This is a genomic window from Gracilibacillus oryzae (assembly GCF_009498735.1).
Classification (GTDB): Bacteria; Bacillota; Bacilli; order Bacillales; family Amphibacillaceae; genus Gracilibacillus; species Gracilibacillus oryzae.
Genome location: NZ_ML762425.1, coordinates 256,695 through 314,365, shown reverse-complemented (window position 1 = coordinate 314,365; position 57,671 = coordinate 256,695). Strand labels below are relative to the sequence as shown.

55 protein-coding genes (2 of these 55 cut by a window edge) are annotated in these 57,671 nt (G+C 36.6%); 8 read left to right on the top strand and 47 right to left on the bottom strand.

The window, feature by feature from the left end:
- Positions 1–604, bottom strand: partial view of a glutamate synthase large subunit gene (gene gltB, locus F9U64_RS04285; RefSeq protein ID WP_153401778.1) — the beginning only. It extends 3,950 nt beyond the left edge of the window; 604 of the gene's 4,554 nt are visible here — the first part of the coding sequence; its start codon is at positions 602–604; its stop codon lies beyond the left edge, outside the window.
- Positions 605–734: 130 nt separating this feature from the next.
- Between gltB and F9U64_RS04280 the strand changes: the two genes are divergently transcribed.
- Entirely contained in the window at positions 735–1,637 is a 903-nt protein-coding gene (locus F9U64_RS04280) for a glutamate biosynthesis transcriptional regulator GltC (protein ID WP_153401777.1), read from the top strand.
- Between the two features lie 295 nt (positions 1,638–1,932).
- On the opposite strand, the gene F9U64_RS04275 is transcribed toward F9U64_RS04280, so the two are convergent.
- Entirely contained in the window at positions 1,933–2,823 is an 891-nt protein-coding gene (locus F9U64_RS04275) for a 5'-3' exonuclease (protein WP_153401776.1), read from the bottom strand.
- An 89-nt stretch (positions 2,824–2,912) separates the two neighbouring features.
- Here F9U64_RS04275 and msrA point away from each other — a divergent pair, with 89 nt between their 5' ends.
- Positions 2,913–3,437 (top strand): peptide-methionine (S)-S-oxide reductase MsrA, encoded by a 525-nt coding sequence (gene msrA / locus F9U64_RS04270; protein ID WP_153401775.1) that lies wholly within the window; start codon positions 2,913–2,915, stop codon positions 3,435–3,437.
- A gap of 12 nt (positions 3,438–3,449) precedes the next feature.
- Here msrA and F9U64_RS04265 read toward each other — a convergent pair whose 3' ends face one another.
- From F9U64_RS04265 to F9U64_RS04230, 9 genes are all read right to left on the bottom strand, one after another.
- Positions 3,450–4,013 carry an HAD family hydrolase gene (locus tag F9U64_RS04265; protein ID WP_407647281.1) on the bottom strand — a complete coding sequence of 188 codons (564 nt, stop codon included), beginning with the start codon at positions 4,011–4,013 and terminating at the stop codon, positions 3,450–3,452.
- The gene (locus F9U64_RS23550; RefSeq protein WP_407647280.1) at positions 3,946–4,122 is read right to left on the bottom strand and encodes an HAD hydrolase-like protein; all 177 of its coding nucleotides are present in this window, start codon (positions 4,120–4,122) and stop codon (positions 3,946–3,948) included. Before F9U64_RS23550 ends, F9U64_RS04265 begins: the two co-directional genes overlap by 68 nt.
- Before the next feature lie 78 nt (positions 4,123–4,200).
- Entirely contained in the window at positions 4,201–4,848 is a 648-nt protein-coding gene (gene hisIE, locus F9U64_RS04260; protein ID WP_153401774.1) for a bifunctional phosphoribosyl-AMP cyclohydrolase/phosphoribosyl-ATP diphosphatase HisIE, read from the bottom strand.
- On the bottom strand, positions 4,838–5,596 hold the full coding sequence (hisF, locus tag F9U64_RS04255; RefSeq protein WP_153401773.1) for an imidazole glycerol phosphate synthase subunit HisF: 759 nt from the start codon (positions 5,594–5,596) through the stop codon (positions 4,838–4,840). Before hisF ends, hisIE begins: the two co-directional genes overlap by 11 nt.
- Positions 5,593–6,210: an imidazole glycerol phosphate synthase subunit HisH gene (gene hisH / locus F9U64_RS04250; RefSeq protein WP_153401772.1), complete on the bottom strand. Its 618-nt coding sequence runs from the start codon at positions 6,208–6,210 to the stop codon at positions 5,593–5,595. The genes hisF and hisH overlap by 4 nt, the downstream gene beginning before the upstream one ends.
- On the bottom strand, positions 6,207–6,794 hold the full coding sequence (gene hisB / locus F9U64_RS04245; protein ID WP_153401771.1) for an imidazoleglycerol-phosphate dehydratase HisB: 588 nt from the start codon (positions 6,792–6,794) through the stop codon (positions 6,207–6,209). Before hisB ends, hisH begins: the two co-directional genes overlap by 4 nt.
- Positions 6,791–8,077, bottom strand: coding sequence for a histidinol dehydrogenase (gene hisD, locus F9U64_RS04240; protein ID WP_153401770.1), 1,287 nt, complete (start codon positions 8,075–8,077; stop codon positions 6,791–6,793). The genes hisB and hisD overlap by 4 nt, the downstream gene beginning before the upstream one ends.
- The gene (hisG, locus tag F9U64_RS04235) at positions 8,074–8,694 is read right to left on the bottom strand and encodes an ATP phosphoribosyltransferase (protein WP_153401769.1); all 621 of its coding nucleotides are present in this window, start codon (positions 8,692–8,694) and stop codon (positions 8,074–8,076) included. The genes hisD and hisG overlap by 4 nt, the downstream gene beginning before the upstream one ends.
- Positions 8,691–9,812, bottom strand: coding sequence for an ATP phosphoribosyltransferase regulatory subunit (locus F9U64_RS04230; protein ID WP_153401768.1), 1,122 nt, complete (start codon positions 9,810–9,812; stop codon positions 8,691–8,693). Before F9U64_RS04230 ends, hisG begins: the two co-directional genes overlap by 4 nt.
- A gap of 166 nt (positions 9,813–9,978) precedes the next feature.
- Between F9U64_RS04230 and hisJ the strand changes: the two genes are divergently transcribed.
- A complete protein-coding gene (gene hisJ, locus F9U64_RS04225; RefSeq protein WP_153401767.1) occupies positions 9,979–10,803 on the top strand; it encodes a histidinol-phosphatase HisJ in 825 nt (274 codons plus the stop codon).
- A 19-nt stretch (positions 10,804–10,822) separates the two neighbouring features.
- Here the strand turns inward: hisJ and F9U64_RS04220 are convergent, their stop codons facing one another.
- The 4 genes from F9U64_RS04220 to F9U64_RS04205 form a co-directional block, all read right to left on the bottom strand.
- Positions 10,823–14,431, bottom strand: coding sequence for a dynamin family protein (locus F9U64_RS04220; protein ID WP_153401766.1), 3,609 nt, complete (start codon positions 14,429–14,431; stop codon positions 10,823–10,825).
- Between the two features lie 134 nt (positions 14,432–14,565).
- Positions 14,566–17,019 (bottom strand): DNA topoisomerase IV subunit A, encoded by a 2,454-nt coding sequence (parC, locus tag F9U64_RS04215; protein ID WP_153401765.1) that lies wholly within the window; start codon positions 17,017–17,019, stop codon positions 14,566–14,568.
- A gap of 11 nt (positions 17,020–17,030) precedes the next feature.
- Positions 17,031–18,980, bottom strand: a complete 1,950-nt coding sequence (parE, locus tag F9U64_RS04210; RefSeq protein ID WP_153401764.1) for a DNA topoisomerase IV subunit B — start codon at positions 18,978–18,980, stop codon at positions 17,031–17,033.
- Positions 18,981–19,102: 122 nt separating this feature from the next.
- Positions 19,103–19,522 (bottom strand): CoA-binding protein, encoded by a 420-nt coding sequence (locus tag F9U64_RS04205; RefSeq protein WP_323125818.1) that lies wholly within the window; start codon positions 19,520–19,522, stop codon positions 19,103–19,105.
- A 226-nt stretch (positions 19,523–19,748) separates the two neighbouring features.
- Here F9U64_RS04205 and plsY point away from each other — a divergent pair, with 226 nt between their 5' ends.
- The 3 genes from plsY to yidD all read left to right on the top strand — a co-directional run bounded on the left by plsY (position 19,749) and on the right by yidD (position 21,644).
- The gene (gene plsY / locus F9U64_RS04200; protein ID WP_153401763.1) at positions 19,749–20,336 is read left to right on the top strand and encodes a glycerol-3-phosphate 1-O-acyltransferase PlsY; all 588 of its coding nucleotides are present in this window, start codon (positions 19,749–19,751) and stop codon (positions 20,334–20,336) included.
- A gap of 130 nt (positions 20,337–20,466) precedes the next feature.
- Complete coding sequence (gene folE2 / locus F9U64_RS04195; protein WP_153401762.1) at positions 20,467–21,390, top strand: GTP cyclohydrolase FolE2; 924 nt, start codon at positions 20,467–20,469, stop codon at positions 21,388–21,390.
- 17 nt (positions 21,391–21,407) lie between these two features.
- A complete protein-coding gene (gene yidD, locus F9U64_RS04190) occupies positions 21,408–21,644 on the top strand; it encodes a membrane protein insertion efficiency factor YidD (protein ID WP_153401761.1) in 237 nt (78 codons plus the stop codon).
- Between the two features lie 117 nt (positions 21,645–21,761).
- Here yidD and F9U64_RS04185 read toward each other — a convergent pair whose 3' ends face one another.
- The 7 genes from F9U64_RS04185 to F9U64_RS04155 all read right to left on the bottom strand — a co-directional run bounded on the left by F9U64_RS04185 (position 21,762) and on the right by F9U64_RS04155 (position 29,842).
- On the bottom strand, positions 21,762–22,067 hold the full coding sequence (locus tag F9U64_RS04185; RefSeq protein ID WP_153401760.1) for a hypothetical protein: 306 nt from the start codon (positions 22,065–22,067) through the stop codon (positions 21,762–21,764).
- Positions 22,067–22,489: an acyl-CoA thioesterase gene (locus tag F9U64_RS04180; protein WP_153401759.1), complete on the bottom strand. Its 423-nt coding sequence runs from the start codon at positions 22,487–22,489 to the stop codon at positions 22,067–22,069. Before F9U64_RS04180 ends, F9U64_RS04185 begins: the two co-directional genes overlap by 1 nt.
- A 3-nt stretch (positions 22,490–22,492) precedes the next feature.
- Positions 22,493–24,097 (bottom strand): AAA family ATPase, encoded by a 1,605-nt coding sequence (locus F9U64_RS04175; protein WP_153401758.1) that lies wholly within the window; start codon positions 24,095–24,097, stop codon positions 22,493–22,495.
- Between the two features lie 108 nt (positions 24,098–24,205).
- On the bottom strand, positions 24,206–24,754 hold the full coding sequence (locus tag F9U64_RS23465) for a hypothetical protein (protein WP_153401757.1): 549 nt from the start codon (positions 24,752–24,754) through the stop codon (positions 24,206–24,208).
- 210 nt (positions 24,755–24,964) lie between these two features.
- A complete protein-coding gene (locus tag F9U64_RS04165; RefSeq protein ID WP_194287275.1) occupies positions 24,965–25,576 on the bottom strand; it encodes a TlpA family protein disulfide reductase in 612 nt (203 codons plus the stop codon).
- Positions 25,577–25,850: 274 nt separating this feature from the next.
- On the bottom strand, positions 25,851–28,556 hold the full coding sequence (acnA, locus tag F9U64_RS04160; RefSeq protein WP_153401755.1) for an aconitate hydratase AcnA: 2,706 nt from the start codon (positions 28,554–28,556) through the stop codon (positions 25,851–25,853).
- 200 nt (positions 28,557–28,756) lie between these two features.
- A complete protein-coding gene (locus F9U64_RS04155; protein ID WP_228275579.1) occupies positions 28,757–29,842 on the bottom strand; it encodes an ATP-binding protein in 1,086 nt (361 codons plus the stop codon).
- Positions 29,843–30,078: 236 nt separating this feature from the next.
- On the opposite strand from F9U64_RS04155, the gene F9U64_RS04150 reads away from it, so the two are divergent.
- Positions 30,079–30,561, top strand: coding sequence for a DUF2621 family protein (locus F9U64_RS04150; protein ID WP_153401754.1), 483 nt, complete (start codon positions 30,079–30,081; stop codon positions 30,559–30,561).
- 27 nt (positions 30,562–30,588) lie between these two features.
- Here the strand turns inward: F9U64_RS04150 and F9U64_RS04145 are convergent, their stop codons facing one another.
- From F9U64_RS04145 to F9U64_RS04120, 6 genes are all read right to left on the bottom strand, one after another.
- The gene (locus tag F9U64_RS04145) at positions 30,589–31,020 is read right to left on the bottom strand and encodes a Na(+)/H(+) antiporter subunit B (RefSeq protein WP_153401753.1); all 432 of its coding nucleotides are present in this window, start codon (positions 31,018–31,020) and stop codon (positions 30,589–30,591) included.
- A gap of 43 nt (positions 31,021–31,063) precedes the next feature.
- The gene (locus F9U64_RS04140) at positions 31,064–31,768 is read right to left on the bottom strand and encodes a cytochrome c biogenesis CcdA family protein (protein WP_153401752.1); all 705 of its coding nucleotides are present in this window, start codon (positions 31,766–31,768) and stop codon (positions 31,064–31,066) included.
- Positions 31,769–31,858: 90 nt separating this feature from the next.
- Positions 31,859–32,083, bottom strand: a complete 225-nt coding sequence (locus F9U64_RS04135) for a YneF family protein (protein WP_153401751.1) — start codon at positions 32,081–32,083, stop codon at positions 31,859–31,861.
- Between the two features lie 122 nt (positions 32,084–32,205).
- The gene (gene tkt / locus F9U64_RS04130) at positions 32,206–34,203 is read right to left on the bottom strand and encodes a transketolase (RefSeq protein WP_153401750.1); all 1,998 of its coding nucleotides are present in this window, start codon (positions 34,201–34,203) and stop codon (positions 32,206–32,208) included.
- 147 nt (positions 34,204–34,350) lie between these two features.
- Positions 34,351–34,575 (bottom strand): DUF896 domain-containing protein, encoded by a 225-nt coding sequence (locus F9U64_RS04125; protein ID WP_153401749.1) that lies wholly within the window; start codon positions 34,573–34,575, stop codon positions 34,351–34,353.
- A 58-nt stretch (positions 34,576–34,633) separates the two neighbouring features.
- Entirely contained in the window at positions 34,634–35,299 is a 666-nt protein-coding gene (locus F9U64_RS04120) for a YneB family resolvase-like protein (protein ID WP_153401748.1), read from the bottom strand.
- A 276-nt stretch (positions 35,300–35,575) separates the two neighbouring features.
- Here F9U64_RS04120 and lexA point away from each other — a divergent pair, with 276 nt between their 5' ends.
- Positions 35,576–36,196 (top strand): transcriptional repressor LexA, encoded by a 621-nt coding sequence (gene lexA, locus F9U64_RS04115; protein WP_153401747.1) that lies wholly within the window; start codon positions 35,576–35,578, stop codon positions 36,194–36,196.
- Positions 36,197–36,381: 185 nt separating this feature from the next.
- Here lexA and glnA read toward each other — a convergent pair whose 3' ends face one another.
- From glnA to pgsA, 19 genes are all read right to left on the bottom strand, one after another.
- A complete protein-coding gene (gene glnA, locus F9U64_RS04110) occupies positions 36,382–37,713 on the bottom strand; it encodes a type I glutamate--ammonia ligase (RefSeq protein WP_153401746.1) in 1,332 nt (443 codons plus the stop codon).
- Positions 37,714–37,734: 21 nt separating this feature from the next.
- Complete coding sequence (locus F9U64_RS04105; RefSeq protein ID WP_153401964.1) at positions 37,735–38,172, bottom strand: MerR family transcriptional regulator; 438 nt, start codon at positions 38,170–38,172, stop codon at positions 37,735–37,737.
- A gap of 35 nt (positions 38,173–38,207) precedes the next feature.
- Positions 38,208–39,452, bottom strand: a complete 1,245-nt coding sequence (locus tag F9U64_RS04100) for a methionine gamma-lyase family protein (protein WP_153401745.1) — start codon at positions 39,450–39,452, stop codon at positions 38,208–38,210.
- Positions 39,449–40,702: a GTPase HflX gene (hflX, locus tag F9U64_RS04095; protein ID WP_153401744.1), complete on the bottom strand. Its 1,254-nt coding sequence runs from the start codon at positions 40,700–40,702 to the stop codon at positions 39,449–39,451. Before hflX ends, F9U64_RS04100 begins: the two co-directional genes overlap by 4 nt.
- A 108-nt stretch (positions 40,703–40,810) precedes the next feature.
- Positions 40,811–41,035, bottom strand: coding sequence for an RNA chaperone Hfq (gene hfq / locus F9U64_RS04090; RefSeq protein WP_153401743.1), 225 nt, complete (start codon positions 41,033–41,035; stop codon positions 40,811–40,813).
- A gap of 44 nt (positions 41,036–41,079) precedes the next feature.
- Entirely contained in the window at positions 41,080–42,006 is a 927-nt protein-coding gene (gene miaA / locus F9U64_RS04085) for a tRNA (adenosine(37)-N6)-dimethylallyltransferase MiaA (protein WP_153401742.1), read from the bottom strand.
- A gap of 71 nt (positions 42,007–42,077) precedes the next feature.
- A complete protein-coding gene (gene mutL / locus F9U64_RS04080) occupies positions 42,078–43,898 on the bottom strand; it encodes a DNA mismatch repair endonuclease MutL (RefSeq protein WP_153401741.1) in 1,821 nt (606 codons plus the stop codon).
- Positions 43,899–46,502, bottom strand: coding sequence for a DNA mismatch repair protein MutS (gene mutS, locus F9U64_RS04075; protein WP_153401740.1), 2,604 nt, complete (start codon positions 46,500–46,502; stop codon positions 43,899–43,901).
- 209 nt (positions 46,503–46,711) lie between these two features.
- Entirely contained in the window at positions 46,712–47,857 is a 1,146-nt protein-coding gene (locus F9U64_RS04070) for a DUF2264 domain-containing protein (protein WP_153401739.1), read from the bottom strand.
- A gap of 171 nt (positions 47,858–48,028) precedes the next feature.
- Positions 48,029–48,595, bottom strand: coding sequence for an outer spore coat protein CotE (locus F9U64_RS04065; protein ID WP_153401738.1), 567 nt, complete (start codon positions 48,593–48,595; stop codon positions 48,029–48,031).
- 367 nt (positions 48,596–48,962) lie between these two features.
- Positions 48,963–49,379, bottom strand: coding sequence for a YlbF/YmcA family competence regulator (locus F9U64_RS04060; RefSeq protein WP_153401737.1), 417 nt, complete (start codon positions 49,377–49,379; stop codon positions 48,963–48,965).
- Positions 49,380–50,957 carry a tRNA (N6-isopentenyl adenosine(37)-C2)-methylthiotransferase MiaB gene (gene miaB / locus F9U64_RS04055; RefSeq protein WP_153401736.1) on the bottom strand — a complete coding sequence of 526 codons (1,578 nt, stop codon included), beginning with the start codon at positions 50,955–50,957 and terminating at the stop codon, positions 49,380–49,382.
- An 82-nt stretch (positions 50,958–51,039) separates the two neighbouring features.
- Positions 51,040–51,954 carry a dipeptidase gene (locus F9U64_RS04050; RefSeq protein WP_228275578.1) on the bottom strand — a complete coding sequence of 305 codons (915 nt, stop codon included), beginning with the start codon at positions 51,952–51,954 and terminating at the stop codon, positions 51,040–51,042.
- Between the two features lie 71 nt (positions 51,955–52,025).
- Positions 52,026–52,286: a stage V sporulation protein S gene (locus F9U64_RS04045; RefSeq protein WP_089738033.1), complete on the bottom strand. Its 261-nt coding sequence runs from the start codon at positions 52,284–52,286 to the stop codon at positions 52,026–52,028.
- A 139-nt stretch (positions 52,287–52,425) separates the two neighbouring features.
- Positions 52,426–53,223, bottom strand: coding sequence for a TIGR00282 family metallophosphoesterase (locus F9U64_RS04040; protein WP_153401734.1), 798 nt, complete (start codon positions 53,221–53,223; stop codon positions 52,426–52,428).
- Positions 53,224–53,284: 61 nt separating this feature from the next.
- Positions 53,285–54,847 carry a ribonuclease Y gene (gene rny / locus F9U64_RS04035; RefSeq protein ID WP_153401733.1) on the bottom strand — a complete coding sequence of 521 codons (1,563 nt, stop codon included), beginning with the start codon at positions 54,845–54,847 and terminating at the stop codon, positions 53,285–53,287.
- Between the two features lie 235 nt (positions 54,848–55,082).
- Entirely contained in the window at positions 55,083–56,120 is a 1,038-nt protein-coding gene (gene recA / locus F9U64_RS04030; protein WP_153401732.1) for a recombinase RecA, read from the bottom strand.
- A 183-nt stretch (positions 56,121–56,303) separates the two neighbouring features.
- Positions 56,304–57,551: a competence/damage-inducible protein A gene (locus F9U64_RS04025; RefSeq protein ID WP_153401731.1), complete on the bottom strand. Its 1,248-nt coding sequence runs from the start codon at positions 57,549–57,551 to the stop codon at positions 56,304–56,306.
- Positions 57,548–57,671, bottom strand: partial view of a CDP-diacylglycerol--glycerol-3-phosphate 3-phosphatidyltransferase gene (gene pgsA, locus F9U64_RS04020; RefSeq protein ID WP_153401730.1) — the end only. Its footprint extends 455 nt past the window's final position; the window shows 124 of its 579 coding nt (coding positions 456–579); its start codon lies beyond the right edge, outside the window; it ends in the stop codon at positions 57,548–57,550. Before pgsA ends, F9U64_RS04025 begins: the two co-directional genes overlap by 4 nt.

Sequence of the window (57,671 nt, the reverse complement as noted above, 5' to 3'; positions counted from 1 at the left end):
ACAGGCCTTTATATACAATGGTACGGCTAGAGAAACTTGGGAAGTAAAAACGAATGCCTTGTTCTTTTGCCCAATTTTCCGCCTGTTTGCGAATCACATATAACTTACGTTCAAACGCTAAATCATCTTTAAGATCATCTGATTTTGCGATAAATACCTGGCGAATATTCGGTAATGTATCAATTGCCCCTTTACCAATCGGCACGGCGTTAACAGGAACATCTCTCCATCCTATTAGCTGTTGGCCTTCTTGAGTGATTAATTGATTAATTTTGTTGATCGCATTTTCTTGTTCTTGTTCATTTTGTGATAAAAATAACATCCCAACGCCATAGTCCCCGACAGCTGGCAGTTGAAAGTCTTTACATTCTCTTCTAAAATATTTATCAGGGATCTGTACCATTAACCCAGATCCATCTCCTGTGAGCGGGTCACTGCCCTGACCGCCGCGATGTTCTAATTTACATAACATGTCTAATCCTTTTGTAACGATGTCATGTGTCTGTTTACCTTTCATATGCGCATATAAGCCAATACCGCAAGCATCATGTTCAAAACTCGGATCATATAAACCTTGGGCATTGGGCAAATCTCTATATGTCATATATTGTCGCCCCCATTCGTTCAATACTATTTAAGGTGTGTAATTCTATTGTAAGTTTTCTTATTGATCTAAACAATATATAATAAGTATTATATTGTTCTATTTTTGATATATATTAGGTGGTGGAGTTATGGAATTACGTCAATTACGCTATTTTGTAGAGGTAGCAGAGCGTGAACATGTGTCAGATGCAGCAGCTGAATTGCATGTGGCACAGTCTGCAATCAGCCGACAAATAGCAAATTTAGAAGCAGAATTAGGAGTGGAATTATTTGAGAGGGAAGGTCGAAATGTGAGGCTGACACATATCGGAAAGATTTTCTTGACTCATACCAAGACAGCATTAAAAGCAATCGATCATGCCAAAAAACAAATAGATGAGTATATCGATCCAGAACGCGGCTCGATCAAAATCGGTTTTCCAACAAGTTTAGCCAGTAATTTACTTCCGACCGTTATTTCGGAATTTAAAAAGAAACATCCGAAAATCGGATTTCAATTAAGACAAGGATCATATAATTTCCTGATTGAATCGGTAGAAAATCGAGAAATTGATGTCGCCTTTTTAGGTCCTGTACCAACAGAGCACCCCGACATCATTGGAGATATTTTATTTACGGAAAGTTTCTATGCACTTGTTCCGAACTCTCATCCCTTAGCGGAACAAAGTGTTGTAAATTTACGGGATTTGCATAATGAAGATTTTGTCTTATTCCCGGAAGGTTATGTACTTCACCAGTTAGTCATTTATGGGTGTAAACAGTCTGGATTCACACCAAAAGTATCTTCACAAGGGGAGGATTTAGATGCGATTAAAGGGTTAGTGGCAGCAGGAATTGGTATCACTTTACTTCCAGAGAGTGCGTTCAATGATCTGAATCCATATTACAGTGCTAAAGTGGCAATTCAGAATCCGGAATTAAAACGGACTGTCGGGATTATTATTCCAAAGAACCGGAAACTGGCACCGTCTGAGCAAGTATTCTATGAGTTTATTAAAGAATTTTTCTCGATCCTGCAGAGGTTTCAATAATCAATTGGCAAGTTAGTTAATTTATAGTGATACCAATTCGAGATACCTATGTCTAATATTTTGTATGTTGATACTCATACCGTAAATAAACTTCGCTGTTCTTAAAGGAGTCTGCATTTATTTACTACTGTCTGGTTTTTGATAATATCACAGTAACCTTATGCGATCATCTTCTGTATAAATGAATATATTTACCTTTAGATTAGCTTAATTTTTTCTTAATGCAAAAACCCAAGCATAAGCAAGGTCAGTTGTTTACGCTTGGGTTCATTCTGTTTTTTTAAGAAAATGGGCGTCACGCTAATTGTCTGTTCAGCTTTTTCAGCCAGCGATCTGTGTTATGGAACTCTAATTCATCTCGTAAATAACGGACAATTTGAATATGATCATTTTTCCAGATGGCTGTATCAACCGAAAAGTCTAATGGCACGTCTGTTAAAATCTCAGCAAGTTTACGCGAAATTGCTAAGTCTTCTTTATATTGTTCCAGCTTATTTTGCATTCCCTTTGTTAGTGATGCTTTTTCTTCTAACAAACGATCGATGGTTTCATACTCTTTTAATAACTTGATAGCAGTTTTCTCGCCAACACCTTTTACACCTGGATAATTATCAGCACTATCTCCCATCAAGCCTTTTAAATCAATAATCTGTCTTGGAAAAAGCTGTTTCTTTTCATAAAAATTGTCGCTTGAAAACACTTCATAGTTTCCTGTTCCCTTTTTCATAATAGCCACTTGTATATTATCATCGACTAATTGCAAAATATCCTGATCACCTGTAACAATGGTCACTTCAAACTGATTTTGCAACTGCTTGGCTAAAGTACCAATACAATCGTCAGCCTCATAGCCGACTATACCTACATTTGGTACTTGAAAAGCTTCCACCATCTCTTTGGCTAAATCGAATTGAGGAATCAATTCCTCTGGCGGGGCACCCCGATTTGCCTTATATCCTTCATACATCTCATTACGAAATGTTTTACTTCCCATATCCCAGCAGCAGATCACATGAGAAGGATCAAACGTATGAATCGCATCTGTGAAGTAATTCAGAAAGCCGAATAAGCCATTACGTGGCACACCTTTGCTATTTAACATAAAATTACCGGTAAACGATGTGGCAAAAAATCCGCGGAATAATAATGCCATTCCATCTACAATTAATAATCTATTACTTTTCATTTTTTCACCTTCCTAATCTATCTATTTTACATCATAACATATTCAAGGTATATTTATGGAGGAAAGTGCAGAAAAGAGGGATACAACTTATGGGAAAACTAGAAAAAGCCACATTTGCTGGCGGATGCTTCTGGTGCATGGTAAAGCCTTTTGACAAGTGGGATGGAGTAGAAAGTGTCATCTCAGGCTATACAGGTGGACAGCTGGAAGATCCAACATATGAGCAAGTAAAAACTGGAACGACAGGTCACTTTGAAGCTGTCCAAATAACTTATGATCCAGAGAAAATATCTTATCAACTAATCCTGGATTTGTATTGGCCACAGATAGATCCGACCGATAATGGCGGGCAATTTCATGATCGCGGACCCCAATATCGGACAGCAATTTTCTATCATAATGACGAACAACATCAAATAGCAATTGATTCAAAAGAAGCATTAAAAAGTTCTAATCGATTCCATAAAGAGATTGTTACAGAGATATTACCAGCAGACACTTTTTACCCGGCCGAAGACTATCACCAGGATTTTTACAAAAAGAATGCAACAGAATATAAAGAGGATCGCAAGAAGTCCGGCAGGGATGAATTTATCGATCAAAACTGGAGCTAACTTTCGAATTATTTATTCGAAAGTTTTTTCCCAGCTTGTTATGATGTCGATAATTTCATATAGGTCATCAATTTTATATTCCGTGTTTACTTCTCCCCAATAATCATCCCGTTTCCATATACCTCTCATTCCAACACCTTGAGCTGCTTTTATATCATTTTCAGGATGATCACCAATAAAGACACTGTCGATTGGAGAAACCTGGCACCTATCTAATGCTAACTGAAAAATCTCCGGCTCTGGTTTTTTTATGCCAACTTCTTCAGATATAATAATTTGATCGAAATAATGAGCTATTTTGAGTGCGTGAATGTTTCGTTTCTGAAACAACGTTCTGCCATTGGAGATTATTCCTAATTTCAACTGCATACTTTTTAATACTTCAAGCGTTTCCATCAAATTGGGGAATGGGCAACAGCTGGATTGAAACCGCTCCATATAATCTTCTAGCAGTTCTCCCCATGTTATTTTATTAATCTGCCATTCGTCTACCAACCGCTGATAAACTTTATCTTTCCATACAACCTCTCTGATCCAATTCGATAAATCTGCTGCAATAGAGCTGCTTAGGAACATGGTGCAACTCTTCGATAAATCTTTCATACTGTGTATTTATAAAACTTTGAACAGATGTATCACGGTCCAATAAAGTACCATCAAAATCAAATAAAACAGCTTTAATCATAGCTATCCTCCCCTTCAATAATGAAGCAAAAAAATGATTCCATCCTCGTCATAGAATGAAATCATCTCTGCTGCGAATTTACCATTTCGTTATTTCTTGCCTGTCACCTTTATTGTTCCCTTTTTTTGCAAAACGATTGGATAGTTCCTGTTTCACATCATCCAATGATACGCCTTGATTTGCCAACATTACAATTGTATGATAAAGCAAATCACTTACTTCTTTTGTTAATTCCTCATTATCATTATTCTTCGCAGCTATCACTACTTCTCCAGCCTCTTCAATCACTTTCTTGCCGATTTTATCTACACCTTTATCATATAAATAGTTCGTATAGGAGCCTTCGACACCTTCTGTTTTACGCTCTTCTACTTCTTCAGCCAAGTGCTCAATTATAGAAGCATCAAAATTACAGTCTTTTTCAGCCACACGATTGAAGAAACAGGACACCTCACCAGTATGACAAGCAGGCCCTGCAGGAACCACTTGAATAAGCAATGTATCCTGATCACAATCAAGATCAATTGACTGCACTTCCTGTGTATTACCGGATGTCGCCCCTTTGTTCCATAATTCATCACGAGATCTGGAATAAAACCATGTTTGTTTTGTTTCCAATGTTTTTTGATAAGCTTCTTCATTCATATATGCAAGCATCAGCACATCTTTTGTATAATAATCTGTTATAATTGCCGGAATAAGACCCTTTGAAAAGTCAGGCTTCACGTATATTCACTCCTTGTTGTTTACAAACATCCTTTACCTCTTTGACAGTAAATGTATTCTCATGGAAAATCGAGGCAGCTAAACCCGCTGATACATCTGTCTCTTTAAACACTTCCGGAAAATGCTCCGGTTTGCCGACACCTCCAGAAGCAATCACCGGTATTCTTACTGCATCCACCACAGTTTTCGTTAAAGCAATATCAAAACCGTTTTTGACACCATCTGTATCAACACTTGTCAATAAAATTTCGCCAGCACCTCTGGCTTCTGCTTCTTTTGCCCACTCTATCGCATCAATACCTGTATCTTTACTGCCACCATGTGTCATCACATGCCATTTGTCGCCAACACGCTTCGCATCTATGGCAACAACTGTACATTGAGCACCAAATCGTTGCGATGATTCTGTAATGAGCTGAGGATTAACAACTGCAGCTGAGTTCATTCCTACTTTATCTGCCCCTGCCTTCAGTAAACGATTTACATCCTCAATCGACCGAACACCACCGCCAACAGTAAATGGTACAAAAACCTGTTCAGCCGTTTGACGGACAATATCGACCATTGTCTGCCGCCCTTCATTTGTAGCAGATATATCGAGAAATATAATTTCATCTGCACCGGCTTTGGAATAACTTGATGCCATCTCTACAGGGTCGCCTAAATCACGTAACCCTATGAAATTAGTACCTTTTACTACTTTCCCTTCTTTTACATCCAAACATGGGATGATTCGTTTTGCAATCATTCGACATGCCCCCCAATTGAAGCTGTTTGTTCTAAAAAGGCTTTTAGCAACCCTATTCCAACTTCCCCGCTCTTCTCTGGGTGAAATTGCATGCCATATACATGCCCTTTTTGTACAATGGCAGGAATGGTTGTACCATAGTCTGCAGTCGCTACAAGATATTTCTGTTCTGTTTTGGCTTGGAACGAGTGAACAAAGTAAACATGTTTATCCTGGAAGTCTGCAAATGGTACATTGTTATTTTCAATATTCAATTGATTCCAGCCGATATGTGGCAGGATATATTCTGTTTCCATCACATTTACTTCCCCGGGAATAAAACCTAATCCGTCAGAAATGCCATTCTCAAAACCTTTTTCAAACAATAATTGCATGCCTAGACAGATGCCGATAAATGGTTTTTTAGCAGCCAATTCCTTCAATGGTTCTAACAAACCGCGTTGGTTGATCTCATCCATTGCTGCTTTAAATGACCCAACACCTGGTAATATAATATGTGTTGCCTGTTCCAATCTGGCGAAAGAATCGGTAATCTCCACTTCATAGCCGAGATTCTTAAAAGCGGTTTTAACACTCGCTACGTTTCCCATACCATAATCAACAATAGCGATCATTCGATTAGCCCCTTTGTTGAATTAACCCCTTTGATCTCAGGGTTAACCGTAATAGCTTGTGCTAAAGATCGACCTAATGCTTTAAAAATTGCTTCAATTTTGTGATGGGTATTATCCCCATACAATACTTTTGCATGTAAAGTAATGCCTGCCTGAAAAGCAAATGCCTGCAGAAATTCCTGTACCAGTTCTGTATCAAAATTACCTAATTTCGGGTTAGTTAGAGATGCATCGAAAACAAGGAAAGGTCTTCCACTTATATCCAGCGCCACAAATCCAAGTGACTCATCCATCGGTACATAAGCACTGCCATAGCGATTTATTGATTTTTTATCACCTAAAGCTTCTTTGATTAATTGTCCTAAAACAATTCCAACATCTTCTACAGTATGATGACTGTCAATATGCAGGTCACCATCTGCCTTTACTTCTAAACCGATGCGGCCGTGACGAGCAAACAGTTCTAACATATGATCAAAGAAACCGACACCTGTATTGATAGTAACAGTTGTTGGATCATCTAAATTTACTGCTACATTAATTTTTGTTTCAAATGTGGATCTGCTTTTACTTGCTGTTCTCATTGTTTTCCCTCCAAACGCTTGGCAACTGCTCTTCCATGCCCTGCTAATTCTTCCTGGTTCGCCAAATTAATTACATGTTCACTTGCTTCTTTTAGTGCATCTTCTGAGTAATATAAGAAAGTTGTTTTCTTAACAAAGTCATCAACAGATAACCCTGATGAAAAACGAGCGGTCCCTGATGTTGGCAAAACATGGTTAGGGCCAGCGTAATAGTCGCCTAATGCTTCTGGTGTATAGTGACCTAAGAATATTGAACCAGCATGTTTTACTTTTGGCAGATAGGTTAATGGATCATTGACTTGGATTTCCAAATGCTCAGGAGCCAGTTTATTTGCGATAACAAATGCTGCGTCAACCGAATCAACCAGAACACTAGCACCTTTCTGCTGAAGAGCGGCACAGGCAATCGATTGTCTAGGCAACGAATCACATTGCTTTACCAACTCCTCTTCTACTTGTTTAATAAGAGCAGAAGATGTACTGATTAAAAATGCCCGTGCATTTGTATCATGTTCTGCCTGCGCAATTAAGTCTGCTGCAACATAAACAGGATTTGCACTGTTATCGGCAATAATCGCTACTTCACTTGGACCTGCAATCATATCAATTCCTACATCCCCATAAACTAACTGTTTTGCTGCAGCAACATAGGCATTTCCTGGACCGACAATTTTATCAACAGCAGTAATCGATTCTGTACCATATGCTAATGCGGCAATTGCCTGCACACCGCCAACTCGGTAAATTTTATCAACACCAGCAATATCTGCAGCTACTGCTAAAATCGGGGCAATTTCTTCTCCATTTTTCACAGGAGTTACCATGACCACTTCTTCTACACCAGCAAGGACTGCCGGAATTGCGTTCATTAATACCGAAGAAGGGTAACAAGCTGTTCCACCAGGTACGTAAATTCCTGCTCTGTCAATTGGTCGATAAAGCTGGCCGGAAATAATATCTCCCTCAACTTGCATCATTCTTGAATTATTTAATTGTTTTTCATGAAAAGAACGAATGTTTTCTGCTGCTTTTTGTAAAGATGTAATAATTTTTTTGTCCAATAATTCCCAAGCACGCTTTCTTTCCTCATCTGTTACAAGAAAAGTTTCCGGTGCTTCTCCATCAAACTTTTCAATATATTTTCGTACTGCCTGATCACCATGATTTCGTACTTCATTTATAATCTCATTTGCTGCCTGAAGAAATTGTTGATTGTCTTCTTTCTTTTTCGCACCAGGGACTGCTTCTTTTAAAAATTCTTCTGCAGAAAGGTTTCTGATCATCTTTGTTTCGCTCCTTCCTTAAAACGTTCAATTACTGGTACCAACTGATCTCTTTTGACTTTTAATGAGGAACGGTTGGCTATAAGTCGTGCGCTAAATGATAAAAATTCATCCTGGATGACAAGTCCATTTTCCTTTAATGTTGTTCCTGTTTCCACAATATCAACGATCGCGTCAGCTAATCCTAGTATTGGCGCTAATTCAACTGAACCTTCCAAACGGATAATATCTACTGACTCCCCTTTTTCACGGAAATAGTCTTTGGTAATATTGGTAAAGGTACTGGCAATGCGATTTTTACGGTCAGGCCAGCTATAATCTGCTTTCGTTGCTAACGCCATGCGGCACTGACCAAATGGCAATGGAAACAAATTATAAACATCCGGTTTATGTTCGATTAGTGTATCCCCGCCAACGACGCCAAGGTCTGCAATCCCATTTTCTACATATGTGGTAACATCTACCCCTTTAGCGAAAAAGAAGGAAAATTGTTCTGTTTCAATTTGCAGCTTTCTCCCTTTATCAAGTAATGGTTCTGCTTCAAAGTCCAGGTACTGGAAAAATTGCAAAAACTGTTTTTCTAAACGACCTTTTGTGAGAGCAATGACTGGTTTCATCTTTTGACCACCTTATACTGATTGTTATCAAGAATAACTGTATAGATTGCGCTGTAGATTGCTTCATTGTGTACATGATATTGGATATCCACAATATCTTCTGGTAAATCTTCACGATATTTTTCTGCTATGCTGTGTGTTTCTGGTGTGGCAATTATACACGCCTTTGTCAGGGAATCTTTTGTTTCCATATGCAAAGCTAATTGATCAACATCAAATGCTAAACCAACTGCTGAAGTTTCTTGCTCAAATTGTTTATATAATCGGTCATACCGGCCGCCAGAGAAACAGGTAGATCCATCCGTTGTAACAAAACCTCTGAACATAATGCCATCATAATATGGCAAGTTCTTGACACGGCCTAAATCAACAATCACTTCCGACACGCCCGTTGCTTCCAGCAGATTAATGAGCTGACGGATGTGCTGCAGAATAGCAAGAAGCTCAGGCTGGTTTGCCCATACATGTTCATAGTGTGTAATCACATCACTACCACCATAGGCATCAATTAACTGGACTAAAGCATCTTTTATTTCTTCCGGGTAATTGCTTAAAAGTTCCTCCACTAAATCCATCCGCTTATCATGCATCGCCATTCTTAATGCTTCTTCTTCCTTTAAATCAAGCTTTAATGGCTTAATTATCTGTTCAAAAATTGCCGTATGACCTAATTCGATCACATACTCTTCCAGCCCGATTTCTTTTAAGTATTGGATGGCTGTCAGAAGACATTCACTTTCTCCAAGAAAAGGATCTGCATGAACAATTTCAATCCCTGCCTGACGATTTTCTGTTCCATCCTTATCCATACGGAAGACAGATCCTTGGTACGACCACTTCTGAAATGACTGATGTTGCTTCGCTATTGCTCTGGCGACAGCAGCAGTCCAGTCTGGTCGTAAAACTTCAATCTCGCCTTCTGAATTAAACCATTTCAGCATGCTTTGCAAGTCCATTCCCGCAATTTCATTGGTAAATGTATGCGCATATTCTACCACTGGTGTGGAAATTGCTTTAAAATTCCGTTTCTCGGATACTTTGCGAAATATTTCTGATGCTTTTAACCTGTTGGCTATCTGTACACCTGTTTCATCTTGACTTCCTGCTGGTAAGAACATCTTCATCACATCCTACATCACTTTATTAATTTACCACTCTACTGTGGTAAAGCGTTTATTTGTAACTAACCTTATCATACTTTTTTGACTATTGTCAATATTTCCTTTGCATTTCTATTAAAACAGATTATGATAGTAACAGTAATCAAGAAAGGAGAAAAAAACTATGATTTATATTGGAGATTATCATGTACATACAAACTATTGCCCTCATGGTTCCAACGATCAAATCGAGACATATATCGATAAAGCCCTGTCGCTTGGATTGAAAGAAATCAGTTTTACAGAACATGCGCCGCTTCCTGAGAATTTCATTGATCCAACTCCGGAAAAGGATAGTGCCATGAGTCGAGATGATTTAACTGAATATACAGAAATCATTCAAAAATTAAAAGAAAAATATCAAAAAAAAATAAAGATCAATCTAGGATTTGAGCTAGACTATATTGAAGGATTTGACCATGAGATAACTCATTTCCTTGAAGAAAATGGCTCCATAATTGATGATGCTATACTCTCTGTCCATATGTTAAAAAATCCGGAAAATCAATATGTATGTTTGGATTTCAGCGCAGATATGTTTGCTGAGATTATTACACAGTTTGGCTCAGTAGACAAAGTATATGAGAAATATTATCAAACGTTAAATATGGCAATCCGTGCTGACTTAGGAAAATATAAGCCAAAACGAATTGGCCATATTACTTTGATAGAAAAATTCAGCAAGAGATATCCACCAAAAAACAATTATAGCAATACAATTGAACATCTATTAGAGAATATCAGCAGAACAAATTTAAGCCTTGATATTAATACTGCTGGCCTATTTAAGGAACACTGCCAACAAATTTATCCTGACAAATCTATTATTCAAAAAGCTTTTCTAAAAGGCATCCCATTAATCCCAGGATCAGACAGTCATACAGCCAATCACCTAACAAAGGGTTTTCATCAATTGCCAGAGAACGTAAAGTTTGCCAGGCCTGTTTGATCAAACAAACAACTAGTCATCAGGCTAGTTGTTTGTTTATTCTTTCTATTAAATCGTCCAATTCGATTAATTGATCTTTATTTTCTAAGTTTTCTGTGAGTCCTTTTCTGATATTTTCAATATAAGATATTACTTCCTGGTTAAATCCATCCCAGTAATTAAGATCATCTTCTATCCATTGTTCATGATAATAATTCTTTAACTCTTGCTCGATTACTATCATATGCTTTTCTAGTTCTTCTATATAAAAATCTCTGACCATCTTCTCCAATTGATCTCTGCCATCTTGAGCAAAAAAGGATGCGGTATCTTTATAATTTTTCACTGCTGTGTTAAGCAGCACTTTATTTTGCTTTATTCCTGCATTGGTTTCCGGTGATGTCAGCTTCAAGTCTTCCAATTCTGATAATGAAAAGAGTTGATCGATTTGTTGCAATTGGTCATTTACTTCTTTTCGAAATTGTTGCCACTCAGCTTTCCATAATGTCTCTATCCTAATAAAGATCGCTTCAAGTTCAAATTCCAAACGTTCATTTATTTGTTTATGGAGTTTCACAAGGACAGCCTCTAATTCTGTTTTTCCTTTCTTACCATTGTTTTGGATTGCACCAGGATTCACATACGTACGGAATAAATCAGTAAATTGGATGGAAAAACGCTGCACAATATAGAAACACTGTTTGTTTACTAATTGCAATATTCCTTTAATGTGTGACTCACCATTTCTATTTTGAATAACTTGCTCCATTTTTTGCTTATTACTATTTACTTCATGTAGTAAGCTGTCTCGCTGAGATTGGTCGCTGCGTGCAATTTCCAGCCATTTTCTGACTAATGCATGAATTCTGCTGATATCAGTGTAAATTGCCTGCATACTCAGCTGCGTAAGTTCTTCCTTTATAAAAGAGTAGAATGATTGTTCAAAAGACTCGAAACCTGACAGTGCAGGTGACTTTGATTTCTGCTTTTCTTCTATTGCCATTTTACTTGAAACAGGGAACATTCTTGGATCATGGATATCAAAAGCTTGTAACTGCATTTTTACATATTCAGTTACCATCTCTACTTCTGCATCATTTTTTGCTAAATCTACTGCATTCACAATGAAAAACATTTTATCTAATTGAAACGCATCTTTTACATTCCCTAACTTTTCAAGAAAAGTTTTATCAGGTTTCGAGAATGGATGATTATAATAAGTTACAAATAAAACAGCATCAGCATTTTTTATATATGAAAATGATAATTCCGTATGTCTTGCATTTACAGAGTCTGCACCAGGGGTATCAACTAGTGTAATATTCTGTTTTGTTAATGCACAATGATAGAATAATTCCATCTCCTTAACAAAACAGGCAATCTGTTCATCTTGAATATATGATCTGAATTGGTTCATACCTATTTTGTAGGTTGTACCAATATATTCCTCCATCATTGAATACCCGTTTATAAGTGCAGTTAAAAATGACTTATGCTGATCAGCGATCGCCAGTTTGTTAATATTTGTTCTCTTTAACCATGACACAGCATCTTTTAATTTTGTGAAGCTTTGGTCTTCTATTATGGCGCGAAAATCATCCATCAGCTCTTTTTCCTGTTTGATGACAACCTTTATCTCTTCATGTTGATATTGGTTGGTTGGCGGGCTGATTTTGTTAATAGCAGCCGTTGTAGGATTTGGCGATACAGGTAAAACAGCCTCACCGATTAATGCATGGGCAAAGGAAGATTTACCAGCACTAAATGCACCAAATAATGCAATCGTGAACTTTCTTTTTTTCAATCTGCTGAGTTTGTTTTTGATATCTTGCTGAAAATGTTGTAATGATGGCAGTGTATCCAGTGATTTTATAATTTGTTCAGAATGTTTATATGTCTCTTCAATTGAAAAACGTTTGCCTTCTTTACTTGTATCAGCTTCTTTTTTTGCTGTTTCTGTTACTTCCATTTTCTGTTGCCAGCCGTCTAAAGTGCTCAGTTTCATTTGCTGCAGCTGATTTAGTTTATTAATCAATTGATCTTTTGAATCAGAAGTAGCTGACTCATCTGTGAAAATACTTTCTAATTGCTCTTTATGCACTATAAATGCTTGCTTTTGATCTTTTATTTGTTGCATTAGATCATTATATTTCTCATAACTTTCTAGACTTTGCTCAACTTCCTTTATTTTGTTCTCTAACGTTTGATATACTTTCGAATTAATATTCTGCCATTCGTCTTTGTAATACAAACGAAAGATTTTTTTGACATTATTAGCGACAAGATCTGTGTAAATCAATACATAATCACCAGTTACTTTTACGTTATCATTCATTAATTGGATAATATTTTCATTAGGAAAACGATGACGGAATACATTATCTTCGAAATGTATCGAACCAAATTGTTGAACAAATTCTGTTAATTTATCTCTTAGCTTCCATTCAAGACTTACCTCTACTTGCTTATGTAAAGCTTGATAAAAGTTATCTAAACGCCGCTTTCGCTCCTCTTCGGTCTTCTGTTTAGATTTAAAGAAACCTGCTTTAAATCCAGGAGCATATGCTTCTAACATTTCCCTTGCCATTTCCCGAAGTTCGTACGGCATAAGCTGTGCATTTTTTAACGTTTGATCTAATAAGTTTTGATAGGTTGCTGAAATTTCATTTTTTTGTTGTTCTAGTGCTTTTTTCTTCTGTTTTAAATCATCAAAATTAATAGAATGGTCGATATTGATCTGACTAAGCTGTTCTTCCAGGGTATGTATAGTTTGATTCGTATTTTCATGTTTATCTTCAATGGACTGATCAACAATTTTCCATATACTGTGATAAATAGTTTCCTCGATTATTGACTCATTATCTAATTCCATCTGATTTCTTACTGCTTCCTTAACTGTTAACCATTGATTGATAGCAGGATCACTATTTCCTGCGAGTGATGTATAATATACTGCTTGTGGAGTAATGCCCCACTGGTCGAATACTTTTCTTAGACTTTGCTTAAATGCGTCGAATGTAATCTCTTTCTCATTATGTTTATCTATTTGATTAATGATTACAATGTAAGGTTTGTTCATTGCTTCAAGCTTTTTAAGAAAAGATGCGTTTACTTCTGACTGTACATGATTATAATCAATCACATAGAAGAGAAGGTCAACAACATGCAATGCAGACTCTGTCATTAATCTGTCTGCATCATCTGCAGCGTCAATACCGGGAGTGTCCATTAAGGTTATCCCTTTACCTAATTTCTCTATTTCTTTAAAAATTTCTACTTTTTTTATTTCTTCACCGTCCCGACATAATGCATGAACTTCATCGAGTGGTGTGTTTCCAGCTAATTTAATCGGCTCATTTTTCTTGAAGTGTATTATATACTCTTCTGGACCGTTTTTTATTTCCACAATATTAGCACTTGTAGGTATAGGACTTTGCGGTAACAATGGCTGGTTTAACAACTGATTTAATAACGTTGATTTCCCTGCTGAAAAGTGGCCGCAAAAGCATATATGCTGCATTTTTTCTTGCTTCTTTCTAAAAAAATCAAAGACCTTTTGCTGGCGGTCCCATTCCTCAAAACTTCCCAGTAAATAATGTAACCCAGCGATTTGTTCAGTAGAAACCGCTTTTAAAGTAGTTGTCTGCATGCTTAAAAACTCCTTCAAGCTTGATCTAATTACCTATTATACTAATTTATATAAATAAACTCCACCTTTTTTCTTATAAGTGCGTGTTCAAAAATGAAAAAGAGCCGAACATTTAAAAATGTCCGGCTTGATGATTAATCGTTTTCTAAACTGAATGGTTTTTGCAATGATGGTTTAAGCCAAATATTCTCTACTTCGCCTTCTGATTCTGTGTCTATCACAAATGATCCATTACTGTACCTTTCACTTATTGGTAATTCAAAAGTTGATAGTGCTGCTATTTTTTCTTGCGAAGTACGGGTCAGTACTTGGTCTGTTTCATTTACTTTTTCAAAGCCAACTATCCGGTGAGGCTTTGATTTTAATTCACGTAACATGACAGCACCTTTCTTTGCTCTTGCTGATTTCTCAAACTGATCAAGCGACATTCGTTTACAAGCGCCTCTTTGAGTCATAATAAACAGATATTCCATCGGCATTAATTCATTGAATGCAAGGCCATTAATGACAAACTCGTCTTGTTTAAGCTGAATAGCTTTAACCCCAGCAGCTCGCTGCCCGATTAATGCCACCTCATTTTCTTCGAACCACAAACCATAGCCTTTGTTTGTTGCAATAAAGATATTGGCATTTCCATCAGTCAAATAAACATTTAAAAGCTTGTCATCCTTCTTTAAATTGAGCGCAATTAACGGTCTCGAAAAACGGGCAGAAGTGTACAGATCTAGCGCGCTTCTTTTAATCATTCCATTTTTTGTAACAAACAGGAGGTTTTTCGATGAATTAAATTCTCTAACTGGAATGGCTTTTACAATGGTTTCTTCTTTATCAGTTGAAGCAATATTGCTGATATGCTGCCCTAATTCTTTCCAGCGAATGTCAGGAAGTTGATGTACAGGTATCGGCATATACCTGCCTTTTGATGTGAACAATAAGATATGATCAGTTGTGTTGAGTTCATATAAACCAATTAAAAAATCATCTTCTTTCATTACAAAATCATCTTCAGTTGACGCAGTGTATGAACGAACGCTGGTTCTCTTCACGTATCCCTGGTTGGTTACAGACACAATCACATCTTCACTGGCTACTAACACTTCTACATTTATTTTTAATTCTTCTATTTTATCTTCTATTTTCGACATTCTTGGTTCTTCATACTGTTTTTTCATTTTTCTCAAGTCTTTTTTTATAACAGCAAATAGCTTCTTGTCATCATTTAAAATTTGCTGAAATTCCTTGATTGCTGCTTGTAATTCATCCGCTTCTTTTTCAAGTTGTGTAATATCTGTGTTTGTTAATCGATATAATTGCAAAGTTACAATTGCTTCAGCCTGTTCTTCTGTGAACTGATATTGCTGTTTGATGCGGTTTTTGGCATCTTGCTTATCATTCGAGGCACGGATTGTCTGAATTAATTCATCCAATATTGATACAGCCTTTATTAAACCTTCAACAATATGGGCACGTTTCTCCGCTTTTTTTAAATCATAGCGCGTTTGCCTTATAATAACATCTTTTTGATGTTCTATATATGCATCAATTAAGTCTGTCAAACTTAATAATTGTGGAGTTTTATCTTTAATTGCAACCATATTGAAATTATATGTAATTTGGAGGTCAGTATTTTTATATAAATAATTTAGAATTCCCTGACTGTCTGCATCTTTTTTCAATTCGACCACGATCCGTAAACCAGTTCGGTCCGTTTCATCTCTGACTTCGGCAATCCCCTCTACTTTACGATCAATTCGAAGTTCATCCATTCTTTTGACAAGTACGGCTTTATTAACTTCATAAGGTATTTCATCAATAACAATATGTTCTCTGTTCGCTTTTAATGGTTCGATTTTAGCTTTTCCCCGAACAACAATCTTGCCTTTTCCTGTCTGATAAGCTTTCCTAAGACCTTCTTTTCCTTGAATAATTCCTCCTGTCGGGAAATCAGGTCCTTTAATATATTCTAACAGTTCGTCTACAGAGGCGTCCGGTCTTTCTAATTTTTTTATGACTGCATCAATAACTTCCCCTAAGTTATGTGGCGGTATTTCTGTTGCATACCCTGCAGATATACCTGTAGAACCATTAATCAGTAAATTTGGTATTCTTGCAGGCAAGACGACCGGTTCTTCAATGGAATCATCAAAATTAGGTATAAAATCAACCGTTTCTTTATCAATGTCACGTATCAGTTCTGAAGCTATTGCCGAAAGTCTTGCTTCAGTATAACGCATGGCAGCAGGCGGATCACCGTCAACACTGCCATTATTTCCATGCATCTCCACTAATACATTTCTTACTTTCCAAGTTTGACTTAAGCGTACCATTGCTTCATAAACAGAAGAATCACCATGTGGATGATAATTACCAATAACGGTACCTACCGTTTTTGCTGATTTTCTAAATGGTTTATCATGTGTGTTTCTTTCCTCATGCATGGCATATAAAATTCGGCGCTGTACTGGTTTTAAACCGTCTCTTGCATCTGGCAGTGCCCGATCCTGAATAATATATTTACTATAACGACCAAATCGATCTCCCATTACTTCTTCTAATGGAAGATCGAGAAAATTTTCTTCGATTGCCAACAGTACTCCTCCTATATTTGAATATTCTCATTATCTATAATGTTATCTTCCTCATCCAGACTAAACTTAACATGTGATTCAATCCATTTCCGGCGCGGCTCCACTTTGTCTCCCATCAATGTGCTGACACGTTTTTCCGCACGTGCTAAATCATCAATCTTTACTCTTATCAATGTTCTTGTCTCAGGGTTCATTGTGGTTTCCCAAAGCTGATCAGCATTCATTTCACCTAGACCTTTATACCTTTGAAGCTGGTAACCAGTTTTATACTGCTTGGTAACCTTCTTCATATCATCTTCATTCCATGCATATTCCACCTTCATTTTGGCACCTTTACCTTTTGTGATCTGGTATAGAGGCGGCAAAGCAATAAAGACTTTCCCTGCTTCAATTAATGGACGCATATAACGATAGAAAAATGTCAGCAATAATACCTGAATGTGAGCGCCATCTGTATCAGCATCTGTCATAATAACAATTTTATTATATTGTACATCATCTAAAGAGAAGTCAGCTCCGACACCCGCACCAATTGTGTGAATAATTGTAGAGATTTCTTCATTTTTTAACACATCACCTAATTTGGCTTTTTCTGTGTTAATTACTTTCCCTCTTAATGGCAATACAGCTTGAAATTTACGATCTCTGCCTTGCTTTGCAGAACCGCCTGCAGAGTCCCCCTCCACTAGGTATAATTCATTTTTTTGCGGATTTCTTGATTGTGCTGGCGTTAATTTACCGCTTAACAAAGCATCTTTGCGTTTTTTCTTTTTCCCGCTGCGAGCTTCTTCTCTGGCTTTCCTTGCAGCTAGTCTGGCTTCTTTCGCTCTGATCGCTTTTTTTATTAGCATGCTCGAAATATCAGGATTTTCTTCAAGGAAGTATAGCAGGTTTTCCGCTACCATTGTATCAACTGCTGACCTTGCCTCAGCAGTCCCCAGCTTGCCTTTCGTCTGTCCTTCAAATTGCAGCTTCTCTTCTGGAATTTTAATTGAAATAACTGCAGTAAATCCTTCGCGAATGTCATTTCCTTCTAAGTTCTTATCTTTTTCTTTCAGTAAATTAACTTTTCTGGCATAGTCATTAAATACTCTTGTGATACCTGCTTTTGCACCTGCTTCATGGGTACCTCCATCTCTTGTCCTTACGTTGTTGACAAATGACAAGATATTTTCCGCATACCCATCATTGAATTGGAATGCAAAGTCCAGTTCCATCTCCTGCTGTTCTCCATCAAACGCTACAACTGGATGCAGACTGTCCTTGTCTTCATTCAAATAATGGACAAATTCTTTTAATCCATCAGGATAATGATAGGTTTCTTTTACATCATTTCGTTCATCAATCAGTTCAATTGTAATCCCTTTTAATAAAAAAGCTGCTTCTCTTAATCTTTCAGAAAGTACCTCAAACTGATATACATCTGTTGTAAAAATCGAACGGTCTGGCTTAAAAGATATTGTTGTGCCTGTTTCTTTTGTTTTTCCTTTTTTCTCCAGTGTTGTAACAGGCTTGCCACCTGATTCAAATCTTTGAACAAAGATCTGTCCGTCTCGTTCAATTGTCACTTCTAACCATTCAGACAATGCGTTAACAACAGAAGCTCCTACACCATGAAGACCACCACTAGTTTTGTAACCACCCTGGCCAAATTTCCCTCCAGCGTGTAACACAGTTAAGATTACTTCAGGAGTTGGTCTGCCGGTTTGGTGCATTCCTGTAGGCATCCCCCGCCCCCTGTCTTTTACTGTTATACTCTGATCCGGATGAATCACCACTTGTATATAATCTCCATGTCCAGATAAAGCTTCATCGACTGAATTATCCACGATCTCAAAAACCAGATGATGTAATCCCCGAGTATCTGTACTCCCAATATACATACCAGGTCTTTTTCTGACAGCTTCCAGACCTTCTAATACTTGTATGGAATCATCTGAATAGCTTGTATTATTTACCATTTTACATTTTACCCCTTCCATTAAACCGAACAAAACATTTACAATGATTTCTAGCGCCATTATATAATAAATGTTAATCTATTTTTCTTTAATATAGAACAAATGTTCCTTTTTGTAAAGGATTACTTCCGTACTAATACAGAATGAGCAACTTTTATGCATCTGTCCATAATAACTGATTTACCATGCTGCTCCAAGTACTGACATGCGTTTTCATTTACAACACCTTGCTGCAACCACACATAAGGTGCCTTTGTTTTAGCGATTTCCACTGCTAAGTCTTCAAGGTATTCTGATCTTCGAAATACATTGACTAATTCAAAATTCTCCTCTATATCGAGTACTGTAGGATATGCTTTTTCTCCCAATACTTTATCAACATTAGGATTAACAGGTATAATTCGGTATCCTGCCTTCTGCATTGCTTTTGCAATTTGATATGATGTTCGATTCGTGTTATCAGATAAACCAATTACTGCAATTGTATTCGTATTATTCAGCATTTTCAGCATCAAATTTTGTTCTTCTTGAATATTCATCATTCTACACCTCATTTTAGTTGATTAAACCATGGACTGTTAATTTGTGCAAGTATCGATCAGTATTACAAACGATTAAATAATAAGTCAATGGGCCATGAAATCTTGATTATTAATATGTGCTTCTTTAATATGTATCATAGTTTTTAGAAAATATAAATAGTGAATATATCCAATTTACGAAATACATGCTACAATATATTTATTAAGAGATGTAAGGAGTTTGTTAATGGAATTCATTATATTAATTATCATCGCTTATTTACTTGGTTCTATTCCAACAGGATTGATCGTCGGTAAAATCGGCTATAAAACAGATATCAGAGAACATGGCAGCGGAAATTTAGGCGCAACAAACACTTTCCGTGTATTAGGTGTAAAGGCTGGAATTGTTGTTACTCTTGGCGATATTTTAAAAGGAACTTTAGCTGCATTACTGCCATTCTTTTTTAACTTTGATCATATCCATCCACTATTAATCGGTGTGTTTGCTGTAGTTGGACATGTCTATCCGATCTTTGCAAAATTCAAAGGCGGTAAAGCAGTAGCAACATCTGCCGGTGTCATTTTAGGTGTTAACTGGCTACTTTTTGTTATTATGGTGATCAGTTTTTTAGTACTTCTGTACTTAACAAAATATGTTTCACTTTCTTCCATGTTAACAGGAATTATTACAGTAATTGTGACAATTGTTCAACAAGATATTGGTTTGATTATAGTGACAAGTCTTCTTACTGTCTTCGTAATTTTCCGTCATAAAGCAAATATCAAACGTATTTTGAATAAAACAGAACCCAAGATAAAATGGATGGGATAAATGAGAGATCTGTTGCAGGGTCTCTCATTTCCGTTTTTTCTTTCCCTTTTTAAGAACGTAGAGATTGAATAATTTAATGTAATTCAGTATACTTTGTAATAATTGTAATGCTGGAAAGGAGTTTTTGGACATGCATAGCAATCAACCATTACATTTACCGAATAAGCAAGCAAGACATAAACTTTTTGGATCTGTTGAACCTGGTGAGAAACGGAAGCCAACCGACAAAGAGAGCATGCCTGATTTACAAAATACAAAAAAAGATTTTCTTTTTGATATAGATCAAGTAGGAATAGCTAATGTCAAACAACCTATAATTGTTAACAGCTCAATAAAACCATACACTCAGACAACAATTGGTCTATTTAAAATGACTTCCGCAATAAAAAAAGAAAGTAAAGGAACAAATATGAGCCGATTTACGGAACTGATGTATGAACACAGTAATGGTGAGCCTTTTGAAGTTTCGGTAGAATCTTTAAAACAATTTACGAAAAAGTTAACAGAAAAGCTGGAACAGGAAGATGCGGAGATTACTGTAACCTTCCCATGGTTTTTCGAGCGAAGTGGTCCAAGTTCCCAAATAACTGGAGTGAATCACGCTGATGCCCGTCTAACTGTACTTTATGATAAACATCACGGCTATAAAGTCGATGTGGCATTAGAAGGTACAGTTACTACGCTCTGTCCATGTTCCAAAGAAATAAGTGAATATAGTGCCCATAACCAAAGAGGGATGGTAAAAATGACTGCAGATTTATCAGCAGATTATGATGAGACAGATATTGACTGGAAAACAGCGTTGCTTGAAGCAGCGGAAAGTAATGCCAGTGCCCGTATTCATCCAGTTTTAAAAAGACCTGATGAAAAAATGGTGACAGAACAGGCCTATGAGAACCCTAGATTTGTCGAAGATATTGTTCGACTTGTTGCAGCTGACCTATATGAATTACCATTTGTTCGGAAGTTTTCTGTTACATGTCAAAATGAAGAATCTATACATTTACATGATGCACTAGCAACCATTACCTATGATAAAGCACTTCACTCCTAAAGGCGAATACTATTGCCATGAAGTATTTATTTGTTGGTATCATACGGTTTTATCAGCTTGCTATTAGTCCGCTGTTTCCACCGAGCTGCAGATTTCAGCCAACTTGTTCCCACTACAGTTTGGAATGTTATCGCCGCTTTAATATATTTAAAGCAACTTATTTAACGATAAAGAGGATCAGTAAATGTCACCCATTTCATCCTGGAGGGTTTGACCCAGTTCCAAACGAAACAAAGCATGATCAGAAAAAATGATCATGCTTTTATTTATTATAGTGCTAACCATCTGTAATCTCCCAGCTTCAACTCTCTGGTAACATGAGCAAATAAGTGGAGGATAACAAACCTTAATCCCTTAATCCAAGTGTCACTTTATTTCGTATTCTTTAACCTCTCCAGCTGATCACTTTTGTTTTCAGCGGACAAAATTTGTTCCTGTCGCTCACCAAACAGATCAAAATGAGGATAATTGGAATCTAAATGAATCCATTCTTTTTGCAATCCATACTGTTTTCCCCATTGAATTAATTTGTTCAAATCATTGCTACCAACTTTTGTTACAGTTGTACAGCCAGGGAATCGTTCATCTATCCAATAATGTGTTAAGAAAGATATTTTCCCATTCTTAACATTTTCTTTCCATTCAGTCAGTGTTTTGCGGTCAATACCAAATGCCATTATCTTTCATTTCCTTTTGCCTTTTCATAAGCATTGTGCCAATTGGGAAATTTCTTCTTTAACGATAATGGACGAAAAGATTCTTTTTGAACAATCACATGCTCTGTCTCACCAGTCACTGCAACTTCACCGTCTCCTGTTAAAACACGATAACCATAGGTTGTTCTTATTCCGTTATAGGATACTAACCATGTTTCGACAAAGGCTTCCTCCCCATATCTGATTGGCTGCTTAAATTGAATTTTCGCATCAATTACTGGTGAAACCACACCTTCTGCTTCCATCTCATGGTATTTGAACCCTAATTCCTCAATAAATGCTGTTCTGCCAATCTCAAACCAGATCAAGTAATTTGCGTGATAAACAACTCCCATTTGATCTGTTTCTTGGTATCTTACTTTAATTGGTGTTGTTACAATCATTGTCTATCTAATCCCCCTAATTGATTTCCAGGCTAATTCAAAATCTTCTTGTTGAAGTACTGTTAATTGATCGGTGTCTGCATCAACTTCTACTCGTAAAGCCTGATATTGGATCGCTTCATTTATTAGGTTAACGACAAATCTTCCGTTACCATTAATGTTGACTTGAGAAAATTGGCTCAATAAATAGGTTTCTACTTCTTTCGTTAAAGAATATTGGTATTGTTTTGTATGAGATACAACCATTTCCAGCAGTTCCTGGTCTGTATAATCTTCAAAATGAAAGTATTTCTTAAATCGTGATTCCAAGCCTGGATTACTTGTGATAAAACGTTTCATCTCATCTTTATACCCAGCTAAAATAACAACAAGATTCTCATTATGTCTGGTCATTTCATCTACAAGTGTATCAATTGCCTCTTTCCCGAAATCTTTGTCTCCTCTGTATAAGGAATAAGCTTCATCAATAAAGAGAACGCCTCCTAGTGCCTCCCGGATTTTATTTTTTGTTTTAATTGCTGTTTGACCGACAAATCCTGCAACAAGATCACTTCTCGATGTAATGACTAAATGGCCTCTTTTGAGTAAGCCGCAGTTTTTGAGAACTTTCGCATAGATTTTTGCAACGGTAGTTTTACCTGTACCCGGATTGCCTGAGAAAACGGCATGCAATTGAATCGGAATGGTCGGTAAATTCATAGATTTACGCTTTTGTTGGACTCTTACAAACGCTGATAATTTCTTTACTTCTTCTTTTACATTTGCGAGACCAATCAATTGGTCTAACTGCTCCATTGGATGTTCATTTGCTTTATCCTGATCCAATTCAAGAATATCTGTTTCAGAAATCCGCATATGATTTAACCAATTTTCCTTATCAACTAAGCTTCTCTTTGCACCGATATGGAAAATCACTTTTAAAACAAGGTCTTTCACTGTTCTTGCGTTTCCAAAAGAATCATCAACCTTCGCTTTTTCTATTAGTGACCGAAAGGAAGAAAGTGCTTTTTCTGTAAAGAAATAATCATTTTTCAATGCCGTATTCTCGGCAATTTCCAGTAGTTCTACTTCTCTGAAATCCGGTAGTTGAATAAAATTCCCATCAGGAAATCTGCTCCTTAAGCCAGGGTTTGCCCATAAAAAATGATTCATCTCTTCAGGATATCCTGCGATAACAACTGCAAATTTATTCGCATATTCCTGACTCGTCATACTGGAAACTAACGTATCGATAACTGTCTGTCCATAGTCATTTCCAGTTTGGTCCTCCCGCTTCAAGTTATATGCTTCATCAATAAATAAAACCCCGCCCAATGCTTTTTTCACATAGTTTAATGTATTTTCTTCACTTTGGCCCATAAACGAGCCAACAAGCTGAGACCGGTTTACTTCCACCAGTTTATTTGACTCTAATAGACCAAGCCTGTAATAAATATTAGCAAGTAATCGGGCGATAGTTGTTTTCCCGGTTCCAGGATTACCTGTAATCACCATATGTAAACCTTGCTCGTCAACCATTTGGAATCCCGCTTCTTTTCGCTTTTTCTGATACTTTAAATAATGATAATACTGGTTAATATAAGATTTCACCTGATTTAACCCGATCATTTCATTTAATTCATCTAATGGGTCTTCGTTATTATCTTCCTTTAAGAATGGGGGCAGTTCCTGGTAAAACAGCTGGATTTTCCTGGTGATGTTTTCTACTTCATCATTTTAAACAGAAATATCCTGGATTGATTTTTTTTGTTCCAGTGCATAAGCAAATCCTTCTGCTATATCTTCGACTTTTTCTACTTGTTGAAAAATTAGTTGATAGGCATCATTTAATTTAGATTTAGATAAAGCATGCCTTCCTTTTAATTCTGTCATTCTTTCCAGTTCGGTTATTAATGCTCGTACTTTTTTTAGTTTTACCGGCGCAAAATCTGTTTCCCTTATAGAAAATTGGCTGAAATCTGTATCATCCAGTGATTGATAGACATGAAAGAAATGTTTCAGTGTTTGGATCTCTTGCACTATTGGATGGCTCATTTCATCAGAATTCTGAAGTAATTCATTTAAATGATCATCTGTCACTTTCCTTTTTAGTCGATAAAAAATCAGCATGGCATAGATAATAGCTTCTGTACCACTGTCAGATTGTAATAATTCTTTCTCATAGTGATCCATAATTCTTAAAAGTTCGATTTCCGTATATGGAGGCAAATCTTCAAAGCTTTGCCAATTATGTAAGTTTTCTTTGATTATTTTTAGATTGTCCACTTATCATCACTCCTCCTGAAGTTGCAGAAAAACCTCTTAGAAACACTAAGAGGAGCATGTTTTTTATCTTGGCACTGAATGTCTGTAATACCCGCCTCGAACTTCCAGTTTCCCAATGAAAGAAAGTTGGGATAAACAGACACTAAGCATCCTGATATGTTTCGCTAATAATCAGGTAAGGTTAAAAAACCCACTGATCAAAGTCTCACTTTATTTTGTCTGCAATTCCTTCACATATTGTTCCATTTGTTCATATGTCATCATTCCATTAATACGTTTCACAATCTGTTGGTCACTTTGTCTCACAATAAATGTTGTTGGAAGATTAATTATGCTATATTGCTCATATATTTTCCCTTCTTTGTCCAGGAGAACCGTAAAATCGTAACCTCCATCTGTAATATAATCTTTAACAACGTCATTTTTATGTCTGCTTTCCACATTTGTTGCATTGACTGCAACCACTTGTACTATGTCATTATATTCTTGTTCTATTTTCTGCAAATCGGGCATCTCTTTCAAACATGGTTGACACCAAGTTGCCCAAAAATTGACAAAAACAAAGTTACTTTCAATATTTTTCACATTTAATTCTTCACCTTGAAGATTCTCTAACACAATGTCTGGTGCTGTCATTCCCTCTTTTAGAATTTCCAGGTTTGGTGCTGTAATATATTCCCCATCTACAGATGTATCCCCAGTAACATTAAATTCATTAGGACCAGAATTATCTGCTTGGTTGAAAAGTCCCGGAAAATTAGTATATACTACAATCCCTATCAACACAATGATCAAGACTGATGCAAGAATATTTCTCTTCATCTTTTCCATCCTTTATCCAGAGTGTAAGCTATATACACTCAACGAAATGCCTATCGATTTTACTTAGTATATTATAAGCGATAAACATGGTTCCGTCTAATATTCGAATTAGAGTCTAACATACTAATATTCCCAATCCAGTTAACGATTATTAGACTAATACAAAATGATTGCTTTACCAGGAATTATTTTTATCCAAGTAAATTATCTCATAAGCTGCTTGCAGTACAAAAAAAGAGACAGTTAATTAAAAAATAACTGTCTCTCCTTTTCATTAGTTTGCTAATTTATTACGTAAAACCATTTGAAGAATACCGCCATGACGATAGTAATCAATCTCCACATCACTATCAAATCTAGCAATTACTTCAAATTCTGTTGTTTTTCCTTCTTCACTTGTTGCAATTACTTTAACAAGATCACGTGGTTTAACAGTTTCGTCAACTTGGACTTCAAATGTTTCTTTTCCTGTTAATCCTAATGAATCAGCGCCTTCTCCTTCTTTAAATTGAAGTGGAAGCACACCCATCATTACAAGGTTAGAACGGTGGATACGTTCAAAACTCTGAGCAATAACTGTTTTAATTCCTAAAAGGTTCGTACCTTTTGCAGCCCAGTCACGAGAACTTCCCATTCCATAATCGTTACCTGCTAATACAACAAGTCCTGTACCATCTTCCTGGTATTTCATTGCTGCATCATAAATTGCCATGACTTCATCCGTTGGCCAGTAAGTAGTGTATCCACCTTCTGTACCAGGTGCTAGTTGGTTTTTAATACGGATGTTAGCGAATGTTCCGCGCATCATTACTTCATGGTTACCACGACGGGAACCATACGAGTTAAAGTTACGAGGTGATACGCCATTTTCCTGCAAGTACTTACCTGCAGGGCTGTCTTTTGCAATAGCTCCAGCTGGTGAAATATGGTCAGTAGTCACAGAATCACCAAATTTACCGATTGCACGCATGCCGGATAATTTATTTACAGTACCAGCATTTTTAGATAATCCTTCAAAGAATGTCGGATTTTGGATATAAGTAGAGTTCTCATTCCATGAATATAATGGCTGGTCCGTAGTTTCAATGGCATTCCATTTCTCGTTTGATTCAAAAACATTCTCATATTCTTTACGGAAAATTTCTGGTGTTACGACATTGGCAACCTGCTCACGAACTTCATCCATTGACGGCCAGATATCTGCGAAGAAAACGTCTTTCCCATCTTTATCTTTTCCTAGTGGGTCATTTTTCAGATCAATGTCCACAGTACCTGCTAAAGCATATGCCACTACTAAAGGTGGTGATGCTAAGTAGTTAGCCTTCACAAGTGGATGGATACGTCCTTCAAAGTTACGGTTACCTGACAATACTGAGGCAACAGTTAAGTCATTATCGGCAATTGCCTGTTCGATTTCCTCACGAAGTGGCCCAGAATTTCCAATACATGTTGTACAGCCATAGCCTACTAAGTTAAATCCTAGTTGATCTAAGTATGGCATTAATCCTGAGTTTTCCAGGTAACTAGTAACAACTTTGGAACCAGGTGCAAGTGATGTTTTTACATATGCTGGTACTTCCAACCCTTTTTCTACAGCTTTTTTCGCAAGTAAACCTGCACCAAGCATTACGTAAGGGTTAGATGTATTTGTACATGATGTAATGGCAGCAATCGCAACTGCACCAGTTTTCATCACTGATTTTTGTCCATTAGGATGATCTATTTCTACATTTTTATCGAATTCTGACGCATCTAAACCAAAACCTTGGTTTCCGGCAGGTGCTGTAATAGCTTTATTGAATTCATCCTGCATATCAGATAAAGGAATTAAATCCTGTGGACGCTTCGGACCAGATAAGTTTGGCTCTAATTCTGACAGGTTAATCTCTACTAAGTCAGTAAATTCTGGATCTGCCTGATCAGGAGAGTACCAGAAGTTATTCTCCTTGCAATACTTCTCAACAAGAGCGATTTGTTCTTCACTTCTGCCTGTCAATCTTAAGTAGTTTAATGCTTCTTCATCAACAGGGAAGAAACCACATGTAGCCCCATATTCTGGTGCCATGTTTGAAATTGTTGCACGATCAGCTAGAGGCATATCTTTCAGACCAGGACCGAAATATTCAACAAATTTCCCTACTACTTTTTTCTCGCGTAATACTTGTGTTACTTTAAGTGCTAAGTCCGTTGCTGTAGTTCCATTAGGGAAGCTGCCAGTAAATTTCACCCCGATTACTTCTGGTGCAGGGAAGTAGGAAGGTTGTCCCAGCATACCTGCTTCAGCCTCAATACCGCCAACGCCCCAGCCTAATACTCCAAGACCATTAATCATCGTTGTATGTGAATCAGTCCCGAATAAAGTATCTGGGAATGCATCAAACTCACCATTTTCACTTTCGATGGCATGAACAACATTTGCGATATATTCTAAGTTAACCTGGTGAACAATACCTGTCGCAGGTGGAACAGCACGATAGTTGTCAAATGCTTTTTGGGCCCAGTTTAAGAATTCATATCTCTCTGCATTACGTTCAAATTCTAATTCCATATTAGCTTGCAATGCATTACTTGTTCCATATTCATCAACCTGTACAGAGTGGTCTATAACTAAATCTACAGGCACTTCCGGATTGATTGCGTCAGGTGAACCACCCATATCCACCATTGCTTTTCTTAATGAAGCAAGGTCGACTACTGCAGGTACACCAGTGAAGTCTTGTAAAATTACACGGGAAGGTTTAAAAGGAACGTCTTCTGCATCACCTTTCCCCCAGTTTGCTAGACTCTTAACGTGTTCATCTTTAATAACATGTCCATCATGTTGACGTACTAAAGATTCAAGTAATACACGAATAGAAAAAGGTAAACGATCAATTTTACCTAGACCAGCATTCTCTAATGCTTTTAATTCAAAGTAATTATACTTCTTCCCATTTAATTCAAACTGTTTTTTTGCTTGAAATGCATTCTCGTTTGTCATTTTGATTAAGTTACCCCCTTAAAAAATGTTAGACCGAAGATAGACAATCTTGCTAAATTCATATCTCTAGATACTATACTAATAGTATGCACCATACTATTTTAAATGAAATCGGTTTATAAGTAAAATGTTTCAGTGCAAAAAATCACGGATTTTCTTGTATAATTCTGTTGATCTGCAATGAATGGATATAAATCCACTTACACAGGTAAATGAATACTAAATGTACTTCCCTTATCATTCTCTGATTCTATCTGTAAAAAGCCATGATGATTTTCAATTATCTGATTAGATATCATCAGGCCAAGTCCAGTACCATTCTTTTTGGTTGTAAAAAAAGGCTCCTTCAATTTATGGATAAGATGTTTCGGGATACCTGGCCCCTGGTCTTTGATAGAAATAATACAGTACTCCTCCGTTTTTTTGATTGTTGTGATAACATCTCCACCATCAGCCATTTCCTCAATGGCATTTTTAATTAAATTTATAAATACCTGTTTAAGTTGGGAGCGATCACAATAAATAACTATCTCTTCTTCTACATTAAATAATAAGTTTATATTATACAGATTTGCCTGTGTTTTTAATAATGTAATGACATCAGATACCATTTCAGTAACACTTGCTTCCGACTTTTCATCCGTCATTGGTTTGGAAATAAAGAGTAATTCAGAGGTGATCGTGTTTATCTTCTCTATCTCATCCATCATAATTTTATAATAAGCCTCTTTGTTCTCCATCCCTGCCTCCAATAACTGAATAAACCCCCGCAACGATGTTAAAGGATTCCGTATCTCGTGGGCAATACCCGCAGCTAATTGCCCTGCAATGGACATTTTCTCTGACCTGATAAAAATTTCTTCTGCTTGTTTTTTATCTGAAATATCTTTCGCAACTGTCAGGATTTGCTTATGACCTTCAGGCCATTCTATCACTGTACTGTTTAATTCGAAAATAATGTATTTTCCCATTTGATGTCTAATATGTATATAAAATTTTTGAGATGTATCGGAATAATGGTCGAAATGCTGTTCAATATATCTTTTGTCATCTTGTAAAATATAACGAAAGATTGATTTACCAATTAAATCAGCCTTGGAATATCCAAGTACTTTTTCTACGGAATCTGACACAAATGAAATCTGTCCTGAAAAATCACTTATCGTTATTAAATCAAAACCTGACTTTTCAATCGCATCTAATATTTCAGCCGGTAATGACGATATATTTTCACTCGCCTTAAATTCTTTACCTTTATTTCTTTTCACTATGTCAACATGGTTCAATATATTCCCCTCCTCTGCGACCTTATTCACTGTATACTTCTCAATTATTTAAAAATAAAATTTGTAAAACAAATGAATATCTTGCTATAATTTTAATGTTCTACTAAAATAATATGAGAAAAATGTAAGAACATGACTTTTATTTATTATTCATTGTAATATTACTATAAATTACAGGAAATGAAAATGTTCTTGATAGTGAATTTACCATTTAAAAGAAGTGCGAGGGATTTTATATGTCATTTGGCTTCTCCATGTTTATTGTAACATGGACATTTATTCTAATAGGCTTACTTTCCGTAGGTGGTTATTTTATGTTTCGGAAATTTTTGAAAAGTCTCCCCAAGCAGGATGGACGATCTGATCTTGACTGGGAAAAGTATTATGTAAACAAGTCCAAACAATTATGGCGGCAATCAGAGAAAGAATTTCTTGAAGATCTTGTATCCCCTGTCCCGGAATTATTCAGAGATGTTGCAAGACAAAAAATAGCCGCAAAAATCGGACAAATTGCATTAGAAAGAAAACAGAAAACAATCACACAGGATATCTTAGTTGAAGGGTATATATTAGCAACACCTAAGAGAGATCATAAATTTCTCAAAAAGAAATTAGCAGAAAAACATATTGATATAGCACCTTATATTAAGTTATTCGAACTCTCACCTGATGATTATAATAATAAAAAATACGCAACAAAAGCACAAAAGAAATCATAGTAAAATCTGTGCTGTCGTTGCGTTTTTTTATTGATCTTCAGAAATTGAAAGAACGATAGTAAGCGAAATACCTACAACTGTAAAGAACACTCCTATATCAAATAAAGTGGCAGTTGCCAATTCAACTTCTCCAAAAACAGGAAAATGGAAATAATCAAATGTCTGACTTAAAAATGGCTGACCAAACAAGAAAGATCCTGCCGCAGTTAAAGCAGCAATAAGTAAGCCAAGTCCAATTAAGAAGCGATAATTGACTGGAAGGATTTTGTTTACTGCTTCATATCCATATGCCATGTACATTAACACAATAGCTGCAGATGTCATCAATCCACCAACAAACCCGCCGCCGGGTGCATTATGTCCTGCTAAGAAAATATAAACAGAAAAACCTAACAAAATAAACGAAATTAACAGTGTCATTGTCCTTAAAATAAGGTCATTCGTTTTCGTATTGATCATTCCAATACTCTCCTCTCGATAAATTTATACTATGTACGGTTTTTTAAAAACCTTGAAAACCAAAAAAGCTTGCTAAAAATGATGTTAATTTAGTCATTAAATCAAAAAATAAAAAGAAACCCATAAATATCATAACATATCCGCCGATTTTGACTAGTTTTTGTGCATTTTTTTTAATCCATTGCATTTTTCCAATAAAGAATGCAAGAATAAAAAATGGTACAGCAAAACCTAATGAATAGGCAGACATCAATAATATTCCTGCTTCAGTATCTGTTGCTGCCAAAGATATAACTGCCATTAAAATCGGTCCTGTACATGGAGTCCAACCTAAGGAGAATGCCATTCCAATGATGAAAGAACCAATAAAGCCTGCAGGCCGATTTTTAAAGGAGAACTTCTTCTCTCTCATTAAAAAGGAGAAATTCAATATACCTACAATCACTAAACCGAAGAATATTATTAATATTGCCCCAACTTGCCTGATCAAATCATCCCATCTGAATAGAAATTCTCCAATAAAGCTTGTAGCAAAACCTAACAAAATAAAAATACTTGAAAAACCGAGCAGAAAACACAATGTGTGAATAATACTCTTATAATTAAACATTCCTTGTTCTTCTTTAATATCATTTACACTCATTCCCGTTATATAGGACAAAAAGGCAGGGTATAAAGGCAGTACACATGGAGAAATAAATGATAAAAAACCAGCACCAAAGGCAATAAAAATATTCAGATCTGTCAAAACAGTCACTCCAAATCAAATAAGGTCTATAAATAGCATAAAACCCTTGCTTATATTTAGCAAGGATTCTATTTCGACAAATTTGTTACATTATTTATTATCCACTTGGTTATTCATCGCACGCATCATTTGCTTAATTTTCTTTTGCGATGGTTTTTGTCCCATTTGCATCATTAATGTTCGTAACATTTGTTCATTAATTGGCGGGTTATTCTTTAGATAATTCATCATATATTTTCTCGCGATAAAAAAGCCGAGAGCAACACCGGCTAGAAGTGCAACCACGATGAAAATAATCCACAGAAAAGTGCTCATCTGTTTGTTCCTCCTTCAAATACTCTCTCATACAGTATAGTAAATGTCGAATAATAATACAAGCATAGATTAAACAAAATAAGAAATCCTTAGCAATTACGCTAAGGATCTCTTTAATCTACTTAAAATAATTCTTTCACGTGTTTTACTACATTTTCTACAGTAAAACCATATTCCTGAATAATTCTTTCTCCATTAGCTGAAGCACCAAAAGTATCAATTGCAATAATCTTGCCTTCTGTACCTACATAACGTTCCCAGCCAAGAGAGGAAGCCATTTCGATTCCCACACGTTTCTTTACAGCACTAGGAAGCACTTGCTCTTTGTAAGATGCGTCTTGTTTGTCAAAACGATCCCATGATGGAATACTTACAACACTAACGTCTTTTCCTTCAGCTTTTAATGCAACCTGAGCTTTTACAGCAAGCTGTACTTCAGATCCAGTTGCTACCAAGATAGCATCAGGAGTTTCTTTTGATGATGGACTAACCACATAACCACCTTTTTTAACACCTTCATAAGCATTTTCTGCCGTACCTTTAAGAGCTGGAAGGTTTTGACGTGTTAAAACAAGTGCTGTTGGCTGGTCAGTTGATTCCAATGCTAAACGCCATGCTGCCTGTACTTCATTTCCATCAGCTGGACGAATGACAGAAAGGTTAGGCATTGCACGGAATGCAGCCAATTGTTCAACAGGTTCGTGAGTTGGACCATCTTCCCCTACTGCAATGGAATCGTGTGTTAGCACATATGTTACAGGTAGATTTTGAATTGCTGATAGACGCACTGCTGGACGTAAATAATCACTGAATACGAAGAAAGTACCACCGAATACTTTAAGCCCACCATGCAAGGCCATACCGTTTAACGCAGCAGCCATAGCAAATTCACGAACTCCAAACCAGATGTTGCGTTTATCTGGCTCTGCAGCTGAGAAGTCACCTGCGTCTTTCAGGTTGGTTTTGTTTGAACCAGCTAAGTCAGCACTACCACCAAATAAAGATGGAACAGTTTTAGCGATTGCATTTAACACTTCACCTGATGTAGCACGAGTTGCCGCACTGCTTCCTTCTTCATATACAGGAAGATTCTGGTCCCAGCCTTCAGGTAATTTGTTTTGAATCGCTTCATCTAATTCTTTTGCCAATTCTGGATGAGCATTTTTATATGACTCAAACAATTCGTTCCAAGCTTTTTCAGCAGACTGACCTTTTTCTACAATTTTCGTTTCAAAGTCAGCATATACTTCATCAGGTACATGGAATGGTTCATGCCCCCACTTGTATGCTTCTTTTGTTAATGTTACTTCGTCAGTTCCAAGTGGTGCACCGTGTGATGCAGCAGAACCTGATTTATTTGGAGAACCAAAACCGATAATTGTTTTAACCTCAATAAGAGTTGGCTGATCAGTGTTTGCTTTTGCATCCGCAATTGCCTTAGAAATCGCTTGGGTATCGTTTCCATCTTCGACACGGATAACTTGCCAGCCGTATGCTTTAAAACGATCTTCCACGTTTTCAGAGAATGACTTGTTTAATTCACCATCTAATGAAATATCATTAGAATCATACACTGCAATTAATTTACCTAACTTTAAGTGTGCTGCAAGAGATGCTGCTTCATGAGAGATCCCTTCCATTAAGTCCCCATCACTTACAATAGCAAATGTATGATGATCAACAACATTAAGGTTATCTTTATTGTATTTCGCTGCTAAGTGTTTTTCAGCCATAGCCATACCAACACTCATTGCAATACCCTGACCAAGTGGACCAGTTGTTGCTTCTACCCCATCTGTATGGTGTACTTCCGGGTGTCCAGGCGTCTTAGAGCCCCACTGACGGAAGTTTTTAAGCTCCTCAATAGAAAGGTCATATCCTGCAAGGTGCAGTAAGCTGTACAATAACATGGAACCGTGACCAGCAGATAATACAAAACGGTCGCGGTTGAACCATTTTGAGTTTTTAGGATTTTGGTTCATATGCTCTGTCCATAATGTGTAAGCCATTGGAGCAGCTCCCATCGGTAAACCAGGGTGCCCAGAGTTAGCATTTTCAATAGCGTCTATTGACAATGTACGAATTGTATTTATAGACATTTGTTCAATTTGAGTTGACATTTTATTTCCCCTTTCAAAAACAAAATATGTACGCACATCTATAATCCTATAACGAAAATGAAGATTAGACAAGTATCTCACTCGAAAAAAGCTAATTTTTTATATTTATTACTCTATATTATGCTGTAATCAAAGAAATAGTGTACACTATTTCTTTGATTTAAGTTGCTTTAATTTATCGGGAGTTACATCATTCCCGTTTGGATCAATTACTGTCATTCCTTTCATATGGTTTTTAAAAGACTTTCTGACATTATTTAAATACTCTTGTCTTAACGTTTGCTGTTCCTGCTTTTCCTCTTGAGTTAATTCCTCTTTTTTTGCTTTATTAGCCAGTTCATTAATCCTTGCTATTTTATCTTTTGACAGCATTATTATACTCCTTTTTCATCAAATATAGAAAAGAGTATACAGTTTTTGTATACTCTCCTCATTGTAAATCAATTTTTTTGTTTATTTCAAGCAATTCGTGTTCTTTGTAGCGTCGATGTACAGTAGCTTTCGACACATTATAGCCCATACCTCGCAATATGGAAGTAATCTCTGCGAAAGTAAGGTTGTTTCCCCTTAGTCTAATAACTTCCTCCACAGGAAAATCTTTTCTTTCCCGCCCTTGCGCCAAATGCTGGTTGGAAAGGTTTTCGGCTGGATTATAGCCATTATCAATTGCCTTCTTCATTCCTCTTTTGATCTTTGCATTATGTAACTTCCGTTGGTATTCCTCTACAATAGAGACAATCTGCAATACCATTGAATCACCTTCTGAAAGTTCCAGCTTACCGTTATGAGCAATAGTAAAAACTGGAATTTTCATTTTTGCTAATTGGTGCAACAAGGCAATTTTAGCATTCCCTCTACCTAACCTGGTTTCATCCTGAATTAATAAAATGTCTGCTTTATCCTGTTGTAACCATTCTAAGAGCTCAAAAATCCCTTCCCTTTCTATCTCATAGCCACTTTGTTTTTCCTTAATTAATTTTACAATATGATAACCCTTTAACTGTGCAAATCGGGTCAACTCTTCAGCTTGTCTTTCCAGTGAACTTGCTTGTGTTTCTTTCTCTGTGCTAACACGGCAATATATGACGGCATTCAAAATAGTTACTCTCCTTGATTTCTACTCTAATATTAAACATTAAAAATAAATGAACTATATAAAAAGATAATTCCAACAACAAAAGAAATCAAATAGAATAAATCAATCTTGGACAACTTTTTTAACATTTATATCCCTCCAGAGAACTTTTGTTCGTACTTTTATTATATACGAACAAAGGTTCTTGTCAAGTGTTTTTTCGAACGAATGTTTGTGATTTATCCGAACATATGTTATAATATTCTTAATAAATCATACGTCAAAGGAGTATTGATTATGACAAATCTATCAAAGCGCCAGGAACAAATACTTGCATATATTAAAGAACAAGTAGATTTAAAAGGTTATCCGCCATCTGTTCGTGAAATCGGCCAAGCTGTGGGCCTTGCCTCAAGCTCCACTGTACACGGGCATTTAGCCAGATTGGAAAAAAAGGGATATATACGTAGAGATCCCACTAAGCCGAGAGCAATTGAAGTTTTATCACAGGAGAATGAGTCAGAAGTTGCTAAAACAGAAGCTACCTATGCTCCTGTTATTGGTAAAGTAACAGCAGGCCTTCCCATAACAGCAGTTGAGAATATTGAAGAATATATTCCCATACCGAGTACTGATGTCCATAGTGGAGATGAATTATTTGTCCTTATCATTGAAGGAAACAGTATGATTGAGGCAGGAATCTTTGATGGAGATAAAGTTATAGTAAAACAGCAAAACACTGCGATTAATGGAGATATTGTCGTGGCAATGACGGAAGAAAGTGAAGCAACTGTCAAACGGTTCTTTAAAGAAAAAGACCATATTAGACTGCAGCCGGAAAATGCGACAATGGAGCCTCTTATCTATGAAAATGTGAGTATTTTAGGGAAGGTAGTAGGTTTATATCGACATCTATAGATTAAATTAATTCTATCAAGTTCTAAAAAAATCCGGCAAACTTTTGCTGGTTTTTTTATATAGTAATTCCCATACTTCTCACTTTTAATTTAATGGAAAATAGCTTATTTTTATCAAATCGGTTTATGATTTAATTATAACAGCAAAAACCCCTTGACACCAACGGCATCAAGGAGTTCACTAGATTAATATGTGGAAATATATTGTTCTCTTTCCCAAGGGTGAACCTGAGTACGGAACATATCCCATTCAATCTCTTTTGATTCAATGAAATGTTCGAATAAGTGCTCCCCAAGAGCTTCAATAATAATTTCGTCTTTCTTCAATTCTTCTAAAGCATCTGCTAGAGTTGCCGGTAAATCTACAATACCGTTTGCTTCTCTTTCTTCTTTGTCCATAATATAAATATTACGGTCTACTGCTTTAGGTGCTTCTAATTTATTTTCGATACCATCTAAACCAGCTGCTAATAATACAGATAATGCTAAGTATGGGTTAGCTGCAGGGTCAACACTGCGGACCTCAACACGTGTACTTAAACCACGAGATGCAGGAACACGGATTAAAGGACTGCGGTTTGCACCAGACCATGCTACATAACAAGGTGCTTCATAACCAGGCACTAAACGCTTATAAGAGTTTACTGTCGGATTTGTAACAGCAGTAAATGAAAGTGCGTGTTTGATAATACCAGCAATAAATTGGTATGCTGTCTCACTTAATTGAAGTGGACCATTTTCATCTAAGAAAGTATTCGTTTTGTCTTTGAATAAAGACATGTTACAGTGCATACCTGAACCATTAACACCAAACAATGGTTTCGGCATAAATGTTGCATGTAAACCGTGTTTACGAGCAATTGTTTTTACGACTAATTTAAATGTCTGGATATCGTCAGCATGTTTGATTGCTTGAGAATATTTAAAATCAATTTCATGTTGACCAGGTGCTACTTCGTGGTGAGATGCTTCAATTTCAAAGCCCATTTCTTCAAGTTCTAATACGATATCACGGCGGCAGTTTTCACCTAAATCTGTTGGTGCAAGATCAAAATAACCACCTTTATCATTTAATTCAAGTGTTGGTTCACCTTTTTCGTCTAGTTTGAATAAGAAGAATTCAGGTTCAGTTCCAATATTAAATGATGTAAAACCAAGTTCTTCAGCTTTCTTTAAGTTGCGTTTTAAGTTGTAGCGCGGGCAGCCAGAAAAAGGAGTACCATCTGTGTTGTAAATATCGCAAATAAAACGTGCTACTTTACCTTTTTCAGAAGTCCAAGGGAAAACTACAAAAGTATCTAAGTCTGGATACAATTTCATATCAGATTCTTCGATACGGACAAATCCTTCAATAGAGGAACCATCAAATACCATTTCATTATCTAATGCTTTGTCTAACTGGCTTAAAGGAATCTCAACGTTTTTAATTGTACCTAATAGATCAGTAAACTGTAGACGAATAAATTTTACATTTTCTTCCGCAATTTTTTGTTTGATTTCTTCTTTCGTTATTCCCATTAATATACTCTCCTTTTTATTTTAATGGAAGAATCGTGATAATTCTCCCTGTCTTAACGATGTTTTGCCTAATCTGCCAGCATCCATTAACTCTTTTTGCAATATTTTGCGCAGCTCTTTCTCTGACAGTTCAGGAGTTTCTTCTTTCTCAGTTTCAACAGTTGTCGGCATATCTTTCATCAATAGAACTTGCTTAATGCCTGCTAAGTTAATACCTTTCTCAATCAGCTCTTTGATCTCTAAAAGTCTGTCGACATCATTAAAAGAAAAAAGCCGCTGATTTCCTTCAGTACGAGAAGGATGAATGAGTTGATGCTGCTCATAATATCGAATTTGTCTTGCAGTTAAATCAGTTAATGATTTAACAATCCCAATAGAGAATAATGGCATCGACCGTCTGTCTAAATCGCTCACATCCTCACCTCTTTCTATTAACTTATCTGCTTCTATTATACACATCACTTAATAAAGTTGTCAAGCAATGTTAGGAAAACTCACATGTTTTTTTGAACGACTTTATTTTCAAGTTTTTCACATGCTTTCATCACTGCAATTTTTACATGAGCATACGTCAAACCACCTTGTACATAAGCAGTATAAGGCGGCCTGACTGGACCATCAGCTGTCAGTTCAAGACTTGCTCCTTGCATAAAAGTACCTGCAGCCATAATGACATGATCAGTGTATCCAGGCATTGGAGCTGGATATGGAGTTACATGGGCATTTACAGGTGATTGTTCCTGAATTGCCTGACAAAATGCGATCATCTCTTCCGCTGTTGGAAAAATTACAGATTGAATCAAATCCGTTCTTTTTGCTTGATAATGCGGTTCTGTCTGATACCCTAGTTCTGTTAAGAATTTTGATGTAAATATTGCACCACGCAATGCTTCGCTGACTATATGTGGTGCAAGAAAAAGCCCTTGATACATCTCTTGCAGCATACCGAGACTTGCGCCAATTTCCTTCCCTATTCCTGGAGCTGTTAATCTGTTGGCCGCTTTTTCAACAAGCTCCTTTTTACCGGCAACATAGCCGCCAGTTCTTGCTATTCCGCCTCCAGGATTTTTGATTAGTGAGCCTGCAATCAAATCTGCTCCGATTTCAATAGGCTCTGCCTTTTCAACAAATTCCCCGTAACAATTGTCTACAAAAATAATGACATCACTTTTCATTTTGCGGATTTCTGTGATAATAATTTTCATCTCATCTATCGTTATCGAAGGTCGATTATCATAACCTTTCGAACGCTGGATAGCAACAACTTTTGTCTTATTGCCTATCTGTTCATTCACTCTTTCCATATCAACTTGGTCATTTTTCAATGGAATCGATTGATATTCTACACCAAAGTCCGCTAATGAACCTATATCCCTTTCGTCTGACCGTATTACACTTTCTAACGTATCATATGGCTTTCCAGTAATATATAATAATTGATCCCCAGGTCTTAATACACCAAACAATGCTGTAGTAATAGCATGGGTTCCTGAAGCTATTTGCGGCCTGACTAATGCATCTTCCGCTTTAAAAACAGAAGCATAAACTGCTTCTAATTTATCTCTTCCGTAATCATCATAACCGTATCCTGTTGTAGGATTAAAATCACTGTCGCTCACTTGATTATTTCGGAAAGCTGCTAAAACCTTTTCCTGGTTAAATAATTCTACTACAGCAATTTCTTCAAAATTTTGAGAAATCTCCTGCTCCGTTACTTGCACTTTACTTATTAAACTCATTCTTGGTGATACTCCTTTATTTCCTTCATGATAGGATGGTTTGGGTCAACAAAACCGCTGACTTCATATCCAAGCAATTCTTCCTGATATTCTTTCTGTTCGGTAATGGTATGCTGATTCAGTTTAGCAAGCACTTTGCCATACCCTTCAGGAACAATACAGTGATAAGGCTGCCATAGCTCTTTCATAACCGTTTCAATTTGTTTTTTCAACTCTTGAAGATCGCTCTGTTCTAAAGCACTGATCAACATATATGGGTGAGAATTAGGAACAAAGCTGCTAGTATCGATCAAATCCTTCTTATTATAGACTGTGATAACAGGAATATTATCTGCTTCCAATTCATCCAGCAAACGTAACACGGTAGCTTCATGATTATCTCTGTCTGGTGCTGCTACATCAATTACATGCAAAATAAGATCAGCTTCTTTTACTTCTTCCAGTGTGGATCTGAAGGCAGCAACTAATGCAGTTGGCAAATCTTGAATAAAACCTACTGTATCTGTTAAAATCACTTCCAGTCCGCTCGGCAAGTGTAATTTACGGGTAAGAGGATCTAAAGTTGCAAATAATTTATCTTCCTGAAGAGATTCACTTTTCGTCAAATTATTAAACATCGTTGATTTTCCTGCATTCGTATAACCAACAACAGCAATCTGAAACAGCTGATTTTTCCTTCTCTTATCTCTGTACTGCTCGCGTTGGTTGACAACAGTAGTTAACCTTTGTTTAATCTCATCCATCCTGCGCTGAATATGTCTGCGGTCTGTTTCTAATTTTGTCTCACCAGGTCCCCGTGTTCCAATTCCCCCACCTAATCTGGATAAATCAGCACCTTGCCCATGAAGCCTTGGTAACATATAAGCATATTGTGCTAATTCTACTTGCAGCTTCCCTTCCTTCGTTCTTGCTCTGTTTGCAAAAATATCCAAAATGAGCTGGCTTCGATCAATAACACGGACTTGTAATTCTTCTTGCAAGTTTCTTATTTGGCTTCCTGAGAGTTCTTCATTTGCAATAACGACATCTATCTCTTCCACTTCACATATTTCTTTAACTTCCTGCAGCTTTCCTTCCCCTAGGTATGTTGCACGATGTGGTGTTAATCTTTTTTGGATAATTGTCTCCACAACTGTTCCATCTGCTGTAGTTGTTAAAGCTTTTAATTCACTGATAGAATATTGGAATCTTTCTTCTTCCGTTTTATCTTTTAAAACGGCAATAATTATTACTTTTTCTATTTTGGCCACCTACTTTTCCTTTGTTTAACGTTAGTTTTTGTAAGAAGTGGTTTGATTATTAACCTTTATTTCATTCTATAAGAAATGGCGCTATTAGATTATAATAGCGCCATTGTTCTATTCTTTATCTAAATTAACATTTTTGGCTGGTACAAAAGTGGAAATTGCATGTTTAAAAATGAGTTGTTGTTTTCCTTCAACTTCTAACATTACGGTAAAGTTGTCAAATGCTTTAACAAGTCCTCTCACTTGAAATCCATTTACAAGGAAAACAGTAACGGGAATCCGTTCTTTTCTAAGCTGGTTTAAATATTGGTCTTGAATATTAACTGATTGAGACATTATGTATCCTCCTCATTTTTTCTCTATTACTATTAATTCTATTTTTATTTTAAGAATCCTTCTAAATCTGCCAAAATATTTTGAAAAACTTCATCTCTTGTTTCTGGCAGAATATTGTACCAGTGGACAGGCATTTTATTACGAAACCAGGTATACTGTCGCTTGGCAAATCTTCTTGAGTTCCTTTTTAACGATTCAAGCGCTGCTTCTAGCGGCATTTCACCCTTTACGTATGGTATTAGCTCTTTATAACCAATCCCTCTCATTGCCTGACTATTCTCTAAACCTTGCTCTATCATATGCTGTACCTCTGCAGTTAAGCCTTGTTTCATCATATTGTCCACTCTTTCATTAATACGATGATAAAGAATGGAGCGTTCCATTTCTAAACCAACAATATAATGATCATAAAGAGATTCGTCCTGCTGTTTTTGCTGTTCGGTCATCGTTATACCTGTTCGGTCATATACCTCTAAAGCACGAATTAATCTTCTCTCATTATTTGGATGAATCTTATCTGCTTGTTCAGGATCGACTCTTTTCAATCGATTGTACACAGAGTCTATTCCATTTTCTATAATCTCTGCTTCGATTCTTTTTTGGAAATCCGTACTTCGAGCCTTTTCGCTAAACTGATAATCATATAAGACTGATTGAATATATAAACCTGTTCCACCAGCTATAATCACACATTTACCGCGGCTGTGTATATCTGTAATACATTCCCTGACTTGCTTTTGAAAGTCTGCAACAGAAAAACTTTCACCAGGTTCCAAAATATCAATTAAGTGATGAGGAATGCCTTGCATCTCTTCCTTCGTTACTTTGGCTGTACCGATATCTAAACCGCGGTAAACCTGCATTGAGTCACCACTGATTACTTCCCCATTGAATTGTTTTGCTGCTTCTATACTTAGAGCAGTTTTTCCGACCGCTGTCGGTCCTACGATAACCATTATCTTTTGTCTCATACATAAATCCTTTCAAGTGTTAAAAGCCGCTACCCCTAAAGTATACACGACCTGGAAAATAAAATCATCCATCACATAACTCGCTTGAACATCTTCTCCATCTCATACTTAGTAAACTGGATAATAATCGGCCGGCCATGCGGGCAGGTGAATGGTTCCTCACACATGCGTAAGTCATTCAACAGCCTTTCCATATCCGTATGGTTTAAGTAATGATTTGCTTTGATCGATTTTTTGCAAGACATTAAGATAGCAGCATCTTCTCTCAATTTATGAATATTGATTTTCTGTTCTCTAATTAACTGCTCTACCATATCGCGTATAATTTCTTCCTCTTCACCTTTTGGAAACCATTTCGGATGTGACCTGACAATATAAGCATTTTGGCCAAAATTTTCAAAGAATAACCCTACTTTTTGCAGTTCTTGTTCATATTGTTTAATTATTAATGCTTCCTGTGCTGTAAACTCAAATGTGATGGGAACTAGTAAATCTTGCACTACACTTTCCACATCACCGATTTTATCCCGAAAATATTCATACTTTATTCTTTCCTGTGCCGCATGCTGGTCAATAATATATAACCCATTCTCATTTTGCGCTATGATATAAGTTCCATGGTGTTGACCAATTGGGTACAATGCAGGGATACGTTCTTTCTCCTCTGTTCTGTCAAACCGTTCATTATCCCCTGCTTCAAGAGGCTGTTCAACTGAATCAATTGTATCAGCAACATTATGTGTGGAAGGTTCATAAACTTGTAATGGCTGCAGATCATCATGTTCATTCGGCTCTTTTTCTTCTGCAGCTTTGGTCGTTTCTTTCTTTTTATCAGAAAAATCAAACGCAAAACTATTCTGAAACGATTTCTCTTTTTCAGGCTTTGGCTTACTTCCTGATGGAATTAATGTCTGTTTATGGAAAGCTTCTTTAATCATTTCCTCCACAGCAGAAAAAAGTTCTTTCTCTTTACTGAACCTCACTTCTAATTTAGTAGGATGAACATTGACATCAATTAAGATCGGATCCATTTCAATATTCAATATGACAATTGGCTGCCTGCCAATTGGCAATAATGTATGATACCCTGCAGTGATAGCCCGCGCCAGGCTATTATTGCGAATAATTCTACCATTTACCACAGTGGTAATATAGTTACGGGAGGCACGGTTCACTTCTGGCTTCACAATAAAACCATCGATGGTATAGTCAGTTGTTTTTCTGAAAACGGGAATCATTTTCTTTGCAACAGAAAATCCGTAAATGGATGCAGCAATTTGTCTTAGATCACCTTTACCTGTTGTTTGAAAGATCTTTCTTCCATTATGAGTGAGTTCAAATCGTATCGCAGGATGGGAAAGTGCCATTCGATTAATAATGTCGGTAATATGCCCTAATTCCGTATGGACTGTTTTAAGATACTTTAACCTTGCAGGCGTGTTAAAGAAAATATCCCGAACAAGAATTTCTGTTCCCTGTCTTGCATCACTTCTGCTTTCTGATTGGAGATGTCCCCCTTCAATTTCCAACACAGTGCCTGCTGTTTCTCCAGTTGATGTCTGGATTCTTAACCTGCTTACCGCAGCGATACTCGCTAATGCCTCCCCGCGGAACCCTAGTGTTTTCACATGAAAAAGATCATTTTCATTTTTAATTTTGCTTGTGGCATGACGTAAGAATGCTTTTTTACACTGGTCATACGGAATACCTATTCCATTATCCGTTATCTTAATTGATTGAAGTCCTGCTTCTTCAATATCAATTTTAATCCAGTCACTCTGTGCATCCACGCTGTTTTCAACAAGTTCCTTTACTACAGATGCTGGCCGTTCCACTACTTCGCCTGCAGCAATTTTGTTCGCTAAATAATCTGGAAGTTCGATTATTTTCATCTATTTTCTTCCTTTCATTCCTCTCACTTTTTTCTGTAATTCATATAATTTGTTCATTGCATCCATCGGTGTCATTTCTAAAACATCACATTTATTTATCATTGCAATTAAATTTTCCTCTTCTTTTGGCTGTTTAGTTAACGAACGCTCTTCTTCCACAAATAAAGTCATTTGTTCTGCCTGGTTAGCGGGCTCCAATTGTTGCTTTGCTTCATAATTGCCAACATTTTTGGTTTCCAGTTGTGTTAGTATCTGATTTGCACGCTCGATTAAATCACTTGGAAGGCCTGCTAATTGAGCGACATGTATACCATAGCTTTCATCTGCTGCTCCTTGATGAATTTGGTGTAAGAAAATAACATCCCCATTGATCTCTTCCGCTCTTACATGAATATTTTTTAATCCTTGTAATCTTTCTTCAAGGCTTGTTAACTCATGATAATGAGTAGAGAATAGAGTCTTTGCTTTAATCTGATCATGAATGTATTCCATTATCGATTGAGCCAGTGCCATTCCGTCATAAGTGCTTGTCCCGCGTCCAATTTCATCCAATAATATTAAACTTTTATCAGTAGCATGATGTATGGCATGGTTAGCTTCAAGCATCTCCACCATAAACGTACTCTGTCCGGAAACAAGGTCATCCGCTGCGCCAATTCTAGTAAAAATTTGATCAAAAATGGCTAACTCCGCTTTTTTAGCAGGGACAAAACAGCCTACTTGTGCCATCACAATTGTTAAGGCAAGCTGCCGCATATACGTACTTTTACCTGACATATTAGGACCGGTAATTAACAACATGAACTTGTCTTCATCCAGTTGTATATCATTAGGAACAAAAGATTCATCTTTCATTACTTTTTCAATAACAGGGTGCCGGCTTTGTTCTAATTTTACTTGATGATTATTTGCAAAAGTTGGACGGACATAATTATTTTCTTCACTTACCGTTGCAAAACTTTGTAATACATCGACTTCACTAACCAGATCAGCAAGTTTCTGTAATGCCGGAATATATTCCTTTACTTTATCTCGAATGATTAGAAATAACTGGTATTCCAAGTCTACACTTTTTTCGTCAGCCTCTAAGATCAATGATTCTTTTTCTTTTAATTCATCCGTAATAAATCTTTCTGCATTTGTTAATGTCTGCTTACGTTCATAGCGAGCATCTGGTACTAAATGCAAATTAGCTCTGGTTACTTCAATAAAATAACCAAATACTTTATTGTATCCAATCTTTAGTGACTTAATATTTGTTGTTTCTTTTTCTTTTCTTTCAAGCGCTGCAATCCAGTCTTTGCCGTTTCGGGATATATGACGGTATTCGTCTAATTTTTCATTATACCCGTCTTTTAGAATATTGCCTTCTGTAATAGAAATAGGCGGGTCTTCTTTAATACTGTTTTCCAGTAATTTTTTTAATCCTTCTAGGGGATCTAACTTATCAGCCATGTCTTGTAAGCTCTGTTGATTAAATTCCTTCAATAATTGCTTTATTAGCGGGATCTTCGAGAGTGAATTCTGTAATTGCAGTAAATCACGTGCATTCACATTGCCAAAAGATACTCTTCCAGACAGACGCTCTAAATCATAGATCGAACGTAAGGATTCTCTTATACTTTCCCGCTCCATAAATTGATCATAAAATCCTGTTACCATATCCAGTCTTTTTTCGATATGATGCCGAGACAATAAAGGACGTTCTAGCCATTTCTTTAATTTCCTTGACCCCATTGCTGTAACTGTTCGATCAATTACCCATAAAAGACTGCCAAACTTTTCATTACGCATCATGCTATGAGTAATTTCCAAGTTCCTTTTTGAATACATATCCAATGTCATGTATTTTTTTAATTCAATGACTTGAGCTTTCTTTAAGTGATCAATCGATCTTTTTTGAGTATGATACACATACTGAAATAACTGCTTACAAACATGTTGCAATAAAACATCTTCTACATCTGCAAGTAATGGAGTCATTTCATGTGGCAACTGAATATGTTCGCTGACAGTAGATAACGTCAATTGCATTTTATCAGTTAAATCGTTTTTTAAATCCGTATCAATTGTTTCATCGACAACTATCTCTTTTATTGGACGATTGTATATTTCACTCAGTACAGCTGACCAGCTGCTTTCTATTCTCATAACAGAAGTATCGCCTGTGGACATATCCGTATAAGCAAAACCATATGTCTGTTCATCCATAACGTGCAATGCTGCTAAATAGTTATTTTCTTTATCCTCAAGCATTTTCCCTTCCATAACAGTACCTGGTGTAATCAATTGGACAACCTCTCGTTTTACTACACCTTTTGCTGTTTTTGGATCTTCCACTTGCTCACAAATAGCTACTTTATATCCTTTTTCAATGAGTGACCTTATATAATTTTCAGCAGAATGATGAGGAACACCACACATTGGTATCCGTTCATCCATGCCACCATCTCTGCTTGTTAACGTAATTTCTAATTCTTCTGCTGCTTTTTTTGCATCATCAAAAAACATTTCATAAAAATCGCCAAGACGAAAAAATAGAAAACTGTCTTTATATTCTGCTTTTATTTGTAAATATTGTTTTATCATTGGCGTATAACCCATTATTGATCCCCCAAAATCTGTACTTTTCTTTGAACATTATAACATAACAATAGCGAGAATCACTTCATGAAGTCATATTAACAAAACTTGGCTTGGCCATATGTTTTTCCAGAAATATTATAAAAAAAGCTGCTTGAATTTTATCGTTTTGAAAAAATTCAAGCAGTTATGTATTTATTGTAAAACAGAACTCGATCGTTTGTGCCTTTTTAATCAAGTGAATGATAAATGGCAAAATCTTCGGATTCCCATGCTTTTTTACCTGTCCATGCGGCAGGCGAATCACTCCAAAATTGCTCATTCTCCGTTAAGCCTAATGGTAAGAATACAAATGTACATAAATAGAGACTTCCTGTAGAAATATAGAATTCCCCTATCCCTTTTTGAGAACCGCTAAATCCAATTGTCAGCCAGTCATCTTGATCAAAAATCTGATCTTCTTCACATGTTTTTCTGATTACTTGTGTCAGCCCTGCTCTTACCTGAGAAGGTTTCAACTCGGGAGGAAGCTCTTTTCGTAAAGCTTGATTGGCTAAATGATGAAAGGCGCCGAACCTGTAAGCAAGTGACCTTCCAACAGGCGGGAATGTTCCTTCTGGAGAAATCATTCTTTCAAGAATATTTGCATATTGTTCCGCTCGTTTAGTAAACACCTTCTTCAAAGTGATCCAATCTTCATGCACATGCCCCACTGTATCTATTAAATCCAAAAGCATCGGCTGAATAACATAACTATTATAATAATCAAAATGAAACGATGCGCCATCACTGTACATTCCGTCACCAACATACCATTGTTCAAATTGCTTGATGGCAAAATCTACCCTCATTTGATCCCAATCAGCTTCACCCATTTTGTACAAAGCGGCTTCTATAATGGCAGAAAACAATAACCAATTAGAGAAAATCGGTTTTCTATTTCGGGTATTCTTTAGTGCTGAAACAACATTCTCTTTCACATCTGGTTGCAGCTTGTCCCATAGTTCCACAGGTGCCCGTAAAATTGCCTGAGCGAAGAAAGCTGTATCAACAATAGGCTGTCCTCCTTCAGTAAAATTCATGTAATCTTTAGATGCTGAATTCGTTGCGTTATCGATACATTTTCTTGCTTTTTCGGCAAACTTTTGGCGCAACAATTCCTCATCGCTATTTACCGCTTTCTGTTCAAGCCATGGGGCAATACCGTTTAATGATCTTGAAAACGCTTCTAAATAAGTGTACTCTTCTCTCAAGCTATTTGTTTGCTGTTCTACTGGCATTTTAATTTTCAGCTGCTCCATTTCCAAAGATTGGATTACAGGACCCGTTATTTTCAGCATCAAATTAAGCCAATATTTACGATCTTCACTTCTCATACTAATTCTCCCCTTCTGTAAATGTCTATTATCCTCTTTAATAGTAACTGATTCTATTAATGATTTCATCAGTAAAGAAACCAAAAAGTACTGCACTTAAAAAAATGTGGCTTCATCCTAATATTACCTATCAAAAAAAAATACAGTGTGGTACGCTCCACACTGTAAGTATTATTCTTCATCATCATTGTCTGCTAAAAAGTCTGGGTCTAATGATTCCAGCTCTTCATCAGAAATGGATAAATCCCAATCTTCATCTTCGTATACTTTGCCTTTAGGGTCTACTTTTACACAAATTTTAGTATCTCCAATTACTTCAACAAGGAATTCCCGTTCAACATCTACTTTAATTTTGTTTCCCCTTGTATCAATTGTGCATTCTAAACAGTTTGGCTGTTGAATAACTTTTGCTACTACATCGCAATCATCACCTAATTGTTGTTTGTCACGAATAGAAAGTGATACAGTATCACAATACTCAACTCGCTCAGATACTACTTCTGTTTTCGTATTATCGTTGTATGCATACCAAACGTTTGCCTCGTAGCTTCCGTAAATTTCCACTGTATCCTTTTTTACTAATTTTGCATGATAGTTATGATTGATAATCCAGCAGCCTAAAATACTTGATGGTCTATGAGTTGGCGTAATAGTATTTGTTTCTTGAGTAAATTTTCTCCCTTTACCTATAACTGCCTTTGTAATTATTTCCCTGTATTGTTGATCAAGAAAAGACATTGAATGTTAACCTCCCTTTCATTTCAATCCATCTTATGCGAGATATTCACCTATAGTGCCTATTTATTTTTAAAAAGTTCACAGGCCATAGATTCTAATTCATACTATGCAAAAGCCTAGAGATGTGTACATAAAGGGAGAAGCATTATCAAAGGTTATATAGGAACAGCATACTTAAATACCGTTATTTTAGAAATTGATTGTAGTCTAACAAGAACAATTGCTTGAGTAATTTTCTGACTTTAGTTATGTAAATGATAATGGCTACATACAACAAGGCAAATAGGATTATTCTTAAGTCAATTTCCTTAAGCAAATATCAAAAAAACGATCATAGTTTATACCATGATCGTTTGATATCTGAATATTAGCAATGGTCACCTTTGCTCGAACCTGTTTTCCCTGCAAGGACATCGCCTTCTGTTGAACGTATCACTTCGTTGGTGATTTCTCTTGCAATCGTATTGGATACTAATTGCAGAAGATCATTAATAACAACTTGTGATTCTTTAAACTCCTGAACGACAGGAATCTCATCAATTTCTGCCTGAAGACGGTCGATTTCTTTTTCCACTCTTTGTAAAGCCTCTTCTTTGCCATAAGCTTGAAAGTTTACCGCTTGCTTCTGGAGGGCTTTTATCTTCTTAATCGTTGCTTGTATTTTATTATTTTCATTTAATTTCGCTTCTAGCTGCTTAAAACGGTCGATTTCTTCAATGTTTGCCATCATTTTTGCTAAATTATGTGCTTCAGCCATTACTTCAGATCTTGTATACTTTGCCATTTAATTCACCTCAACTACAGACTCAACCAACTCACCATCTAATGTCCAAGTTTTTGTATTTGTAATTCTCACTTCAACAATTTCTCCGATAATGGATTTTGGCCCTTTAAAATTGACTAGTTTATTTCTTTCCGTATATCCAGATAATACATCAGGATCTTTTTTACTTTCACCTTCAACTAATACCTTAACCGTTTGACCTTCATATTTTTTCATTGCATCAGCTGATTGTTTGTTAACAAGAGCGTTTAATCGCTGTAAGCGAGCCTTTTTCACTTCCATAGGAATATTATCTTCCCATTTTGCTGCAGGTGTACCTTCTCTTGGTGAATAAATAAACGTATAAGCACTCTCAAATCCAACTTCTTCTACTAGTGACATTGTTTCTTCGAATTGCTCATCCGTTTCGTTCGGGAAACCAACAATAATATCTGTCGTTAAAGTTGCATTAGGCATTGCTTTTCTAATTTTGTCAACAAGTTTCAGATAATCTTCTCTTGTATAACGTCGTGCCATAACACGCAGGACATCTGAACTTCCTGATTGTACTGGTAGATGAATATGATCTAGTAAATTACCACCCTGAGAAAGGACTTCAATTAATCGATCATCAAAGTCACGAGGATGGGAAGTTGTGAAGCGAACTCTTGGAATGTCAATTTCATGAATCTCATTCATTAAGTCACCTAAACCATAATCAATATTTAAATCTTTCCCATACGCATTAACATTCTGACCTAGTAATGTTATTTCTTTATACCCTTGAGCTGCTAAATGACGTACCTCCTGAATAATATCCTCTGGTCGCCTGCTTCTTTCTTTTCCACGAGTATATGGGACAATACAGTACGTACAGAATTTATCACAACCGTACATAATATTTACCCATGCTTTGATTTTACCATTACGTACTTTTGGTAAATTTTCAATGATGTCTCCTTCTTTTGACCACACTTCTACTACCATTTCTTTACCGAACATCGCTTCGTTAATCAGTTTCGGTAATCGATGAATATTATGGGTACCGAAAATTAAATCAATGAATGGGTGTTTTTTGAGAATACGATTAACGACAGACTCTTCTTGTGACATACAGCCACAAACACCGATGATCAGGTCCGGTTTTTCAAGTTTCAAAGGTTTTAAGTGACCAATTTCACCAAACACCTTATTTTCTGCATTTTCTCTGATAGCACATGTATTTAATAAAATAATATCTGCTTCGTTCGTTTCATTTGTTGATTCATATCCCATATTTGTCAGAATACCAGCCATAATTTCTGTATCATGTTCATTCATCTGGCATCCATATGTGCGAATGAGAAATTTTTTCCCTTTTCCGACCGCTTTCATCTCTAATGGAATATCGAAGTCGTAATGTATATCAACATCCTTCTTACGACGACTTCTCGCTTTTTTAAGGTTTGGTGGTTCATAAGTTGTTTCGAAATATTTAGAAATCAGTTCATCACTTGACAGTTTTTTTAAACGATCTAAATTTTGATTCGGTTCGGATTTTACGTCCGATGAATCTGCTCGTTTAATTTGCTGACTTTCTAATCTCTGTTTTTCGTTCATATTATGTCTCCTTTCTTACCCCTGATCAACTACCTCATCTATTATATTGGATAAGCCTTAGAATTACAAAGGCAAATCATTCTTAATCGGGGATTTTTTTAATAAAGTTATCCCAAGTAATTTTCTCTAAAATTAAGTCAGACAGCTTTCCTTCTAAGTATTTATAAAAAGACGGATAGTCAGAGATGGATGAAAGACCATGAACAAGATTATCACTTCCATCAAAATCTGATCCAAAAATTATATGTTCTTCTAAACCTGAGGCTAGTAGATAATAGATGTGTAAATATACATCTTGAAAAGTCGCCTGATTGGAACTAGTAACAAATTCCCGAACAAAATTAATTCCTATCAAACCATTTTTATTTATTAGAGCCTGAATTTGCTTGTCATCCAAATTGCGCGGATGTGGCACAATAGATTGAACATTCGCATGTGATACAATAGGGTAGTCAGCAATTTCCAATGCATCAAAAAACCCTTTATAAGAAGCATGAGCTAAATCAACCCATATTTTCTCGTCATTAGCTAACTGGATGATATCACGACCAAAATCTGATAAACCTGCTCCACGCTTTTCCATAATACCGTCAATGGCTAGATTGGGAACATTCCATGATAAACCGATCATACGAACACCTAAATGAAACAAAATCCGCAACTTAAATATATCATATCCGATTAAATCCAAGCCTTCTAATGTTAACATTGCTCCTCTTTCATTGCTTTTCAATGAAAAGATATCTTGCTTGTTCAAGATTAATTTCACATTAGAATATGGCTTAATGACATGTTCATAAAAGATGTCTATCATTTGCAAACCTGCAATAAATTTCGCTTCAGCAGGTACACTTGGTGGAATAAAAATAGCAAAACACTGCACTTTAACATTACTTTTCATCCACTTGGTATAATTCACTGCAAGTTCGGGATCATCATAAAAATCCAATTGCTGCTCCCAAATCTTCCATAATGCATCACAATTACAATCAATCAATCTATTACACCTCTTTCTTTCCATTTAAAAACCTGTTTGTCCTAAAACAAACAGGTTTAACTGAATAAGAATTATCTAGGTTCTACGATTAATTTAATAGCTGTACGTTCTTCATTATCGATCATGATATCAGTAAAAGCCGGAATACAAATGAGATCGTCTCCACTCGGAGCCACAAAACCACGTGCGATAGCAACTGCTTTTACTGCTTGGTTTAGTGCACCTGCACCAATTGCTTGAACTTCTGCTGAGCCACGTTCACGTACGACATTTGCAAGTGCGCCTGCTACTTTATTCGGATTTGATTTTGCTGAAACCTTTAATATGTCCATTCCTGGTACCTCCTTCAATTCCTATTGTTATCCCACTTTTACTATATTCTTGTACATGAAAGATATTCCTTTTTATTATGACTCATTACAGGCAAAAATTCAAATCTTATCATTACAGACCCTAATATTATCAACGGTTTTAAGAGAAGAACGGGTGGTCATCATTAATCTGAATTCGCTCTATTTTACTTGCCTTCCCTGTTGATGAATCAATATCAATAACAACCCCACTTAATTGCGTTCTGCCGTCTTTAGGAACTTCAAATCGAACAGGCAGTGCAGTAGTGAATTTTTTGAGCACCGCTTCCCGTTCCATGCCTAATATACCATCATAAGGTCCAGTCATACCGACATCACTAATGTAAGCAGTATGATTAGGCAAAATACGGTCATCGGCTGTTTGAACATGTGTATGTGTACCGACTACTGCACTGACTTTTCCATCCAGATACCATCCAAATGCTTGTTTTTCACTTGTCGCTTCGGCATGAAAGTCTACAAATATTATATTTGTTCTCTTTTTTGCTATTTCAATTAATTCATCAACTCTTTGAAATGGGTCATCAACAGGCTGCATAAATGTTCTGCCTAATAGATTAATGACTGCTATTTCTTTTCCGTTTGATTTTACGAAAACAATCTCAGTGCCTGGTGTACCAGCAGGTAAGTTACCAGGACGAACCATGTAAGGCGCGTTATCGATAAATTGAAATATATCCTTTTTATCCCACGTATGGTTTCCCATTGTGACAGCATTTGTGCCCCATTCGAGTAAATTTTTATATATTTTCTCTGTAATACCTTTACCACTCGCAGCGTTTTCGCCATTAACGATCGAAATATGCGGCTGATATTTAGTTTTCAGCTTCGGTAAATATTCCTGCACCATATCCCGACCAGGGGATCCAACAATATCTCCAATAAATAAAATTCTCATCTATAGCTTCCTTTCTCCATAAACAATCTGATAATAAATAAAGTGACCAAAAATGGCCACTTTATTTAGCATATTCAACAGATCTTGTTTCTCTTATTACTGTTACTTTTATATGACCCGGATAATCCAGTTCGTCTTCGATTCGTTTTCTTATATCTCTAGCAACTTTTGCTGCTTCAAGATCATCAATCTCGTCTGGTTTGACAATAATTCGAATTTCACGACCAGCTTGAATTGCAAATGACTTCTCTACACCTGCATAAGATTCAGAGATTTCCTCGAGTTTCTCTAAACGCTTAATATAGTTCTCAAGAGTTTCACTTCTTGCACCAGGTCTGGCTGCTGATAATGCATCAGCTGCGGCAACAATAACAGAAATAACGGATGTTGGCTCCTCATCACCATGGTGTGAGGCTATTGCATTAACGACAACATCATTTTCCTTGTATTTACTTGCAAGTTCTTTACCTATTTCCACATGGCTTCCTTCTACTTCATGGTCAATTGCTTTCCCGATATCATGCAGAAGGCCAGCACGTTTTGCAAGGGTTTGATCTTCGCCAAGCTCAGCAGCTAACAGGCCGGATAAATAGGCTACTTCCATGGAATGCTTTAATACATTTTGACCATAGCTTGTTCTGTACTTTAAACGTCCCAGAATTTTCACTAAATCCGGATGAAGACCGTGGACTCCCACTTCAAAAGTAGTCTGTTCACCGTAATCACGAATATATTCGTCCACTTCCCGTCTTGATTTATCTACCATTTCCTCAATTCTTGCTGGGTGGATACGGCCATCCTGTACTAATTTCTCTAAGGCAATTCTTGCAATTTCCCTCCGAATTGGATCGAAACCTGATAATATAACAGCTTCCGGAGTATCATCAATAATAAGATCAATACCAGTTAAAGTCTCAAGCGTGCGAATGTTTCTTCCTTCACGCCCGATTATTCGACCTTTCATCTCATCATTTGGAAGATTTACAACGGAAACAGTTGTTTCAGCAACATGATCTGCAGCACAACGTTGTAGGGCTAGAGAAAGAATGTTTTTCGCTTTCTTATCCGCCTCTTCTTTGGCTCTGTTTTCAGCTTCTTTAATAATTAGTGCAGTTTCATGAGTGACTTCTTCTTCCACACGTTGTAAAATAACTTGTTTTGCTTGGTCAGTCGTATAGCCAGATATCCGTTCTAATTCTGTCTGTTGCTCGCTTAACATTGCTCCAACTTTGCTTTCCATTTCTTCAATTTGTTGTTGTTTTTCTGTTAGCGAACTTTCTTTCTTCTCTAACATTAACTCACGCTTATCCAACGTTTGATCTTTTCGGTTAAGATTTTCTTCCTTTTGCATGAGACGACTTTCAAGCTTCTGAATTTCTAATCTTCTTTCACGAAGCTCTTGTTCAGCTTGTTGACGAATTTTATAGTTTTCATCTTTCGCTTCGAGTAACGCCTCTTTCTTCGCTACTTCCGCGTTTTTATGTCCTTCTTCAACAATTTGTTTTGCTAATTCCTCTGCACTCGAAATCTTCTTCTCCGCAATTTTCTTTCGAATCAGATAACCAACAACAATACCGACAAATGTAAGCAAAATGGAGATGATAATTGTAAACAATGAATCCATACTTTCACCTCCTCTTGCTATAAACTTGTACAAAATTTTCAGTCGGCATGTACAATGAATACTTTAATTTTAATTTAATGTATAACGATTTTTTAAATTATACATTATAATTTTAATCCTCTATTCTTGGGATGTCAAGGATTGTAGGATTTTATTCCATATCATCTAATAAAAAAAGCCAGATGCGGCTTAGTTAAGAGATTCGCCACACCTAGCTGGTCCTTATAAAATAGTATTAATCCTCCAATAATGAAGCTTGTTCTTCCGTCTCATCAACAGGAGCTTCTTCATCCAAACCATAATGTGAACGAATAGCAAGATAAATTTCATCCGCAATATGAGAATTTTCTTTTAAGAATTGCTTAGCATTCTCACGACCTTGTCCCAATCGCTCTTCATTATAGGAATACCAAGCACCACTTTTCATGACAATATCTAAATCTGAGGCAATATCAAGTATTTCACCTTGTCGTGAAATTCCTTCCCCATACATAATATCCACTTCTGCTTGTTTAAATGGTGGTGCCACTTTATTCTTTACCACTTTGATTCTTGTTCTGTTTCCTACCATATCATTGCCAATTTTCAATGTTTCAGCTCTTCGCACTTCCAGTCTGACAGATGAGTAGAATTTCAATGCCCGACCACCCGGAGTAGTTTCAGGATTACCGAACATAACACCTACTTTTTCACGGATCTGGTTAATAAAGATAGCTGTAGTTTTTGACTTATTAATAGCTCCAGATAATTTTCTTAATGCTTGTGACATAAGTCGAGCTTGAAGACCCACATGGGAATCACCCATTTCTCCTTCAATTTCCGCTTTCGGTACAAGTGCCGCAACAGAGTCAATTACAATCATATCAATTGCGCCACTGCGCACTAATGCTTCTGCTATTTCTAGTGCCTGCTCTCCGGTATCTGGCTGTGATAATAATAACTCATCAACATTAACACCTAGTTTTCTAGCATATACAGGATCAAGGGCATGCTCTGCATCAATAAAAGCAGCCTGTCCACCCGCTCGCTGTGCTTCTGCTATCGCGTGAAGAGAAACAGTAGTTTTACCAGAAGACTCTGGACCATAAATTTCTACAACTCGACCACGTGGATAACCACCTACACCTAAAGCAACATCCAACGTAACCGACCCACTGGAAACTGTGGCAATTCTCTGTTCCGCCTGCTCTCCCAGTTTCATGATCGATCCTTTACCAAATTGCTTCTCTATTTGTTTTAACGCCTGATCAAGGGCTTGTTTTCTATCACTCATTCGAAAATTCCTCCTTTTTAACTCTAATACTATTTTACAATGTTTTGATAGATTTAACAAGCAATAAACGAATAAATGTTCCCTTTTTTTCTGTGCTGATTTTCTTTAAAATCTGCTGCTCTTTCATGAAAAAAAAGTATTTTCAGCCTATTTAAAGCTTAAAAATACTTTTTTATTGTTTTCTTATTTTTTCAAAAGGTGGAACAGCAATTCATAAGCTTTCTTGACAGATCTCCTTCTTATGGTATCCCGGTCTCCGCTGAAATGTAACTTATATTGATGGACAGCCTGTTGATTAATGATTGTAATAAAGACTGTCCCTGCTTCTTTTCCTTCTTGTTTCGCCGGTCCAGCTACGCCTGTAAAGCTAATACCAATATCACTGTTATACAGGCTTTTTACTTGCTCAGCCATTGCCTCAGCGCATTCTTTGCTTACTGTACCATAATGCTTCATGATATGTTCTGGGATATGTAATACATCTGCTTTTGTTTCTGTTTGATAAACTACTGCTGCCCCTTTGAATATTGCAGAGCTACCTTCCATGTCAACAATAGATGAAGCGAATGCGCCTCCTGTTAAGCTCTCCGCACTTGAGATTGTCAAATGCTGGTTTTGAAGCAGTGCAAATACTTTTTGCTCAATTGTGTCATTATCATAACCATAGAGGTATTGGCCTGCTCGTTTGACAATCATAGATTCTGTCTCGTTGATAAGATTAATCGCAGCAGCTTTTGTATCCGCATTGGCTGACAGCCTTATGGCTACTTCTCCTTCTGAAGCGAGAGGTGCAATCGTTGGATTAGTCTGACAGGAGATTAAATCTTGCAGCTCATATTCCAGTTGTGATTCTCCAATCCCGATAAACCGCAGCATTCGGGAAAAAATTACATCACTTAAAGAATATTTATCTGCCAAAAAAGGCAGCATATGCTCTAGCATTAGTGATTTCATTTCACGCGGCACACCTGGCATAAATAAGTAAATTGTTTCCTCATATTCAACAGCTATCCCAGGGGCAATGCCAACAGAATTTTGAAAAACATGCGCTCCTTCAAATACATTAGCCTGTTTAAGATTGTTTAGTGTCATGGTACGATTTGTTTTTGCGAAATAATTTTCCATCTTTTGGATGGTGACTGGATCCTGGACAATCTCAAGTCCTGTCATAACCTGAAAAGCTTCTCTTGTTAAGTCATCCTCAGTAGGTCCAAGTCCTCCAGTAATAAAAATAATATCTGACCGGTTATGCGCCAACTGAAATACTTCTGTCAGCCGTTCCAAATTATCTCCCACAACACTGTGATAGTAAATCGGAATACCGCTATCTGCTAATTTCTCAGACATCCAGGCTGCATTAGTATTAGATATTTGACCTAATAGAAGTTCTGTACCAACAGAAATTATTTCGGCTTTTACTTGCTTTTTCATTTGGAATCCTCCATTACATGCCAGTTTTTAATAAAATATTCTATACCTGAAATGACTGTAATGACGAGGGCTGCATAAAGCAATATATCACCAGCAGGGATACCTATGCTGTTAAACGGA

Bases quoted from the DNA above. Each gene is read 5' to 3' on its own strand.
- F9U64_RS04135 (WP_153401751.1), bottom strand. From the start codon at position 32,083: ATGAGCACTTTTCTGTGGATTATTTTCATCGTGGTTGCACTTCTAGCC.
- hisD (WP_153401770.1), bottom strand. From the start codon at position 8,077: ATGATCAGAAACCTTTCTGCAGAAGAATTTTTAAAAGAAGCAGTCCCT.
- msrA (WP_153401775.1), top strand. From the start codon at position 2,913: ATGGGAAAACTAGAAAAAGCCACATTTGCTGGCGGATGCTTCTGGTGC.
- yidD (WP_153401761.1), top strand. From the start codon at position 21,408: ATGAAGTATTTATTTGTTGGTATCATACGGTTTTATCAGCTTGCTATT.
- F9U64_RS04045 (WP_089738033.1), bottom strand. From the start codon at position 52,286: ATGGACATATTAAAGGTTTCAGCAAAATCAAATCCGAATAAAGTAGCA.
- folE2 (WP_153401762.1), top strand. From the start codon at position 20,467: ATGCATAGCAATCAACCATTACATTTACCGAATAAGCAAGCAAGACAT.
- F9U64_RS04065 (WP_153401738.1), bottom strand. From the start codon at position 48,595: ATGTCTTTTCTTGATCAACAATACAGGGAAATAATTACAAAGGCAGTT.
- F9U64_RS04150 (WP_153401754.1), top strand. From the start codon at position 30,079: ATGTCATTTGGCTTCTCCATGTTTATTGTAACATGGACATTTATTCTA.
- F9U64_RS04175 (WP_153401758.1), bottom strand. From the start codon at position 24,097: ATGATCGGGTTAAATCAGGTGAAATCTTATATTAACCAGTATTATCAT.
- tkt (WP_153401750.1), bottom strand. From the start codon at position 34,203: ATGTCAACTCAAATTGAACAAATGTCTATAAATACAATTCGTACATTG.
- recA (WP_153401732.1), bottom strand. From the start codon at position 56,120: ATGAGTGATAGAAAACAAGCCCTTGATCAGGCGTTAAAACAAATAGAG.
- F9U64_RS04280 (WP_153401777.1), top strand. From the start codon at position 735: ATGGAATTACGTCAATTACGCTATTTTGTAGAGGTAGCAGAGCGTGAA.
- mutS (WP_153401740.1), bottom strand. From the start codon at position 46,502: ATGGGTTATACGCCAATGATAAAACAATATTTACAAATAAAAGCAGAA.
- hisF (WP_153401773.1), bottom strand. From the start codon at position 5,596: ATGATTGCAAAACGAATCATCCCATGTTTGGATGTAAAAGAAGGGAAA.
- F9U64_RS04100 (WP_153401745.1), bottom strand. From the start codon at position 39,452: ATGAGTTTAATAAGTAAAGTGCAAGTAACGGAGCAGGAGATTTCTCAA.
- F9U64_RS04185 (WP_153401760.1), bottom strand. From the start codon at position 22,067: ATGGCATTTGGTATTGACCGCAAAACACTGACTGAATGGAAAGAAAAT.
- parE (WP_153401764.1), bottom strand. From the start codon at position 18,980: ATGGTAAATAATACAAGCTATTCAGATGATTCCATACAAGTATTAGAA.
- rny (WP_153401733.1), bottom strand. From the start codon at position 54,847: ATGGATTCATTGTTTACAATTATCATCTCCATTTTGCTTACATTTGTC.
- glnA (WP_153401746.1), bottom strand. From the start codon at position 37,713: ATGGGAATAACGAAAGAAGAAATCAAACAAAAAATTGCGGAAGAAAAT.
- F9U64_RS04145 (WP_153401753.1), bottom strand. From the start codon at position 31,020: ATGATCAATACGAAAACGAATGACCTTATTTTAAGGACAATGACACTG.
- F9U64_RS04165 (WP_194287275.1), bottom strand. From the start codon at position 25,576: ATGAAGAGAAATATTCTTGCATCAGTCTTGATCATTGTGTTGATAGGG.
- F9U64_RS04180 (WP_153401759.1), bottom strand. From the start codon at position 22,489: ATGATTGTAACAACACCAATTAAAGTAAGATACCAAGAAACAGATCAA.
- lexA (WP_153401747.1), top strand. From the start codon at position 35,576: ATGACAAATCTATCAAAGCGCCAGGAACAAATACTTGCATATATTAAA.
- F9U64_RS04125 (WP_153401749.1), bottom strand. From the start codon at position 34,575: ATGCTGTCAAAAGATAAAATAGCAAGGATTAATGAACTGGCTAATAAA.
- hisG (WP_153401769.1), bottom strand. From the start codon at position 8,694: ATGAAACCAGTCATTGCTCTCACAAAAGGTCGTTTAGAAAAACAGTTT.
- hisH (WP_153401772.1), bottom strand. From the start codon at position 6,210: ATGATCGCTATTGTTGATTATGGTATGGGAAACGTAGCGAGTGTTAAA.
- F9U64_RS04265 (WP_407647281.1), bottom strand. From the start codon at position 4,013: ATGTTCCTAAGCAGCTCTATTGCAGCAGATTTATCGAATTGGATCAGA.
- hisJ (WP_153401767.1), top strand. From the start codon at position 9,979: ATGATTTATATTGGAGATTATCATGTACATACAAACTATTGCCCTCAT.
- F9U64_RS04230 (WP_153401768.1), bottom strand. From the start codon at position 9,812: ATGTTCTTACCAGCAGGAAGTCAAGATGAAACAGGTGTACAGATAGCC.
- acnA (WP_153401755.1), bottom strand. From the start codon at position 28,556: ATGACAAACGAGAATGCATTTCAAGCAAAAAAACAGTTTGAATTAAAT.
- F9U64_RS04060 (WP_153401737.1), bottom strand. From the start codon at position 49,379: ATGGCAAAGTATACAAGATCTGAAGTAATGGCTGAAGCACATAATTTA.
- hfq (WP_153401743.1), bottom strand. From the start codon at position 41,035: ATGTCTCAATCAGTTAATATTCAAGACCAATATTTAAACCAGCTTAGA.
- plsY (WP_153401763.1), top strand. From the start codon at position 19,749: ATGGAATTCATTATATTAATTATCATCGCTTATTTACTTGGTTCTATT.
- F9U64_RS04070 (WP_153401739.1), bottom strand. From the start codon at position 47,857: ATGAGAAGTGAAGATCGTAAATATTGGCTTAATTTGATGCTGAAAATA.
- miaA (WP_153401742.1), bottom strand. From the start codon at position 42,006: ATGAGACAAAAGATAATGGTTATCGTAGGACCGACAGCGGTCGGAAAA.
- F9U64_RS04040 (WP_153401734.1), bottom strand. From the start codon at position 53,223: ATGAGAATTTTATTTATTGGAGATATTGTTGGATCCCCTGGTCGGGAT.
- F9U64_RS04275 (WP_153401776.1), bottom strand. From the start codon at position 2,823: ATGAAAAGTAATAGATTATTAATTGTAGATGGAATGGCATTATTATTC.
- miaB (WP_153401736.1), bottom strand. From the start codon at position 50,957: ATGAACGAAAAACAGAGATTAGAAAGTCAGCAAATTAAACGAGCAGAT.
- F9U64_RS04025 (WP_153401731.1), bottom strand. From the start codon at position 57,551: ATGAAAAAGCAAGTAAAAGCCGAAATAATTTCTGTTGGTACAGAACTT.
- F9U64_RS23550 (WP_407647280.1), bottom strand. From the start codon at position 4,122: ATGATTAAAGCTGTTTTATTTGATTTTGATGGTACTTTATTGGACCGT.
- mutL (WP_153401741.1), bottom strand. From the start codon at position 43,898: ATGAAAATAATCGAACTTCCAGATTATTTAGCGAACAAAATTGCTGCA.
- F9U64_RS04220 (WP_153401766.1), bottom strand. From the start codon at position 14,431: ATGCAGACAACTACTTTAAAAGCGGTTTCTACTGAACAAATCGCTGGG.
- F9U64_RS04205 (WP_323125818.1), bottom strand. From the start codon at position 19,522: ATGATGAATATTCAAGAAGAACAAAATTTGATGCTGAAAATGCTGAAT.
- hisB (WP_153401771.1), bottom strand. From the start codon at position 6,794: ATGAGAACAGCAAGTAAAAGCAGATCCACATTTGAAACAAAAATTAAT.
- F9U64_RS04105 (WP_153401964.1), bottom strand. From the start codon at position 38,172: ATGTGTATAATAGAAGCAGATAAGTTAATAGAAAGAGGTGAGGATGTG.